This is a genomic window from Micromonospora sp. BL4 (assembly GCF_003667505.1).
Lineage (GTDB): Bacteria > Actinomycetota > Actinomycetes > Mycobacteriales > Micromonosporaceae > Micromonospora.
The window spans coordinates 56,706-109,573 of record NZ_RCVJ01000136.1; the positions used below are offsets into that span (position 1 = coordinate 56,706).

The 52,868-nt window shown below is 70.3% G+C and carries 38 protein-coding genes and 1 pseudogene (1 of these 39 only partly in view); 17 read left to right on the forward strand and 22 right to left on the reverse strand.

Features of this window, described 5'->3' with window-relative positions; translation table 11 throughout:
• On the forward strand, positions 1 to 901 hold the 3' portion of the coding sequence (locus EAD89_RS16490; protein WP_121676356.1) for an ATP-binding protein. It extends 404 nt beyond the left edge of the window; only the last 901 of its 1,305 coding nucleotides appear in the window; the start codon falls outside the window, past its left edge; its stop codon occupies positions 899 to 901.
• A gap of 19 nt (positions 902 to 920) precedes the next feature.
• Here EAD89_RS16490 and dcm read toward each other — a convergent pair whose 3' ends face one another.
• Complete coding sequence (gene dcm, locus EAD89_RS16495; protein ID WP_233578746.1) at positions 921 to 2,873, reverse strand: DNA cytosine methyltransferase; 1,953 nt, start codon at positions 2,871 to 2,873, stop codon at positions 921 to 923.
• 333 nt (positions 2,874 to 3,206) lie between these two features.
• Between dcm and EAD89_RS16500 the strand changes: the two genes are divergently transcribed.
• Genes EAD89_RS16500 through EAD89_RS16520 form a run of 5 tightly spaced genes read left to right on the forward strand, consistent with a single transcriptional unit; the run spans position 3,207 to position 13,343 of the window.
• Positions 3,207 to 4,685 carry an ATP-binding protein gene (locus EAD89_RS16500; RefSeq protein WP_121676358.1) on the forward strand — a complete coding sequence of 493 codons (1,479 nt, stop codon included), beginning with the start codon at positions 3,207 to 3,209 and terminating at the stop codon, positions 4,683 to 4,685.
• 47 nt (positions 4,686 to 4,732) lie between these two features.
• On the forward strand, positions 4,733 to 7,531 hold the full coding sequence (locus tag EAD89_RS16505) for a Z1 domain-containing protein (protein ID WP_121676359.1): 2,799 nt from the start codon (positions 4,733 to 4,735) through the stop codon (positions 7,529 to 7,531).
• Positions 7,528 to 8,535 (forward strand): PD-(D/E)XK motif protein, encoded by a 1,008-nt coding sequence (locus EAD89_RS16510; RefSeq protein ID WP_121676360.1) that lies wholly within the window; start codon positions 7,528 to 7,530, stop codon positions 8,533 to 8,535. The genes EAD89_RS16505 and EAD89_RS16510 overlap by 4 nt, the downstream gene beginning before the upstream one ends.
• Positions 8,532 to 10,541 carry an AIPR family protein gene (locus tag EAD89_RS16515; RefSeq protein WP_121676361.1) on the forward strand — a complete coding sequence of 670 codons (2,010 nt, stop codon included), beginning with the start codon at positions 8,532 to 8,534 and terminating at the stop codon, positions 10,539 to 10,541. The genes EAD89_RS16510 and EAD89_RS16515 overlap by 4 nt, the downstream gene beginning before the upstream one ends.
• 36 nt (positions 10,542 to 10,577) lie before the next feature.
• Positions 10,578 to 13,343, forward strand: a complete 2,766-nt coding sequence (locus EAD89_RS16520) for a sigma factor-like helix-turn-helix DNA-binding protein (RefSeq protein ID WP_121676362.1) — start codon at positions 10,578 to 10,580, stop codon at positions 13,341 to 13,343.
• Between the two features lie 130 nt (positions 13,344 to 13,473).
• On the opposite strand, the gene EAD89_RS16525 is transcribed toward EAD89_RS16520, so the two are convergent.
• Entirely contained in the window at positions 13,474 to 19,017 is a 5,544-nt protein-coding gene (locus EAD89_RS16525; RefSeq protein WP_199733531.1) for an AAA domain-containing protein, read from the reverse strand.
• 350 nt (positions 19,018 to 19,367) lie between these two features.
• Between EAD89_RS16525 and EAD89_RS16530 the strand changes: the two genes are divergently transcribed.
• Both EAD89_RS16530 and EAD89_RS16535 read left to right on the forward strand, forming a co-directional pair.
• Positions 19,368 to 20,402 (forward strand): HNH endonuclease signature motif containing protein, encoded by a 1,035-nt coding sequence (locus tag EAD89_RS16530; protein ID WP_121676363.1) that lies wholly within the window; start codon positions 19,368 to 19,370, stop codon positions 20,400 to 20,402.
• 352 nt (positions 20,403 to 20,754) lie between these two features.
• Positions 20,755 to 20,847, forward strand: a complete 93-nt coding sequence (locus EAD89_RS16535) for a hypothetical protein (RefSeq protein WP_233578748.1) — start codon at positions 20,755 to 20,757, stop codon at positions 20,845 to 20,847.
• A gap of 113 nt (positions 20,848 to 20,960) precedes the next feature.
• On the opposite strand, the gene EAD89_RS30765 is transcribed toward EAD89_RS16535, so the two are convergent.
• From EAD89_RS30765 to EAD89_RS16555, 4 genes are all read right to left on the reverse strand, one after another.
• Positions 20,961 to 21,302 (reverse strand): hypothetical protein, encoded by a 342-nt coding sequence (locus EAD89_RS30765; protein ID WP_199733532.1) that lies wholly within the window; start codon positions 21,300 to 21,302, stop codon positions 20,961 to 20,963.
• A gap of 275 nt (positions 21,303 to 21,577) precedes the next feature.
• Complete coding sequence (locus tag EAD89_RS16545) at positions 21,578 to 23,677, reverse strand: MMPL family transporter (protein WP_233578750.1); 2,100 nt, start codon at positions 23,675 to 23,677, stop codon at positions 21,578 to 21,580.
• 202 nt (positions 23,678 to 23,879) lie between these two features.
• The gene (locus EAD89_RS16550; RefSeq protein ID WP_121676366.1) at positions 23,880 to 24,524 is read right to left on the reverse strand and encodes a response regulator transcription factor; all 645 of its coding nucleotides are present in this window, start codon (positions 24,522 to 24,524) and stop codon (positions 23,880 to 23,882) included.
• The gene (locus EAD89_RS16555; protein ID WP_233578751.1) at positions 24,476 to 25,786 is read right to left on the reverse strand and encodes a sensor histidine kinase; all 1,311 of its coding nucleotides are present in this window, start codon (positions 25,784 to 25,786) and stop codon (positions 24,476 to 24,478) included. Before EAD89_RS16555 ends, EAD89_RS16550 begins: the two co-directional genes overlap by 49 nt.
• A gap of 109 nt (positions 25,787 to 25,895) precedes the next feature.
• Here EAD89_RS16555 and EAD89_RS16560 point away from each other — a divergent pair, with 109 nt between their 5' ends.
• Positions 25,896 to 28,031, forward strand: coding sequence for an MMPL family transporter (locus EAD89_RS16560; RefSeq protein WP_121676368.1), 2,136 nt, complete (start codon positions 25,896 to 25,898; stop codon positions 28,029 to 28,031).
• A gap of 96 nt (positions 28,032 to 28,127) precedes the next feature.
• Here EAD89_RS16560 and EAD89_RS16565 read toward each other — a convergent pair whose 3' ends face one another.
• Positions 28,128 to 29,423, reverse strand: coding sequence for a phosphodiester glycosidase family protein (locus EAD89_RS16565; RefSeq protein ID WP_121676369.1), 1,296 nt, complete (start codon positions 29,421 to 29,423; stop codon positions 28,128 to 28,130).
• 99 nt (positions 29,424 to 29,522) lie between these two features.
• Positions 29,523 to 30,308, reverse strand: a complete 786-nt coding sequence (locus EAD89_RS16570) for a DUF427 domain-containing protein (protein WP_233578753.1) — start codon at positions 30,306 to 30,308, stop codon at positions 29,523 to 29,525.
• 351 nt (positions 30,309 to 30,659) lie between these two features.
• Between EAD89_RS16570 and EAD89_RS16575 the strand changes: the two are divergent.
• Together EAD89_RS16575 and EAD89_RS16580 are read left to right on the forward strand one after the other, a co-directional pair.
• A pseudogene (locus EAD89_RS16575) lies at positions 30,660 to 30,806 on the forward strand (VOC family protein); the annotation flags it as partial.
• 14 nt (positions 30,807 to 30,820) lie between these two features.
• Positions 30,821 to 31,258 carry a VOC family protein gene (locus tag EAD89_RS16580; protein WP_121676370.1) on the forward strand — a complete coding sequence of 146 codons (438 nt, stop codon included), beginning with the start codon at positions 30,821 to 30,823 and terminating at the stop codon, positions 31,256 to 31,258.
• Between the two features lie 15 nt (positions 31,259 to 31,273).
• Here the strand turns inward: EAD89_RS16580 and EAD89_RS16585 are convergent, their stop codons facing one another.
• The 4 genes from EAD89_RS16585 to EAD89_RS16600 form a co-directional block, all read right to left on the reverse strand.
• On the reverse strand, positions 31,274 to 32,527 hold the full coding sequence (locus EAD89_RS16585; RefSeq protein ID WP_147458815.1) for a hypothetical protein: 1,254 nt from the start codon (positions 32,525 to 32,527) through the stop codon (positions 31,274 to 31,276).
• 91 nt (positions 32,528 to 32,618) lie between these two features.
• Positions 32,619 to 33,407 (reverse strand): PPOX class F420-dependent oxidoreductase, encoded by a 789-nt coding sequence (locus EAD89_RS16590; protein ID WP_121676372.1) that lies wholly within the window; start codon positions 33,405 to 33,407, stop codon positions 32,619 to 32,621.
• A gap of 88 nt (positions 33,408 to 33,495) precedes the next feature.
• Positions 33,496 to 34,026 carry a hypothetical protein gene (locus tag EAD89_RS16595; RefSeq protein ID WP_121654624.1) on the reverse strand — a complete coding sequence of 177 codons (531 nt, stop codon included), beginning with the start codon at positions 34,024 to 34,026 and terminating at the stop codon, positions 33,496 to 33,498.
• A 56-nt stretch (positions 34,027 to 34,082) separates the two neighbouring features.
• A complete protein-coding gene (locus tag EAD89_RS16600) occupies positions 34,083 to 35,231 on the reverse strand; it encodes a hypothetical protein (protein ID WP_121676373.1) in 1,149 nt (382 codons plus the stop codon).
• Between the two features lie 244 nt (positions 35,232 to 35,475).
• On the opposite strand from EAD89_RS16600, the gene EAD89_RS16605 reads away from it, so the two are divergent.
• Positions 35,476 to 37,026, forward strand: a complete 1,551-nt coding sequence (locus EAD89_RS16605; protein ID WP_199733533.1) for a gluconokinase — start codon at positions 35,476 to 35,478, stop codon at positions 37,024 to 37,026.
• A 165-nt stretch (positions 37,027 to 37,191) separates the two neighbouring features.
• On the forward strand, positions 37,192 to 38,547 hold the full coding sequence (locus tag EAD89_RS16610) for a serine hydrolase (RefSeq protein ID WP_147458816.1): 1,356 nt from the start codon (positions 37,192 to 37,194) through the stop codon (positions 38,545 to 38,547).
• A gap of 6 nt (positions 38,548 to 38,553) precedes the next feature.
• On the opposite strand, the gene EAD89_RS16615 is transcribed toward EAD89_RS16610, so the two are convergent.
• The 3 genes from EAD89_RS16615 to EAD89_RS16625 form a co-directional block, all read right to left on the reverse strand.
• On the reverse strand, positions 38,554 to 39,339 hold the full coding sequence (locus EAD89_RS16615) for a hypothetical protein (protein ID WP_147458817.1): 786 nt from the start codon (positions 39,337 to 39,339) through the stop codon (positions 38,554 to 38,556).
• A 119-nt stretch (positions 39,340 to 39,458) separates the two neighbouring features.
• On the reverse strand, positions 39,459 to 40,217 hold the full coding sequence (locus EAD89_RS16620; RefSeq protein WP_121676376.1) for a MerR family transcriptional regulator: 759 nt from the start codon (positions 40,215 to 40,217) through the stop codon (positions 39,459 to 39,461).
• Between the two features lie 50 nt (positions 40,218 to 40,267).
• Positions 40,268 to 42,628, reverse strand: a complete 2,361-nt coding sequence (locus EAD89_RS16625) for a bifunctional diguanylate cyclase/phosphodiesterase (RefSeq protein WP_233578755.1) — start codon at positions 42,626 to 42,628, stop codon at positions 40,268 to 40,270.
• A gap of 188 nt (positions 42,629 to 42,816) precedes the next feature.
• On the opposite strand from EAD89_RS16625, the gene EAD89_RS16630 reads away from it, so the two are divergent.
• The gene (locus EAD89_RS16630; RefSeq protein ID WP_233578756.1) at positions 42,817 to 44,001 is read left to right on the forward strand and encodes a hypothetical protein; all 1,185 of its coding nucleotides are present in this window, start codon (positions 42,817 to 42,819) and stop codon (positions 43,999 to 44,001) included.
• Between the two features lie 207 nt (positions 44,002 to 44,208).
• On the opposite strand, the gene EAD89_RS16635 is transcribed toward EAD89_RS16630, so the two are convergent.
• The 5 genes from EAD89_RS16635 to EAD89_RS16655 all read right to left on the reverse strand — a co-directional run bounded on the left by EAD89_RS16635 (position 44,209) and on the right by EAD89_RS16655 (position 48,822).
• Positions 44,209 to 44,442 (reverse strand): zinc-ribbon domain-containing protein, encoded by a 234-nt coding sequence (locus EAD89_RS16635; RefSeq protein WP_121676377.1) that lies wholly within the window; start codon positions 44,440 to 44,442, stop codon positions 44,209 to 44,211.
• A gap of 111 nt (positions 44,443 to 44,553) precedes the next feature.
• Positions 44,554 to 45,432, reverse strand: coding sequence for an SRPBCC family protein (locus EAD89_RS16640; protein ID WP_121676378.1), 879 nt, complete (start codon positions 45,430 to 45,432; stop codon positions 44,554 to 44,556).
• A complete protein-coding gene (locus tag EAD89_RS16645) occupies positions 45,425 to 45,982 on the reverse strand; it encodes a helix-turn-helix domain-containing protein (RefSeq protein WP_121654616.1) in 558 nt (185 codons plus the stop codon). The genes EAD89_RS16640 and EAD89_RS16645 overlap by 8 nt, the downstream gene beginning before the upstream one ends.
• A 102-nt stretch (positions 45,983 to 46,084) precedes the next feature.
• A complete protein-coding gene (locus tag EAD89_RS16650) occupies positions 46,085 to 47,428 on the reverse strand; it encodes a class I SAM-dependent methyltransferase (RefSeq protein WP_121654615.1) in 1,344 nt (447 codons plus the stop codon).
• Positions 47,425 to 48,822 carry an FAD-binding oxidoreductase gene (locus tag EAD89_RS16655; RefSeq protein ID WP_121676379.1) on the reverse strand — a complete coding sequence of 466 codons (1,398 nt, stop codon included), beginning with the start codon at positions 48,820 to 48,822 and terminating at the stop codon, positions 47,425 to 47,427. Before EAD89_RS16655 ends, EAD89_RS16650 begins: the two co-directional genes overlap by 4 nt.
• Positions 48,823 to 48,915: 93 nt before the next feature.
• On the opposite strand from EAD89_RS16655, the gene EAD89_RS16660 reads away from it, so the two are divergent.
• On the forward strand, positions 48,916 to 49,386 hold the full coding sequence (locus EAD89_RS16660) for an aminoacyl-tRNA deacylase (protein ID WP_199733534.1): 471 nt from the start codon (positions 48,916 to 48,918) through the stop codon (positions 49,384 to 49,386).
• Positions 49,387 to 49,435: 49 nt separating this feature from the next.
• Positions 49,436 to 49,720, forward strand: coding sequence for a DUF427 domain-containing protein (locus EAD89_RS16665; protein ID WP_121654612.1), 285 nt, complete (start codon positions 49,436 to 49,438; stop codon positions 49,718 to 49,720).
• Between the two features lie 56 nt (positions 49,721 to 49,776).
• On the opposite strand, the gene EAD89_RS16670 is transcribed toward EAD89_RS16665, so the two are convergent.
• Positions 49,777 to 51,081 carry an MFS transporter gene (locus tag EAD89_RS16670; RefSeq protein ID WP_121676381.1) on the reverse strand — a complete coding sequence of 435 codons (1,305 nt, stop codon included), beginning with the start codon at positions 51,079 to 51,081 and terminating at the stop codon, positions 49,777 to 49,779.
• Positions 51,082 to 51,134: 53 nt separating this feature from the next.
• Here EAD89_RS16670 and EAD89_RS16675 point away from each other — a divergent pair, with 53 nt between their 5' ends.
• Positions 51,135 to 52,142 carry a GlxA family transcriptional regulator gene (locus tag EAD89_RS16675; protein ID WP_121654610.1) on the forward strand — a complete coding sequence of 336 codons (1,008 nt, stop codon included), beginning with the start codon at positions 51,135 to 51,137 and terminating at the stop codon, positions 52,140 to 52,142.
• A 253-nt stretch (positions 52,143 to 52,395) separates the two neighbouring features.
• Here the strand turns inward: EAD89_RS16675 and EAD89_RS16680 are convergent, their stop codons facing one another.
• Positions 52,396 to 52,857, reverse strand: coding sequence for a hypothetical protein (locus EAD89_RS16680; protein WP_121676382.1), 462 nt, complete (start codon positions 52,855 to 52,857; stop codon positions 52,396 to 52,398).
• Positions 52,858 to 52,868 lie beyond the last annotated feature (11 nt).

Consider the following 52,868-nt stretch of genomic DNA (forward strand, 5'->3'; position numbering starts at 1 on the left):
CCAGTGGGTGGTGGTCGACCCTGGCGCGGATCCGGATGTTGCCAGAGCCCGCCAGTGGCTGGCCGAAGGGACGGGAACCGTCGTCCTCTGGCGCAACCTCGACCGCGTGCTCCCTGAGAACCGCCCCGAGGGAGGTTGGGCGCGCCGGCGACTGGAAGCGCTGGCGACGAAGACAGCGGAACACCTAGGGATCGTTTTCCATCGGTTCCTGGAAGGGGTGGGCGGACTCGCCCCGATCGTCATCACTGTCAACGGCCAGAAGGTACGACCGTGGAACCCGTTCGCTCCTGACGAGGACGGTCGTTCTGAGCTGCCCGCACAGCGCTTCGAGGTCGCCGTCGGCAACGTGTCCGGACACGTTGACCTACGCCGTTTCATCCTGCCGTCCCGTGACAGGTTCTCCAGTCCTAGCGAATTTGAGCGACTTTCCGGGCCACTGAACTGGAACCGACAGCAGGGGCTCTACGTCTACCGCGCCGACCGGTTGGTGCAGTGGGGCGGCTGGAATGCCATCCGCGGCATCGACGAGCACACCAAGATGGCCCGGGCTTCGCTCGACTTCAGCACGGACCTCGACTCCGCCTTCAACATCAACGTCGCGAAGATGCGGGTCTCACTGCCAGCCCAGCTGCGCCAGATGCTGGAGGCGCCGGTCAACGAGCTGTGCCTCTACGCCAATGACGCCTACCGCAAGAGCGCCCGGGTAAAGGCACGGCCCTTGCCACAGGACCTGAACGCGTCCGCCGACGTCCGGTCGGCCACCCAGGCGGCGACGACCACCGGGATCGCCCTGAGAGCGGCAGCGATGCAGTCCGGCGAGTGGGCCGCCTGGCAACGAATCGCGGCGACCCTGCGCAAGGACGCCCCTGAGATCGCCCAGTCGTTGGGATTGGAGCCGTGAGCCGCTGACGGACCCTGGCTCAGAAGAGCCGTAGCGGGTCCGCGCGCGACTCCGAGCAGAGCTTCTGGAGCGGGCAGGCGTTGCACTCCGGTTCCACCGGTCGGCACAGACTGTTGGCCAGCTCGACCAGCCCCAGATGGGCTCGCCGGGCGTCCGAATCAGCGCCGATCATCCGGGCGATCTCCAAGCGGCCGTCGGTGAGCCGGTTCCGACGATCGACAGGATCACCGCTGAAGCGGGCGGCGACCCGGAGTACGCCCTTCGTCACAAGAACAGGCTCCTCGGACTCCTCTTCGCTGTGTGCGGGCACCACGAGAATCGCGAGATCGGCCACCGCTTCGGTGAGCCCCGGGACTTGGCGGAGCTGGTCGTCGTCATGGAGCAGCTCCGGGTTGTCGGCGAGCCGGCCGGCCAGTTCCAAAATCGCCCCGGCTCGGCCCGGCCGCCCAGCCCACTTGCTGATCTCCAGCAGCTCAGCCTCCGCGAGGACGGTCTCCTGCGGCTCACGCCAGCGGGCCAGGAGTGGCCAGATGAAGCGCACCACCTCAGCCGGCGCGCGGTCCAGAAGCATTTCGGCCTGAATCACCTGCCAGCGGGTTTCCGCCCTCAGCCACGGAAGGCCGCGGACCACAGCGCTGTCGAACCACGCGGCGAGAAGCGCAGCGATGTCCTGCGTCGTCGCGGGCACCGGTCGCGGATCTTCCAGAGCCGCGCGGACAGCGCCGGCGAGGTGCTCTCCCAACAGAGGAGGAACGGCATTACCGATCTGGCGGAACGCCGCAGACGGTGGCCCGGCGAAGCGGAACCAGTCCGGGAACGTCTGAAGCCGCGCCGCCTCGCGAACCGTGATGGTGCGGTTCTGCCGCGGATGGATGTACCAGTAGCCGTCCTTGGCGATGTGGGCCGTGATCGTGCGCGACAGATTATTTTCGTCGAGCCGCTTGTACTTGTCGTCGAAGATGTCCTCGCGGTATCGCTTGACCTCGTCCGGGAGATCCCGGTACCGCGTGGTGGCGTCCATCGCTTCGAAGGCGCGAGCGTCATCTTCGCGGACGGGTCGCGTGATGTGATCGAAGATCTTGTTTGCGTCGTCCGCAGGCACCGACTTCCGCATGCGCCGTTGAAACTCGCTCTGCGGTCGGTCGTAGTCGGTCCAGCCCTCCGCGCCGCCCGCCGGCCGCCATCCGCCTTCCACTTCCGGGAGGTCGCCAATGGCATTCCAGACCGTCACCCGCTCGCGCTGTTCCTTTGGCCAGGTGAAGGCCGCGCCGTCGCGGAGCGCCACCAGGATGAGTCGTTGGCGGAACTGCGGAACGCCGTAGCGGAAGGTCTCCACCGAGCGTTCCTCGACCGAGTAACCGATCGACTCCAGCTCATGGACCATAGTCCGGAGGATGAACATCTCCTTGTCCAGTGCCATGTCCGGCACGTTCTCCATGAGAACAGCCTGAGGGCGGGCGATGCGAGCGATCTCAAGGTAGGAGCGCCACAGGTCCCGGCGCTCGTCGTACGGGTCACGCAGCCCGTGACGGACCCGGTGCCTGATCTTCGAGCGCCCAGCCTTCGAGAACGGCTGGCAGGGAGGGCCGCCAGCGAGGAGTTCCACTCCCGCCGCCTTGATCAGTTCAGCGACCTGCCGAACCCGCTCTGGATCCCCTAGGTCCCAGTCGACGCTCATCCCGCCGTGATGATGTCGGTGGGTCTCGATCGCTTCCTCGTCATGGTCGACCGCGATCACGACCTGGTATCCAGCGGCTTCGAGTCCCAAGCTGAGACCGCCAGCACCGCTGAACAAGTCGGCGGCCAAACGGCCGCCACTGGCCCTGAGCCTTGACACCAAGGAGACGAGCTCCTCGGGCTCCGAGCAGGCGTCAGGGTGAGGTGCGAGGCGAAGGAAAGGACCGCGAACCAGCTTGACCCCGTACCCACGGCGACGAACAGGGGTGGCGGTGGGCTGGTCTTCAGTGGTCACGATCAGGCAGGTTACCGCTAGGTCGCCTGTGTCGACGATCGCCCATCCCGACACACCGCGACTCATTGCGTCCTGCTGTCAACCCGCCCGTTGACCTGAGCAACCAACCATCCGTACGGGTGGAAGCATCGCGGGCAAAAGGCATGTAACACTCGGAAGCACAATAAACGATCTTGACGTCCCGCGTGAGAGGAGCATCACCTCCCTATACTCGCGCTGTCCGCACCGAGTCCAACGCTGCACCCCCACATCGGTGCGCTGATTCGGTCGGACAGCAACGAACGCAAACTGTGCGGCGCCCCCGAGCCCCGTGCCCGACTGGAGCGACCTGCTTTGAGTTACGACATCGCCAACCCGGATCCCGCCGGAACCGTCACCTCTCTGCGGTCCTTCGGGTACAGCGTCGAGGCCGCCGTGGCGGACCTCGTTGACAACAGCGTCTCGGCCGGCGCCCGGCGTATCGACGTCTACTTCACCTGGGCGGGCCCTGCCTCGTGGGTGGCGGTCGTGGATGACGGCAGAGGCATGACGACCGAGGACCTTGTCAGCGCGATGACGGTCGCCGCCCGCGGCTCCTTCAAGGCTCGCACATCTGAGGATCTGGGCCGGTTCGGTATGGGCCTGAAGAGCGCATCGTTCTCGCAGGCCGCCCGACTCACGGTTGCGACAAGCCCCGAGGCCGGCGCAGCTGAAGCTGTCCGCACCTGGGACCTGGCGGTCGTGTCCGCCACCAGCGAGTGGCGCCTGCTGCACGGCACCGATGACGAAACCGCTGAAACTCTGGCCCGGCTGCGACCGGACGGGGGTGTCGGCACAACCGTGATCTGGCGAAGTTTGCACCGGTTCGACGTCGACGGCCTGGCGGTGGAGGACACCCGCGCGCAGAAGCAGTTCTACACCGAGGTGACCCGCGTCGAGGAGCACCTCGGTATGGTCTTCGCCCGTTTCCTGACTGGCCGGAACCGGATCACGATGACGGTCAACGGCACTCCGGTAAAGGCGTGGGATCCGTTTCTGAGCGGCCATCCTTCGGTTCAGCGACTTCCCACCGAAGAGTTGCCCGTCGGTTCGCACACCGTGCGGATCGAGCCGTTCATCCTGCCCCATCCCAAGAAGCTCGACTCCGAGCAGCAGGAACAGGCCGCCGGCCCAGCCGGCTGGCTCGACCAGCAAGGGTTCTACGTCTACCGAAGGGACCGGCTGATCCTCGCTGGCGACTGGCTCGGCATCCGCGGTTTCCGACGCGACGAGCGGTACAACTTGGCGCGGATAGTGGTGGACGTCCCGGCTGAGGCGGACGCCGAATGGGCTATCGACGTGCGAAAGTCGACGGCAGTGCCTCCGGTAGGTGTTCGACGCCATCTCCAGCGCATCGGCACAGCGACCCGCAGCAGGGCCGCCGAGGTGCTCAGCCATCGTGGTCGGATCGCTGCCCGGGAGCACGGCGCCGAGTTCATCTACGCCTGGCGGGTGGACAAGCGCGACGGCAGCATCCGGTGCCGCATCAACCGCGACCATCCGCTGGTGCGGGAGGTGATGCAGGGCGGCCCCGATGCCGCTGTCGACGCCAAGGCGCTGATCAGGCTGCTTGAAGAGACCGTCCCAGTGGCCGCGCTGCGGATCATGCACGACGGTGACGTGGCGGACGACCCCGAGCCTTTCCTCGGAGCGGCACCCAAGGAAGTGGGCGACGTGGCGAACCGCATCTACGCCGCGTTCGTCGCCCAGGGCCGCACCCCTCGCGAGGCGAAGGAGCGCCTCGCGCTCATGCCGCCCTTCGACCAGTTCGACGGCTTCTGGCAACAACGCTGACGGCCCTACCGCCGCCGACCGCACATCAGATCAACGGGGAGGGCCACATGACGGCGCAGACGCAGGACATCCATGACGCGATGCAGCAGGCGATCCGGCTCGTGCTCGCACTGCTTCCTCAGGACCGTCAGGCAACGCACGACGAGATCGCGGAGAGCGTCGATCCGATCTGGGTGATGCAGCAGTCTCGCGGCCAGTTGCTTGACAAGAACGTCCTGCGCAAGGAGATCGAGTCGCGGGTTGCGGTATGGCAGGACGACTCGGTCGGTCTGCAGGACGACCGGAACCACATCGAGTGGCTCACCGAGGCTCAGCTGGAGCGTAGCTGGGACTTCTGGGACCGCTACCGCCGGTATCTCGAGGATGTCCGCCTGATGCCGCCGCGGGTCGTCCGGCGACTGGACCAGAGCACGGACCGCATCCTGCGCCAGATCGAGGACCCCCGACGTCCGGGCGCCTGGCGTCGTACCGGACTCGTGGTCGGCCAGGTGCAGTCGGGCAAGACCGGCAACTACATCGGCTTCGCCAGCAAGGCGGCCGACGCCGGCTACAAGCTCATCGTGATCCTGGCCGGCATCCACAACAGCCTCCGGAGTCAGACCCAGCTCCGGGTCGATGAGGGCCTGCTCGGCTTCGACACGCAGTACCAGCAGCGCTATGACGAAACCACGAACACCGCACGCATCGGCGTCGGCGTGATGCCAGGCGTGAAGCGGCTGAAGATCGCCTCACTGACGAACAGCGCGGAGGGTGGGGATTTCAAGCAGCAGATAGCCAGGAACCTCAATCTGCCGATCGGTGACTACCCCGTCGTTCTCGTGATCAAGAAGCACAAGAGCATCCTTGAGAACGTCCGCAAGTGGATCGTCGAGGTTGAGGGCGTGCCCGTCGGGGACGGTAAGTCCAAGGTCGTGCGGGACATTCCTCTCCTCGTCATCGACGATGAGGCGGATCACGCGTCCGTCGACACGACCAAGGACGATGACACCGACCCCTCGACGATCAACCGGTCGATCAGGCATCTGCTCAACAGCTTCGACAAGGCTGCATACGTCGGATACACCGCGACGCCCTTCGCCAACATCTACATCAAGCCGAAGGCGGACCACGACACGTTCGGGCTCGACCTGTTCCCCGAGAGCTTCATCGAGAGCCTGCCTGCGCCTTCGAACTACCTCGGCCCGGAGCGCGTGTTCGGGCTGAACGCGACGGACCCGGATGACGACGGGATCAGAGCTCTTCCGATCTTCCGCCCCGTCCATGACCACGAGGCCTGGATGCGTCCGCGGCACAAGAAGGAATGGGTGCCGCCGGAGGAACTTCCCCTGTCACTCCGCGAGGCGATCGACTCCTTCATTCTGACGTGCGCCGCCCGTCGGGTACGCGGACAGGGCTCGCAGCACAACTCCATGCTCGTCCACGTCACGCGGTTCGTCAGCGTGCAGAACCGGATCCGCGACCAGATCGACGAGCACGTCAGCCTGACGCGTGACCAACTCCGCGACGGCATGGGCGGCGAAGCCACCCACGTGCTCGCCCGACTCCGGCTCCTGTGGGAGAGAGACTTCACCACGACCAGTGCGACGTTCTCGGCGGAGGAAGCGTCGCCGGTCCAGTGGACCGACGTAGAGAAGGAGCTGCGACCGGCTCTCCGGAAGATCGATGTCCGGGCTGTCAACGGCACCTCCCGCGACGCGCTCGAGTACTACGAGAACCGCAAGGCCGGTCTGTCCGTCATCGCCGTGGGTGCGGACAAGCTCTCACGCGGCCTGACGCTGGAAGGCCTCAGCGTCAGCTACTACCTGCGCACGTCGAGTATGTACGACACGCTGCTGCAGATGGGCCGCTGGTTCGGTTACCGCCCAGGCTACGAGGACCTGTGCCGGCTGTACACGACGCCCGAGCTCTTCAACTCGTACGGTGAGATCACTGCAGCGGACAACGAGCTCCGTCAGGACTTTGCGGAAATGGCGCGCCTCGGCCAGACGCCGGAGAGCTTTGGACTGCGCGTGCGCGCTTCTCCGGCCGGGCTGGCGGTCACCGCCGCCAACAAGATGCGACGCGGCGTCAAGGTGCGGCTCAGCTACTCCGGCGAGCTTCCCGAGACAACGGTCTTCAGTCTGCATGCCGAGGCTGTCCGGCGGAACTTCGACATCCTCGAACGCTTCATCACCGGCTTGGACGAGCAGAACGCTCCTGTACTCGACGGGACCAGCCTGGTCTGGCACGGCGTGCCGCCCACCGAGATCATTGACGGTTTCCTCGACGGATACATCTCCGACCGCGGCTCCTACCGGGTGCGCCCGGCGCTCATCGCGCAATACATCCGTGGCTGCATTTCGGTGGGTGAGCTGTCGCGTTGGACGGTGAGACTGGTGGGCACGCCCACCGGAACGCCGCGCAAGATTGGCACCCAGCGACTTCGCCTCGTGACCCGTTCCCGTCCGGATGGCTTGGAACCGGAAGAAGGACGGCACACCATTAAGCGCGTGCTCAGCCCAGCGGACGAGAGCAAGGATCTCTCCGGTGAGCTCCGAACACGCGCGCTGGAAGCGACGAGCGCAGCGCGTCGGCTCGAAGCCGACCGCAAGGGGAAGGAGTTCAAGGAGCCGACCATCCCCACCGGGCAACCGCTCCGGAGGTTCCGGCCCGTGCAGGAGCCGCTACTCCTTATCTACCCGATCGAACACCCCGAGGCTGAGAACGACGCCAACCTTCCTCCGTTGGTCGGCTTCGCGATCAGCTTCCCGTTCTCGGAGCACCCGACCGAGACCGAGTACGTTGTCAATGACGTCTGGAGGCAACTCGAGATCGATTTCTTCGATGACGAGGATCCGGACGAGTGACGATCCGAGAAGAAGACTGGGGCCCCCTCGAGGCTGAACACCACCCGTACGGCATCGTCGCCCGACGGCTTTTTCCACAATCGCCGCACGACATCTTCCTGGCGGTTCAGCAGCCAACCGGGAGGCGGGTGCTCCTTCTGCGGGTGCCGGCGTCTGCCGGTCAGACGGTGCTCGATCAGTTTCCGTCGTTGCCCAGCACCCGCGGTCTTGTGATCGAGTTCGCGACGGCGCCCGACGGCAGCACCGAGCTTCGGGTCGTCCTCACCGTGGACGAGCGGCGCGAGGTCTTCAATCCGCTGATCGCCGACATGGCCGCGACCGCACAGGCAGCGGGTGGCCCCGTTGAGGCTCTGACTGCGGCCATCGAGCGCTTCGAACATTGGCGTCATCTCCTCCAGTCCATCCGCGACACAGGGCTCAGTGAAGAGGCACGACGCGGTCTGTTCGGGGAGCTGATCGTCCTACGCGACCACCTCTGTCCGGTCCTGCCGACTCAGGAGGCGGTGTCGGCCTGGCGTGGGCCGATCGGGACGAATCAGGACTTCGAGCTGGCCAGCTGTGCCATCGAGGTCAAAACGGGGACGGGGAGAAACCCTCGGAGCATCGTCATCGCGAGCGAGCGCCAGCTCGATGACACCGGGACAGACCATCTGCTGCTGACCCACCTGTCGCTGGACGAACGTCGGGGCGGCTCCGGCGAGTCGCTCAACGCCGTCGTCGACTCCCTGCGTGAGGCGTCACCGTCCGCGGCGGTACGAGCAGAACTTGATGATCGGCTCATCCGTGCCGGCTACCTTTCCGAACACCGACATCTGTACGACGAGCTCCGCTACACCGTCCGGGGAACGGACTTCTGGCACGTCACCGACGACTTTCCGCGCATCACGGAAGCTGACCTACGGCCAGGGGTCGGGGGCTGCCGCTACCGAATCAGCACTGTCGGACTGGACCAGTACGGTGTATCCGCCGAGCGGGTCGCCAGGATTGTCAAGGGGGAGGCATGAGCCAGACCAGCCTGTCGGCTTACGCGCAGGAACTCGTCGCCGACGTGCTCGCCACAGCCGAGGCGGAGAACGCCACCGCTCCGGACACCTTCACCCGACGTGTGTTGGATGAGTTGGAGCAGGCCGGCGAGGTGGAGAACACGTTCACCGCATACCACAAGGCCCTCGGTCTTGAGGTCAACGGCTACGGAATGAACGAGTCCCTCGGGACCCTGGATCTGTTCATCACCCAGTTCAGCCTTCAGCCGGAGGAAGCTCGCCTGACTCGGAGCCAAGCTGAGGGGCACTTCAAGCGGCTGCTGACCTTCGTACGCAAGTGCCGTGACGGTCTCGCCAGGGACATTGATGAGTCGTCGGACGTGCATGACATGTGTGTCGCGGTTGAGAAGGCTCTGCCTGACGCTCCGCGGATCCGACTGTTCCTCCTGACGGACACCGTCAGCGCGGTTTCGACGCTGCCGCCCGGCGAGCTGGACGGTCTCACCGTCACCCACGAGGTCTGGGACCTCAACCGGCTCCACCGGCTGGCTTCCTCGGGGACGCTCAGCGAGCCGATCGCGGTCGAGTTCGATCCACCGCTCCCCTGCCTCGCGACGCCCGAGACCGACCGCAACTACTCCGTCTTCCTAGCGATCATCCCGGGACAGGAGCTGGCCGACCTCTACGGCCGGCACGGCACACGGTTGCTGGAGCTGAATGTCCGGTCGTTCCTGCAGACCAAGGGTGGGGTCAACAAGGGGATCCGGGACACGCTTCTGCACAACCCGGACCGTTTTCTGGCCTACAACAACGGCATCACCGCCACCGCTTCGACCGTCGAGTTCACTGAGCTACCCGAGGGCGGTCAGGCGATCAGCAAGATCCACGATCTGCAAATTGTCAACGGCGGTCAGACCACGGCCTCGATCCACTACGCACACACGCGTGACAAGGCGGATCTCAGCCGCGTCCATGTACAGATGAAGCTGACCCGGGTCTCCCCCGACCGCCTGCAGGAAATCGTTCCGGAGATCTCCAAGTACTCGAATACCCAGAACAAGGTCACGGTCGTTGACTTCAGCTCCAACCACCCGTTCCACGTTGCCATCGAGCAGGTCACGCGATCACTCTGGGCACCGGCAGCGGACGGAAGCGGGCAAGAGACGAAGTGGTTCTACGAACGCGCCCGAGGGCAGTACACCGACGCCTTGGCCCGCGAACGCACCCCAGCCAACCAGCGCAAGTTCAAGGGCCTGCATCCGACCGCGCAGAAGTTCACCAAGGCTGACGCTGCCAAGTTCATTCACTCATGGGCCGGACTCCCCTACCTGGTGAGTCGAGGGGCTGAGAAGAACTTCCGCGAGCTCATGATGCGGATGGGTGACAATGCCCCGGAGGTTGACAAGAGCTACGCGCAACGTCTGCTCGCCAAGGCAATCCTGTTCAAGGCCACCGACAAGATCGTTGCAGCGCGAGACTTCGGCGGCTACAAAATCAACATCACCTCATATTCGATAGCTCGGCTCGTGGAGGCCACCAACCGGCGGGTGGACCTGGACCGCATCTGGCGGGAGCAGGGCCTGTCGCCCGCGCTCGCCGCCGCTCTCGACGACCTTTGCGCGCCCATCCGCGAGGTGATCGTCAACCCGCTCCGAGGAGGCGCCAACATCGGCGAATGGGCAAAGCGCCCGGACTGCTGGGAGTCGGTGCTCGCCATCCCATGGACGGTCCCCGACGATCTCGCGGCCGAACTGGCGGACCAGCCGCTGGAGGACAGCGCTCCGACAGCTTCGGATGAAACCACCGCGGGCGATGTCGCTCTGGTGATGGCTGTCTCCGCCCCCGGATGGTTCGCTCTGGCGAAATGGGCCAAGGAGACGAGGAACCTTCAGCCCTGGCAGCGACAACTGGCGGAAACTGTCGGCCGCTATATCAACAACAGCTGGCCGGTTGCCGAAAAGCAGGCATCGCAGGTACTGCGGGTCATGGCCGAGGCACAGCGGCTCGGGTTCAAGAGCGCGCCCTGACGTCGTGGCGCACCGTACGAGCATGAAAGGAACACTGTGACCAGCGCGGGATTCGCGGATCTACCTCCCGAGGCGTACCACGATGCGTCCTGGATCCAGGTGCTGCCCTGGCTCACTCATCACACTCCCGCAACGGCACGGGAACTCACCGACCTCACGCCCTCGCCGGACTGGTGGCTCACGGAGTCGCCTGCGGTCACGACGATGACGGCCCAGCATGACGCTCTCTGTCGTTACCTCGCCCGACTCTTCTTGGTACGGCACTCGGAAGAGGTTTTCGGACCCAGCTTCCCGACGGTCCCCCGTAGCCTGCCCCTGTCCACCCTGTCGACCGGAGCCCGGGCCAGAACCGCGTTCCAGAGACTTCAGGCGCAGAGCTTCGCTGATCTTGAGTCGTTGTCGGTCAGGGATCTGTATGACGTCCGCGGCACGGGACAGGGCACGGTCGAGGAGGTCATCTCAGCGCTCGTGTCCGCCGCCATCATCCGCTCGGGTGATCCGAACGGCAGCGACCGCTTCGAGAGCGAGGAGCGAGCGGAGACTGCGTCGTCAGCGGCGCTGCCCCCGGCGCAGGCACAGTTGCTCGAGGACCTCGGGCAACTGGCAGCGTGGCGCCACATCCGACAACGCGGCGAGCAGTCGCTGCTGAAGGTCGTCATCGACGACGGTGCGCCCGAGCAAATCCAGGAGGTGGCGCTTCGGCTGAACTCCCTGACCGCCGGAGACATCGCCGCAGACAGCGGCAGCTCCGATCCCGTTCTCGAGTTCACCGCGCTCCTGTCCGAGTTCGATGATCGACAATTGCGGATCCTGCGGGACAGGTTCCTCGGCAGACCACCGAAAAAGCTCGCCCAACTCGCGAGCGAGTTCGATGTATCGCGCGAGCGTGTGCGTCAGATCGAGAACAAGATCAGGGACCTGCTCGCCGGCACCTTCCACTTCGGCACCAGCATCGGCAATCTCCTCGCCAGTCTCCGGGCTGAGATCCAACCAATCGCCGCGCTGGACCGCCTGATCACGCTGCACCCTGATCTCGCCCGTGAGGTTCCCGGCGTCGACGTGCCGCTGTGGCTGGTGCTCGACCGCCTCGATGACTACTTCGAGGTCACCGACGGGTGGGCCGCCGCGCCCGACGTGAATACAGCCCGCGAGCAGACGCGAACGCTACTCGAGGACTTCGCAACTGAGCACGGTCTGGTTGACCTCGCCGCGGTCACCGCAGCCACCACCATGCCCAGGACCGAGCTGCTCGCCTGGTTGACCTGGTGCGGCTACACGCTGCACAACAACCAGATCCTGACCCGCATCCGATCGCTCAGCGACCATGCGGCAGGGCTGCTGGCAGCGACGGGCGAGCCTCTCCACATCGACGAGCTGCAGCTGCACATGGGCCGGGACAACAGCATCCGTAGCCTCGCCAACCAGCTGGGCGAGGACGAGCGCTTCGTCAGGACCGACCGGGCGACGTGGGGGCTTGCCAGCTGGGAAATGGAGGAGTACACGTCCATCCGGCAGCAGATCGGCCTGGAGCTCGCAGCAGCGGGAGGCGAAATCGAGATCGGCCGCCTGATCGAGTCGATCACCAGCCGCTTCGACGTATCTCCCAGCAGTGTGCAAGCCTATGCCGGCAACGGCGACTACGAGATCACACAGGGCGTCGTGCGACGTCGTGAATCGCCGGTGGCACCGCGGAAGGCCCCAACCGCCACCCGCCGACTCTTCCGACACGACGACTGGTGGAAGTTCCGCATCACCATCACCCGGGACCACCTTCGCGGATCCGGCTTCCCTGTCCCCGCTGGCGTGGCAAACCTCGTCGGATGCGCTCAAGGGGAGGTGGTGGAGCTGGAGTCGGATCTCGGCACTCAGAGCATCCGATGGACAGGGCTCCAGCCTGCGAGCGGCACCATCAAGAGGTTCCTGGATCGGCTCGAAGCGCGCGAGGGACAGATGGCATTCCTCGAGTTCGGTCCATACGAGCGCTTCAACCTCTCCATTGAGGATCCGGTCGACCCGGAGGCGGACCAGCTCGACCAGGCCGTGTCCTTGATTGGCGCCGAGGGAGTCGGGACCCCGGAAGAGGCGACGATGGCGCTCGCCGACGCGGCTGGTCTTCCGCTCGATGCGAAGCCTCGGCGTATTCTTGCGGCCTACCGGCAGCGCGGCGACGACGACATCGCGGGGCTCTTGGAGCAGGTTTGGACACGCCCCCGGCATCAGTGGGCGAACCAGGCTGAGGTCGTTGATCGCGCCGCTGCGGAGACAGCGCAGAGCGGTCCCGGCGAGGCAGATGGCGGGAACGAGACAACGGCCAATGACGACTTGGACAGCCACAGCACAGGCACGGACGAGCTGACCGAGAGCGGATCCGTGGATCAGGACGACGATCAACTCTTGGCCGGCAAAGGCTGGGTGCCGGTGCCGACGGGCTATCGCAGTGTCGGCTGGGTTCGGCCGCACGAGGCGGAGGCGGCCGTGCTGGCCTACCAGCTGCACGCCGATGTTCCTGTACATGACGGCGAAAAGATCACGGGCTGGGCCAGGTACGTCGATGACAGCTCTGTGGACGCCTCAAGGTTCCGCGCGAACGTCACAGTCTGCAGGTCCCGGACGCATGGGGAGCGGATCGTCTGCTGGATCCGCGAGCATGAAGCGTTCAGCATCACCCAGGCTGCGGCTGAGATGCGTTCGGTGTCGATTCTCGGCCCTGATGACACGACGGCGGGCCTCGTCGAGTACTTCGAGCCGGGCAGCGCGGCGGCTGAACGCTACAGGAGCACGACCCGGCTCCTGCGTGCGTAAGGCGAACGGCACCAGGGCTGACGGAGACGACGCAAGGGGCCGCTGGCGGCCCGATCGCTGGACGCTCGCGACGACCGAGGCGGCCGTGACCCCATCCGGAGGTGGAGGTGACGGCCGCCTCGGCGTCCGGTCACGAGTGGTTGGAAGATGCGTCAGCCACCCGGCTGCTGGCAACAGCCAGTTCCTCGGCCGTGAACAGCGATCGGAACTGCGGATGCAGTACGACCGCCTCGGCTGTCAGATCCATGCGACCCCGCTCCCAGAGAGCCGTGAACCCGTCAGAGACGGCAGGGTTGGCTAGCAACTGTCGGGCCGTCGCCAATCCGCCCTTCGCAGTAACCATCCTGAGCAGCAGACCTGCGTTGTAATTCGCCTCGTCCCGCGCCCGCTCGTAGGTCTTCACCATCGCCGCGTGAAAGACCGCTTCCAGCTCCTGTCCCTCCAGCTCAGCCCCGGACTGTGCCTGTCTGGCCGGTGGACGTCCTGTCACGGCTTCGACTGAGAGCCTCTGCGTACTTCTGCCCTGAGCGATCAGCCTCAGCAGCCGGGTGACACTCCGGTACCGGTTCGCCGCAGCACTACCCGGGGCAAAGTACTGGACCATTCCTTCCGGCGAGCCGTCGCGGTCCTCGACCGGGCTGTCCTGTCGGTTTCTCGCGGCTTCCACGACGGCCTTGGCCTCGTTCTGGCGTACCCAGCAGACCACTCGGGGCCCGCCGGGCTCCGCCCGGTCGATACGGACGTTGGCCCGGTGTTTCCGCGCCTCCGCCGACGTGATGGGGTGGAATCTGGCCCAGCCGAGCATCTTGCCGTCGTGCCGGACCGGCACGTCCTGGCGATGCCGGTAGCTGCTGATCACCGCTCCCGCCTCATAGGGACGCAGCCAGGCGACACTTCGATAGCCGGCCGGCACCGGCGCGTCCGGATCATCCTCCGTCTCCCGCTGTTCGCTCCCGGCCCGGTCCCGGGCTAGCGGCCGTGAGTCGAACAGGGCGGTGGCAGGTCCGACACCCGTCGGCGAGGAAGTCGTTTGCGGCTCGTCGCTGCCCTGCCGAGCTCCTGTCGGCGACCCGGGCGCAGGTGCTTCCGCTTGCTTGGGGGCAGCAGGCGTCTTCGCCGTCCCAAGCTCAGATGGGTCGTCTCGTACGGGAACGCCAAGAACCGGCTGCGATGCAGGTGTTTCGTACCCGTCCACCGTCGGATCCTCGACCGATGCCTCCTGCTCAGTGCGCTCCTTCACCGGCTCGGCGTCAACGACCGATCCGACCTCGTCGCGCCAGTGCCGATCCACGGCCACCCGCCGATCCTGCTGAGGCAGGGACGGTACATCGATGACCGGCATGGCCTCAATGAACGTTGCCCCGTCCACGGCAGGTGCGGGGGCGGCGACGGGCGGGGCGACGCCGATGCCCAGCTCCTCGATGCGCTGCCAGAGCGGCTCCATCGCCGCCTCCGGGTCCCGGCTAAACACGCTCCCCCGGATCCGCACGAACACGCAGTTGCCAACCCGCTCCAGCACCGCCTGGCGGCGCATGTCGCTCTCCCACTGCTCCGGCCCGTGGTAGGCGTCGCCGTCGCATTCGATGGCAAGGCGGCGGCCGTCCGGGGCGGGCAGCACGAAGTCGATCCGGTAGCTGCCGATGCGGAACTGTGGCAGCGGCCGGTAGCCGCGCAGCAGAATGCGGCGCAGCACCGCGCGTTCGAAGTCGCTGTCGCAGCGCTTCTCCAGGTCGTCGTACGCCTCGTCGGCGACGGTGACGTTCTGGCAGTAGGTGAGCAGCAGGCCGCGGGCGTCGTCCTCGCGCATGTCGGCGGGTTGCACGGAGTGGAAGACCCAGAGCTGGTCGCGGGCCCGGGACGCGGCCACGTTGACTCGGCGGTGGTGGTCGCGCTTGGTGAACGCCGACACGGGTCCCTGGTGCGGGGAGACGACCAGGGAGACCAGCACGATGTCGCGTTCGTCGCCCTGGAAGGTGTACGAGTCACCGACGCGCAGCCGCCGGCGTTCCATCTCCTCCTCGCCGACGGTCTCGCGGATCCGGGTCAGCAGGTAGAGGGCCTGTCCACTGGTGCTGAGCAGGCTGACCACACCGATGGTCCGGCCGGCGTACGCGGGGTCGGCGACGATCGCTGCGACCCGTGCGACCAGAGCCTCGGCCTCGGCGACGTTGACGTTGCCGTAGGTGGTGAGGTCCTGCCGGATTCCCTCGGGCACGTGCACCGCGATCACCGGGTCGCCGATGCCGGCGGGGCGGTCGGCGCGCAGCGGCTCGATCTCGCCGCCGTAGTAGGTCTGGCTGGAGAAGCCGATAATGGCCGGCACGGAGCGGAAGTGCTCGGTGAGCAGGATTCGCTCCGGCGAGCGGCGGACCGCGTGGTCGTAGAGGCTGCTCTCCGGGTCGAAGTGCTCGGCCGACGGCACGTCGACCAGATGCGAGTTGATCAGGCCGGTGACGGCGCCGACGAACGACAGCTGCGGACCGATCTGCTGGTCGTCGCCGACGACCACGGCCCGCTCGGCGAGGCTGAGGATGGGCAGCGAGAACACGTCCGCCTGGGACGCCTCGTCGACGATCACCACGTCGAAGTGGGCGCCACTGGCGAACTGTTCGATGGCCCGGTCCACGGACATGACCCAGACCGGTACGGCGTCCACCGCCGCGCTCATCGCCCGCTGGGCGTGGGCCTGCCACAGGGCGGCGTTCTTCCCCGTACCCTTTCCAATCTTGCGTAGCGCGGTGGTCCAGTCGGCGAGCGCGGCCCGGCGGCGGTCGTCGAGCGCCTTGGAGACCTCCAGCCAGGAGGAGGCGACGACGAGTTCCTGGGTGAGGCGACGAATCCGCTCCCGGGTCTGCTCGATGCGTCGGCCGAGGGCGACCGGGTCGACGCTGCCGACCACGGTGTCGAACCAGGTCTGCGCCTGCCGCCACTCCCAGCGGTGCAGGCAGTCGGCGCCGTTACCGTCCAGCGCAGGCGCGGTGCCCTCCTCGATGGTCGCCGTCCAGCCGGGCGCCGCTTCGCGGAGCCGGGCCGACAGGTCCCGGAAACGCTGCGCCTCGGGGCGCAGGGCGGCGAGCCGGCGTACCTCTTGTAGGTAGGAATCCCAGCGGTCGAGGTCGGCGCTCTGCCGGCTCAGGTCGAGCAGCCGCCACAGCTCGCTGGCGTCCTTACCCGACATGCCGGCCTGGAGTGCGGCGGCCATCTCGCGTTCGGCGGCGACCAGCCGGTCGTGGGTGAAGACGGTCGCGCAGCGGGCGACGAGGTCGGTGACGGCCGTCAGCCGCCGGGTATCGACGGTGGGCGCGATGGTGGGGAGCAGTCCCCGGAGGGTGGCATGCAGCGCCGGCCAGCGGCGGCGATCCCAGTCGAGGGCGGATTCGCCCTCGGCGAGCAGCCGGCCGGCCCACGTTTCGGGGTGGGCGCCGGCCGGGACGGTGAGCTCGAGCGGCTGGGTCCACTCCTGCCAGCGGGCGGTCAGCTCCTGGCGCAGCCGGTGCCGGCCGACGTAGGCGACGACGATGTCGACGTCGTCGCAGGCGCGCAGGATCTCGCCGTCGATGCGGCACTCGGTAGCCAGCTTGGCCAGGGTGCCCTGGAAGAGCCGGCTGACGCCCTTGCCGGCGGCGAAGCGTTGCCGCAGCTCAGCGAGCTGCGCCAGCAGCCGACGCGGCTCGGCCAGGTATGCGTCCGGCACGGTGACCTGGTGGCCGGCGATGACCCGGGTGGCGGCGGTCAGCTCGCCGAGGCCCCGCTGGCAGGCCTCGACGTGGTCGTGCCACATCTGGTGCCAGTTGGGGTCGGCCTGGAGCAGGGTGCCGAGCCGGTCCGTCCAGGATCCCTCGCGTGCGGCGAGCATGGTCAGCGCCTCCCGCAGCTGCGCGGCGAGGCCGTCGAGAGGCTGCGGGCCGAAGGCGCGGACCTGCGGCAGGGCGACGCCGGCGGCGGCAAGCTGGGTCAGTTCCCCGGCCGCCTCGTTTAGCCGGCGCCGGTCAGCCAGGACGGCCGCCGCCGGTGGCAGGTCGGCCACCGTCGGCAGGTCGCGCAGCGCCTGCGCCCGATCCTGCCTGACGGTACGTCGGACGATGCCGAGCAGTTCGGTGAACTCGTCGGCGTTCAGCGGCGCGTCGAGGTGCGGTGGCAGGTCGTCGGGGATGTCGCCGTAGCGGTCAGCCCGTTCGCGCAGCCAGACACCGATGTCGCTCGGGGAAAGCCGAATGCCCTCAATCTCGTGGTGGGCGGCCTCGTTCTCGGCCATCGTGCGTAGACCGCCGAGGGCCTGGCCGAGGTCGCGTTCGGCCTCCTCGAGCTGGCGGCCCAGCCGGTCCACCCGCTGCTGTTCGCCCCGCTTGTCCAGGGTCGCCCCGCGGTCGGAGAGTTCGCGGGCAGCCAGCTGGAGCTGCACGAGCTGGTCGGTGGAGCGGCCCAGCACGGCCAGGCAGAGCGACTGGATCTCCTGCGGGAGGCCGTCGCGCAGGACCCGCAGCGGGTCCTCCTTCTGGGCGACCACCAGCACCCGCTTGCCGTGCGCCATCAGGTGGCAGATGAGGTTGCGGATGGTGTGCGTCTTGCCGGTGCCGGGCGGGCCCTGGACGGCGACGTTGCGGTGCTGGGCGAGTCGGCGGGCGATCGATTCTTGCGCCTCGTTGGTGGGCAGCGGCATGAGCAGCCGCTCGCCCAGCGGCGTCCAGCGTTCCGGTTGGTCCTGCGGCATCCGCAGTTTGCTGGGTTCGTGCGCGAGGACCGCGGCGAGCGCGCCGATGCTGGCGTCGTCGCCGGCGAGCAGTCGGGCGCGCAGCTGTTCCAGGAAGCGGCGCAGCATCCGCTGCCGGGGCCGGGTGAACAGCACACCGGTGTCGTGCACGTGCACCCCGGCGGGGGCGGGCTGGTCGGCGTCCCGGACGACCGGGTCCTGGCCGAGTCGACGCAGCGCACGTTCGAGGAACTCCCGGCGGGTGAACTCGTCCCACACGTCGAGGTCGAGCTGGCCGCCGGAGCCGGCCAGGGCGAGCAGCTGGGCGAGGTAGCGCTCGTCGAGCCCGCTCAGCGGGTCGGTCTGCAACCGGGCCGCGCCCTGCGGCACCACCGTGACCAGGGACCGGTCGGCGTCGAACTCGATCGCCACCGGGGTAACGACCAACGGGTAGTGCACGCGGTGGCCGGCGACCTCGGTCCGGATGACGCCGTGACCCCAGACCAGCTCGTCCGTGGCGGCGTTCATGTCGACCCGGTGCTTGAGGTCGAACAGGCTGCGGTGCAGCTGGCGTACCTCCTCGGTGCGCCGGGCCTGCTCGGCCCACGGCCGCCACTCCTGCTCTCGCCACGTCTCGAACTGGGCCCGCAGCGGCTCAATCTCCTCCTCCGTGCCGATCAGGCGAGGCTCCGTGCCGTACGAGAGCGGACCGTTCAGGTGCGGCGCCAGTTGCCCGGGCGCCCGCAGGGAACGGGCCGGCGCGGGCAGTCCCACCCGGAGCCAGCTGGCGCCATCGACGGAGACGCCGACCTCGCAGGCTGGATGGGCGGGGAACGCGTGCTGCCAGAAAGCGACCCCAGCGGGGACTGTCCGGGCCGGTTTCTCCATCTGTGCCCGTACGGCCATCAGGTAGTCGACCAGCGAGGCAGCCCGGTCAAGGATCAGCGCCGGCGACTCGGCCGAGGACGTGGAGCGGGAGAGCATGGATCACCTTCGGTGGTTGGAACATGTGGAATCTGACAACCGACAGACCTCATCTGTCGGCTATCCCGTCGTGCCGGGAGAAGATCGACATCTAAGCCAAGGCTTGTGCCAGCCCGGCGCCAACGCCCGTTCGGAGCACCCTCGTGCGTGGTTTGCCGGAATCGCGGCGCTGTTACTCGAAATCGTCAGCCTTCACTCACACGCCGGCCCGACGCACATCACTCCCGACCTCCCCACTGGCGGTCTTCGCACACTACCTGCACCAGTTCTGCTTACGGGATCCCCCAACCGTCAGAACTTCAAGCGGGACGACGGCTTCAGCAGGAACGATCGACTGCCCGAAGCGCCCCATGAGTTCGCTGCCGAGGGGCAGCGAAGCTGGTGCGGCTGCTGTAGAAACCTCTGCCATGAACCGTGCATGGAGCCTGCTGACCATCGACGAGTCGGAGCGGCAGTTCGGCGGAAACCTTGGGTACACCGACGTTCTCGGCAGCAGGTATGCCTGGGACAGCACTGTCCCGAACCACCGCGCTGTTCAACCGGGTGCTCTGGCCGTCCTGCGCAATGGTAGCCATGTGCTCGGCGTCGGCTGGATCGACGACGTGCAGACCGAGACCGCAACGAAGGTGAGGCGTCGCTGCCCACGCTGCGGCAATACCGCCTTCAAGACACGGAAGCAGTTGACCCCTCGCTACAAGTGCTCGCCCTGCCAGAACCTGTTCGACGAGCCCGCGCAGGAACAGATAGATGTCACCGTTTATATCTGCGACTACGCTCGCACCTGGAGGCCGACAGCAGATCTCCGGGTGACGGAGATAGCGCCTGCATATCTCAATCGATCGGCTCAGCAATCGATACGGCCACTGGACCCTGAACTGATCACCCAGCTGTTCGGACAGGCCTACGACTCCAGCCTCCGATGGTGGGTTGAAGCCACTGACCCGCAGCTACCGGCCGGCCATCGCTCCAGGCTTGGGCATGTTCGCATCGGCCAGGCTCAGTTCCGGCAGGTACTGCGCCAACGATTCGGGGACCGTTGTCTCATAACCGGACCCCAACCCGCGCGAGCCATCGAGGCGGCCCACCTATACCGCTACTGCGACACGCCAAAGCATGACATCGCCGGCGGCGTCCTCCTTCGCCGAGATCTGCACTCGCTCTTCGACGGCTTCCTCCTCGCCATCGATCCCTCGGACTGGGTGGTACGCCTGAGCCCCTCTCTCGACCCGTTTCCAGATCTGGTTCAACTCGGCGGAAGGCAGCTGGTCATCCCGTCTCAGGTCCGCCCGCGTGAGGAATACTTGGTGGCTCATCTGAGATGGGCCACAGATCTCTGGAATCTGCAGAGGACGCGTTCTAAAGAGACGGGCCCAGCCGCCGAGTAACTGTCATGACCTTCAAGGTGGGACAAGGGCGCCATCGAAGATTGAGACGGAGCCACATTCAAATCCCGCCTGCTTCAACGCGCAAGCGGACGGGCAGGCAGCCGGCGGGCCGTCGAAGCGGCCGTCCGGAATGACTTCCCGTCGCTGCCGTGTGGCTGCCATGTGCAACTGAACCAGGTGTCGAAGGAGACCGTCCTCGGCAACCCGAAGTCCGCCCGGCCGACCTCAAAGACCCGCCCGGTGGCAGAGCTGCAGCAGTTCGTTGACGTGAGCTCGGCCGAGTTCCCGCGGGAGACCGGCCGGGCCGCAGCGGCACGCGCAGCTGCGCCGCCGCCTGCCGGGGATCAGCCAGATGGTGCTGACCGAGACGTTGCGCGGAATGGAGGCCGACGGGCTCGTACGGAGCCAGGTGGCCAAGGCGAGCGCGCCGCAACACGTCGAGTAAGAACTCACGGACCTCGGGCACACGCTGAACCCCCCAGGGCGATCTGCGGGTGGGCTGCAACGAGCCATTCAGCTCCCTGAACAACCTCGCTGAGCCCGTCGGCGGCTCGGTCGTCAACGCGAGCGCTGGACGGTCGCCGGCTGAGCCGTCAGCCGGGGTTCCACATCCTCCGGCAGCTCAGCGCCGCAGAGCGCGCAGATGTAGTCGTCGTCGCGGACGACGTTGCGCTCGCCGCAGGCGAGGCAGCGCCGGAAGACGACCGCCGCGGTGAAGCCTTCCGGGCGGCCGATACCAGCCCGATCGAGGGCATCCGCCACCGCCGCCCAGGAGGCCGGATCGGGGCAGTAGCCGGTGGACTGGTTGCTCACCTCGCTCACGACCCAGTCGTCCCGCTCGCCAGCGAAGGCGATCTCCCCCCGCGCCGAGGACCTCCCCACCGCCGGCGCAGGCGACATGCTCGCTGCGTCTCGGCGCGAGCAGCAGCGTGCCGCCAGGGTCGATGACGTAGGTGAACGGCTCGTCACGGTCGCGCGGATCTGCGGCCGCCAGGTAGGCGTCGAGATCGATCGATGATCGGATCGGCGCGCCCTCGGGGAAGTCGTCGACCGACGCTCGCACGTCCGCCGGGCCGACGTACCGGTATCGACGCCCCGTCGCCACCACGGCACCGAGCGTACGCCCGCGCGGCCACCGCCGCGGACAACCACGCTGGTCCGGCAGCCTCGTCGGGTTAAACCGGCTGGTCCACAGCACGGGCGTGCCGCCCGCTGGTCGGCCGCTCGTCGCCGTGCCCCGGCCACCACGCCTTGTGCCCGATGAGCGCGGTCAGCGCCGGAACGAAGAACATCGACATGACGAACGCCGACAGCACGATGCCGATCGCCACCGCGAAGCCCATCTGCTGCAGGAACGAGATCGGCGCGAGCAGCAGCACCGCGAACGTCCCGGCCAGGATCAGTCCGGCCGCCGCGACGGTCGGGCCGGCGTGTTCCACGCCGATGGCGGCGGCCTTGCGTGGCTCGTTGCCTTCGCGCGCTTCCTCGCGTAGTCGGGCGATCATCAGGATGTTGTAGTCGGTCCCGATCGCCACCACGAAGAGGTAGAGGATGATCGGAAGCTGGAAGGTGACGCCGGGCTCGCCCTGCAGCCCTTGGAAGAGGTAGACCGTGGCGCCCAGCGTGGCGGCGAAGTTGAGCAGCACCGCGATCACCAGGTAGATCGGCGCGACCAGGCTGCGCAGCAGCAGCGCGAGGATGAGCGCGATCAGGCCGGCCGCGACCGGCAGGATCACCGACAGGTCGCGGTTGTTCGCCGAGTTGATGTCCGCGAAGATCGCGGTGGTCCCGCCGACCAGCGCCCGGGTGCCGGGCGGGGCCGACGCGTGCACGGCACCGCGCAGGTCCTCGCGGACGAGGTTGATCGCCTCGTTGGAGACCGGATTCTCATTGAGCAGCAGGTTGACCCGGGCCACACTCGGGTCGGTGCTGCGCTCCGGGGGCTGCGCCTGGCCCACACCCGGGGCTTTCGCCACGGCCGCCGCGAATTCGCTGACCTGTTGCTCGGTCAGCGGCGACCCGTTGCTGGTGGTCAGGTAGACCTCGGTGGGGGCGAGCGCACCGGCGGCGAACCCGCGCTGCAGGTCCTGGGCGGCCTTCGCCGACTCGGTGTCCTGCGGGAAGCCGGCGCTGAAGTCGTAGTCGGCCTTGTAGCCCAGTACGCCTGCGGCGAGCGCGACCAGGAGGACGCCGGAGGCCGCCGCGACGAGTGCCGGCCGGCGTCCGACGGCGGTGCCGAGCCGGTGCGAGATGGTGGCTTTGGGCGTACGCTGCCACGCCTTCGACGGCCAGAAGACGTACCGGCCGAGCAGCGAGACGACCGCCGGGACGAGAGTGAGCGAGGTGACCAGCATGACGCCGACCGCGATCGCGAGCGCCGGGCCGAGCGAGCCGAAGAAGCCCAGGCTGGCGAGGAGCAGCACGAGGAACGCGACGATGACCGCTCCGGCGGCCGAGGTGATGACCTCGCCGACCCGCTGGACGGTGACGATCATCGCGGTGCGCTTGTCGTCACCGGCGCGCAGCCGCTCCCGGTAGCGGAAGAGCAGGAACAGGATGTAGTCGGTGCCGATGCCGAACAGCACGATCAGCAGGATCGTCTGCAGATCCTGACTGACACTGAGATCGAAGGCCTTGCCCGCGGCGGCGACGAGACCCGTCGTGATGCTCAGGACGACGCCGACGACCACCACGGGCAGCAGCGCGGCGATGGGGCTGCGGAAGATGAGCAGGATCAGTCCGATGATCAGGATGATCGTGGCGATGCCGACCACGGCGAAGGCACTGTTGAAGGTGTCCTCGTTGTCGACGAAGCTCGCCACGTCGCCGGCCACACCCGCGGTCAGCCCACTGTTCGCCAGCTCCGGGCCGATGTCCGCGCGCAGATCGCGTACGGCGTCGAGCAGCGCCGGGTCGTCGGGGGTGGGGGCGTCGAGCCCGACGTTGATGATCTGCACCGACTTGTCCGGCGCGACCGCGGGCGGACCGGTCAGGTAGCCGGACGTGTGCGGGATGTTCTTGGCCTTGAGCGCCTGGGCGAGCTGGCCCACCTTCGCCTCGTCCGCCGGCGTGAGCTTCTGTCCGTCGGCGCGCTTGACCACGATGATCGCCGTCGCGGTGGCCTGCTGCGGAAACGCCTTCTGCCCGAGCTCGGTGGCCTGCACCGATTCGTACGAGCGGGGCAGGAAGCTTTCCTGATCGGCGGAGGTGATGTCGCTCAGGGACGGTGTGGTGGCGATGATGGCGGCTGCCGCGACCACCCACCCGGCAATCACCCACCACGCTCTGCCCACAACGAATCTGCCCAGCCGCTCGAACATGGTTATCCCCCGTTTGTTCGGCACCACCGACGTCTGGGCTCGGAGCGCCCAGGGCACCCGCCCGTCACTCTGCCGGCAGTCTTCGCTACCCGCTGTGCAGAGTACCGTCGCTCGGCACTCCTTTTCGGATGCTTGGGCTCCGAGGGCGGCGTGAGTTTCAGCTGTTCAGGTACGCGAGCACCGCGAGCACCCGCCGGTTGTCGTCATCGGACGGCGGCATCCCGAGCTTGCTGAAGATGTTGTTGATGTGCTTGCTCACCGCCTTCTCCGTGACGAACAGCCGTCCCGCGATTGCCGCGTTCGACCGTCCCTCGGCCATCAGACCCAGCACCTCCCGCTCCCGGGCGGTGAGGTCCCGCAGTGGCTGCATGCCGGAGGTACGGGCCAGCAGTTGGGTCACCACCTCCGGGTCCATCACCATCCCGCCGCCGGCCACTCGGCGTAGCGCGTCGATGAACTGGCCGACGTTGGACACCCGGTCCTTGAGCAGGTAGCCGACTCCCCCGTTGCGGTCGGCGAGGAGTTCCCGGGCGTACAGCTGCTCGACGTGTTGGGACAGCACGAGGATCGGTAGCCCGGGCAGCTGCATCCGGGCCGCGAGGGCAGCTTGCAGGCCTTCGTCGGTGAAGGTGGGTGGGAGGCGTACGTCGACGACGGCGATGTCGGGGTGGTGCCGGGTGAGCGCCGGCAGCACGGACGGTCCGTCGGCGACGGCCTCGACGACCTGGTGTCCGTTCGCGTGGAGGATGTGCGTCAGCCCGTCCCGGAGGAGGGCAAGGTCCTCCGCGATGACAACTCGCACGGCAGCTCCATGGTCACGACGGTGGGTCCGCCGGGCGGACTGGTCACGGTCATCGTGCCATCGAAGGCTGCCAGACGGCGTCGTACGCCCGCCAGGCCGGTCCCTGCGTCCGGCATGGCGCCGCCGCGCCCGTCGTCGCCGACCTCCGTGCGCAGCACACCGTCCCGGTGCACCAGAGAGACCCAGGCGCGCCGGGCGCCACTGTGCTTGGCCACGTTGGTGAGCAGCTCGGCCACCGCGAAGTACGCCGCGGACTCGACCGCCGCGGGCGGGCTGCCGGGCAGGTCCAGGTCGACGTCCACGTCCACGGGCGGCGCGACGGTGAGGGCTAGTGCCTGCACCGCCCCGTTGAGGCCGCGTTCGGCGAGTACGGGCGGGTAGATGCCGCGGACGAGGTGGCGGAGTTCGGCGAGGGCGTGGCCGCTGGTCTCCTGCGCCTCGCTGAGCAGTCGCGCCGCCCGTGCCGGGTCGTTGGCCATGAGCTGCTCGGCCAGGCCGATGCTCATCCGCAGTGCGACCAACCGGGCCTGCGCACCGTCGTGCAGGTCGCGTTCGATGCGGCGCAGCTCGGCGGCCTGCGTGTCGACGGTGTCAGCGCGGGTGGCGGCGAGGTGCCGGACCCGCAGGGCCAGTTCCTGCGCCCGGGTGGGGGCGAGGAAGAAGCCGGCGAAGCGGAAGTGCAGCCACACCAGCCAGTGCGCGACGGCCAGCCCGCCGGCGAGGATCAGCCATCCTTGCGGCGCGGCCAGCCACGCCTTCACGAGGTTGTCCATCGGCCAGAACACCCCGTAGCCGTACCAGCCGATGGTCAGGTAGAGCACCAGCGGCACGAACAGGGCGCCCTCCAGCCCGTACGCGGGGAGTACGAACGCGAGCAGGCAGACGCCGCCGGTGACCGCGCCGGGGATCAGCCAGGCAAAGTCCCGCCAGGTCGCCGGGTCGGAGACCACCCACCGGAACCGCTGCCAGGTGCCGAGCCGGGCACCGGCGGGCACCGGCGCGTACGGCGACGCGATCGGCGCGCCGGTCCACCGGCTCAGCCGGCGTTGCGCCGTCAGCGACAGCCGTACGAGCACGGTCACCGCGGGAAAGAGGGCGAACCCGATGCCGAGGGCGGGGATGAGCGCGAGGGAGACCACCGACAGCGCGAACAGCGCCACGTTGGTGCTCAGGCTGAGCAGGGCCACGGCCAGACCCTGCACGGCGGCGAGCGCGCCGGGCCGGATCTGCTGCCAGACGGTCGAGCGTACGGAGCGGTCCACGGCGTCATTCTCCGCCCGATGCGCCACCGGAATCGGTGGTGCTACCACCACCTGTCTTCGGGACCTGCCACCCCTGCCTTCCACCTGTGGCGGCCGAAGGATCGAAGGCATGACCAGGCAACAGGAAACCGCGCGGCACCGACTGGCCGCAATGCCGTCCGGCCGACGCGGCAAGTACGTGATGCTCGTCTTCTGGCTCGTCCTCGTCGCGGCGGCCGGGCCGCTGGCGATCAAGCTGACCGAGGTGCAGGACAACGACTCCCTCGGCGCGCTGCCCGCCACCGCCGAAGCCAGCCGGGCGGTGCAGCGGGCCGAGGAGGCGTTCCCGGACTCGCAGAAGCCCCTGGCCGTCGCCGTCTACGTCCGCGAGAGCGGGCTCACCGACGCGGACCGCGCGAAGGTCGACGGCGACCGCACGGCGTTCACCCGGTACGCCGACGGCGGCCAGGTGTCCCCGCCGGTGGCCAGCGAGGACGGGCAGGCGCTGCTGCTCTCCTTCCCGATCGCGGGGGACGCCGACCAGCGGGCCGACGCCGTGGCCGACGTCAAGGAGCAGCTGAGCAGGGACGCACCGGCCAGCCTGCGGACCGCGCTCACCGGTCCGGCCGGGGGCGAGGACGACGTCTTCGACGCGTTCGCCGGCATGGACAGCACGCTGCTGCTGGCGACCGCGGCCGCCGTCGCGTTGCTGCTCCTCGTCACGTACCGCAGCCCGGTCCTGTGGTTGATCCCGCTCATCACGGTCGCGGTGGCCAGCCAGCTCGCCAGCGCCGTGGTGTACCTGCTGGCCCGGCACGCCGGGCTGGCCGTGGACTTCCAGAGCCAGAGCATCCTGACCGTGCTGGTCTTCGGTGTCGGCGTGGACTACGCCCTGCTGCTCATCGCCCGCTACCGGGAGGAACTGCGCCGGCACGCCGACCGGCACGCGGCGATGGCCGTCGCGCTGCGACGGTCGATCGGCGCGATCGCCGCCTCGGCGGCGACCGTCGCGATCGGCCTGCTGTGCCTGCTCGCCGCGCAACTGCCGTCCACCCGGGGGCTCGGGCCGGTCGGCGCGGTCGGGATCGCGGCGGCGTTCCTCGCCATGACCACGCTGCTGCCGGCCGTGCTGGTCATCTTCGGGCGGTGGCTGTTCTGGCCGTTCGTGCCGCGATACACACCGGACGCGGTCGGGCTCGACGTGGCGGCCGAGCACGGGGTGTGGCGCCGGATCGCCGGTTTCGTCGGCCGGCGGCCCCGCGCGGTGTGGCTGAGCACGGCGGCGGCGCTGGTGGTTCTCAGCTTCGGCATTGGCAACCTCAGCATCGGCATGCCGCATGACGAGTCCTTTACGAAGGAGGTCGGCTCGGTCACCGGCCAACGGATGATCGAGGCGCACTACCCGAGGGGAGCGGTCGCACCCGCCGAGATCCTGGCCGCCGCCGGCCAGGCCGACCAGGTGGTGGCCGCCGTCCGTACCGTGCCGGGGGTTGCCGAGGTGGGCGAGCCGGAGTCCTCGCCGGACGGCCGTTGGGTGCGCATCGCGGCGGTCCTGGTCCACACGCCGGACAGCGACGCGGCGCTGGACACCGTCAACCGGCTCCGCGCCGCGGTGCACGCGGTGCCGAGCGCGCAGGCGCTGGTCGGCGGGGACTCCGCGTACCTGCTCGACGAGGAACGGACGGTCGGCCGGGACAACCGGGTCGTGGTGCCACTCGTGCTGGCGGTCGTCTTCATCATCCTGGTGCTGCTGCTGCGGTCGCTGGTCGCACCGCTGCTGTTGCTCGCGAGCGTGGTCCTGTCCTACGTCGCCGCGATGGGCGCGGCCGGGCTGATCCTCGACGCGATGGGCTACCCGAAGCTCTTCGTCGGGATCCCGCTGCAGACGTTCCTGTTCCTCGTCGCCCTCGGCGTGGACTACACCATCTTCCTCGCCACCCGGGCTCGGGAGGAGACGGCGCGGCTCGGGCACCGGCAGGGCGTGCTGCATGCGCTGACCGTGACCGGCGGGGTGATCACCAGCGCGGGTGTGGTGCTGGCCGCCACGTTCGGCGCGCTCAGCGTGCTGCCGCTGGTGCCGTCCGTGCAGACGGCGGTCATCATCGGCGTCGGGGTGCTGCTCGACACGTTCCTCGTCCGCAGCCTGCTCGTCCCGGCGCTGGCGCTGCACATCGGCCCCCGCACCTGGTGGCCGAGCGCCCTGGCGCGGCCAACGTTCCGGCCGGTCGCGGCGCCGCCGACCGAGAGGGCGCCGGCAGCGTCGTAGGTGCGGGTGCGGCCGGCGCCCGTCGTAGGGGGGCCGGCCGCACCCGAGGTGGAGTACGGACGTGGCCGCTGCTGCGGCCTTCGTCAGTTGCCGTGGTCAGTTGCCGCTGCGGTACCGGCCGGCCACGTAGACGAGCGCGTCGCCGACGGCCCGCTCGGCCCCGCTCGGGTGGCTGACAAGTGCGCCGGCGGCGGCCATGGCCGTGGACCCGCCGCCGTCGAGGTTGATCGCGTCGGACATGCCGAGCGCCTGGGCGACCGCGGCGGTCTCGGCCAGGGTGGTGCCGACGCTGGTGCTCTGCCGCCCGTCGATGGTGGCGAGCACGATCTTCCCGTCCCGCGTGGTGCCGGCGACGGTGCGCGGGTTGCGGGCGAAGAAGCTGTCACCGGGCGCGCCGTCCGGCACCACGATCTGACCGTCCGCCGTCAACGGGTACCGGCCGTTCACGCCGAAGAGCCCGGGCCGCAGCGCAAGCTTTCGGCCCTGCTGGTCGGTGAGCGTCGAGTCCCGGTCCACGCAGCCCTTGCCGGCGACGCCGAGCAGGGCAACGGTGTCCTTGCCGGTCGCCTGCAACGAGGTCTGGCCGGCGGCGAGGGTGGTGCCCCGGGTGGTCGCGGTGCGGACCACGCAGTTCAGTCGGTTGAGGACGACCTCCACGCCGGCGCCGGCCGGGGTGGCCGCGCCGAACTCGGGGGTGAACTGCGCGACGTCGCCGGGCACACCGCACCGGGTCTGGTCGGTGAGGGCGGCGCAGTCGGCGGGGATCACCGGCGGGTGGTTGATGAACTCCAGCGGCAGGGTGGCGTCGGTCCGCCGGTTCCGTACGCTGCCCGACCACGCCACCTTCCCGGTGAGCGCCTGGTTGCTGTTGGCGTCGACGACGAAGTTGACCTCGGCCGGATCGGTGGTCGGCTCACTGAGCAGCTTCCCGCCGTAGAGCCCCAGCCCCACCGGGTCACCCGGGTACTGCTGGCTGGCCGTGAAGGTGAAGAACGAGGCGTTGACGCCGGCCAGCGCCCCGGAGGCGCGTACCAGATCGGTGGTCTTCTCGACCTGGCTGAGGTCCGGGCCGTACGTCGCCTTCAGGTGCCCCCGCGCGCGGCGCGGGTCGATGGTGAGCACGTTGACCACCCACGGGCCGCGCGTGGTCGTGTTGATCTGGTCGGCGGGGGCCGGCTCGGTGCCCCGCACGATGCGGGTCAGCGTGACACCGGCAGCCAGGGTGCTGCTGGTACGGACCTCGGCCAGGTCGGCGTCGCCGATCGGCAGGGTGCTGGCGGCGGCCTCGGCTTGGCCCCCCGGAACGACACCGAGGGTGACCGCGGCCAGCGCGGCGGCGGCGAGCGCCCCGGCGCGGCGGAAGCCGGACAGGCCAGGAGTGGAAACAGTCATGCCCGTGAGCCTGGCGGCGCAACGGAACCAGGTACCCGACTTCGCCTGACTCCGAGTCGAATTGGAGCGTAAGAAAGGGCGTTCTGCGATACAGCTCGGTCAGGAGAAGTGCGTCTTCGGTCGGCTGAGCCGCTCGCCGTCGACGACCAGATCGACCTTCTCGTTGTAGAAGGCGATCAGGCCGGCGATCGGCAGGAGCGCCGCGGTGGGGAAGGCGTACGACCAGGCCAGGTCCGGGTGGACTGTGCCGTCGACACGGACGGACCAGTAGTCGCTGGTCCGTCCCTTGTACGGGCAGGCGGTCGTCGTCGCGGACGGCACGAGGTGGCTGACGTTCACGTCGGTGCGGTTGAGGTAGTAGCGCGTCGGAAGACCGGTCTCGAAGACCAGCACAGGCGACGTCGACTCGGCCAGGACGACCCCGTCCAGTTCCACCCGAACGCTGCGGGTGGATCGCAGCGCGTCCACCCGGGCATACGGGTTGCGGGGGTGCACGAAGACCTCCTCATCCTCCTCGAACCAACTGTCCATGTCGGCCCAGTCGAACCGGATCGTGTCCGCCAGCCCCGGCAGCGCGTCGTCGCCGTACCACGACCCGCACGCACGACGGACCGTCTCGCCGACTCGCAGCCCGTGCAGCCGCGCAGTGCCGCGCCGCGACTCCTCCGTGCGCTGCTCATCGATCAGCAGGCTGCGATTCACGTCGGCGATCGGGATGTAGTACTGGGGGTAGAACGGCCATTCCCACACGTACTGCGCCCGCGTCGTGTCCAGCACCCGCTCCCCGGCGAGGAAGGCACGGATCCGGCGGGGCACCGGCTCAATGCGGTCGACCAGGGCGATCGCCTTCGGGTAATCCGGCACCTTGTCCTCCTGCGCTGCCACACCCAGATCGGGTACCGGTTCAACGATCAGTGCGGTGCAGCGGGACGCGAGGCGCCAAATCGGCCTCGCCAGAGCGCACGGCGGATCGGTCGGCCCAGTGGGGAGGCATCCGTCACCGCCTCGGCGACCAGCCCCGAGGCTGAGGCCGACCTACGCCATCGACGGCGTCAAGGGGGTTGGCCAACGAGGTCGGCGGAACGGCGGGGCGCTCTTCCGTGGCGAGCCGCTACGAACGCGGGCGCGTCACACCCCGCCGCTAGCGTGGCGTTCAGTCCCACCCGTTGACGCGTGGATAAGCCTGCAATGATCGACCACATGTCCGTCCAGGTCCGCGACGTGCCGACCAGCGCCGCTTTCTACGACGCCGCCATCAAGGCCGGCGCGGAGGTGCTGCACGCGCCCCGGGTCTGGCCGGAGTACCACCCGAGCTACTTCGCCGCGTTCGTCCGCGACCCGGACGGCAACAACGTCGAAGCCGTCTGCCACGCCCCAGCTTGATTGGACCTGCCGCCATGGAACAACGGATCAGCCTGGTCACCCTCGGCGTCACCGACGTGGCACGCGCAAGAGCCTTCTACGAACAGCTCGGCTGGCGCGGCCAGGAGGTCGAGGAGACGGTCTTCTTCCAGGCCGGCGGCCTGGCGGTGGTGCTGTGGGGCCGGGACAAGCTGACCGACGACGCGGGCGTCGACGATCGGGGCACCGACGGCTTCGGCGGCGTGGCCTTGGCGCAGAACGTCCGCTCGCAGGCGGAGGTCGACGAGGTGATCGGCACGGCGGTGGCCGCCGGCGCCAAGGTGACCAAGCCGGCCCGCGAGACGTTCTACGGCGGCTACGCCGGCTACTTCACCGACCCGGACGGTCACGTGTGGGAGATCGCCTGGAACCCGGGCTTCCCCCTCGCCGAGGACGGCACGATCACCGTCCCCGACTTCGGCAGCACGGACTGAGCCGGGCTGAACTCGTCAGGGTTCGGTCGGTGGGCAGAGCAGCCGGTCCAGCAGCGGCAGTTGCAGGGGATCCAGGCAGAGCGTGAGCAGGGCGGCTCCTTCCGGCGACGGTGTTGGACTGGGCGAGGCCGGCGCGGTCGGTGTGGGCGACGCGGTGGGCAGGACCGGGCGGCCCACCGGGGGTGGGTCCGTGGTCGGAGCCGGACCGGGCGTCGGCGCCGTGCTGGCGGGCGGGACCGGAGCGCTCGGCAGGCCCTCGGCGGTCGGCGGGTTCACAGCGGTGGACGGTGCCGGCGCGATCGGGACCGCCGGCCGGCCGGGCGCTTCGGCGTTCGGTGGGGCGTACGGGGCGTCGGCGGTGGTTCGGGCCTGCAGCGTACGGCCGACCGACCCGGTTCTCCCCCGCTCCGGCGCCACCGGGCCGACGGGAATGGCCGGGACGAGGGCGTCGATGGCCGTCGGAGCGTCCACGGTGGTGACCGTGGTGGCCTCTGCCCGCTGCACGGTGCCTGCCTGCTCGGTCCCGAGTGCGCCGGGGCCCAGTGTCCCGAACACCACCGTCGCGACGGCGGCGACGGCGACCACCCGGCGGTCGGGGCGTAGGGCCGTCAGCGGAGCCGCTTCCGGATCGACGGGTGACGGCGGCAGAGGCCGTGTGCCCTGGTGGGCGTCCAGCAGGGCGTCGACCTGCGCGGTGACGCTGGCGCGCTCCCCGGCAAAAGCAGCGACCGCGAGGCTGAGGTAGAAGCGAAAGTTCACCGCAGCGCCGGCGGGGACACGTAGCCCGCTCAGTCGACTGTGGTCGTGCAGCAGGGTGAGGGGAACGTCGGGGTGGTGGGCGGGGGCGGCCAGGTCCGCGTACCGCCATTCGCGTCGGCGCTCGCGCCCGGCGAAGGCCAGTCGGTGGTTGGTCACGACGGCCACGCCGGTGTCGACGACCCGCAGGCCGGTCGGCAGGGCGCCGGCGGGTGTCTCGGCGAAGGTGACGGGCCCCGGCGTGGGCAGGCCGGCGACGTGCCGCGCCTCGGCCTCGACCAGCTCGGCGACGGGGAGTACGCGGAAGACCAGCTCGTCGTCGGCGAGGTCCACCGGCAGGCCGGTGCGGGGCTGCGTACACCCGAGGAAGCCGGCGGCTTCGATGCGGAGCCGGGCAAGGTGGTCGTTGCGGCGCAGCCAGGCGGCGGTGGCGTCGCGGTACGCGCGCTGCCGCCGGTCGTTCTCGCGCTCGGCCCAGGCGATCCGCCAGGGGGCACATGCCAGTGAGGTCACGGTCACACGCGGTACAACCGCTCATGTACGGGACAGGCAACGCCGACGGGATCGATGCTTCCCTTTGTTCCCGAAAGGAGAGAATTGACAGTTACCGGTCCGTCGTCCCCGCCGGCAGCAGAGCGAAGTGCACGGTCCGGCCGGTCCTGCGCCGTCCGAGGCGGTGCATCAGGGGTACGAGCACCCCGTGCAGCAGCGGGTACTTGCGGCGCAGCGTGCGGGCGGCGGCGTCGTACTCCGGGCCGGTCAGCCGGCGGGCCGTGGCCTGGACCGTCGGGCCGGTCGGCACGCCGCGGGCGGTCGAGGCCGCCACGGCGACCGTCGGGTTGTTGCCGATCCGCCGGGTCTTCCAGGCCCGTTCGAAGCTGCGCACGTACGCCCGGTCGCCGGCCACGGCGATGCTCACCGGCGTCGCGACCGGGCGGCCGTCGCGGCGGTACGTGGTCAGCAGGACCGTCTTCTGGCGCCCGAACGGGGTCAGCTCCGGCACGTTGGACGGCGAAACCGTGCCGAGCACCCAGCCCCGCTCCTGCCACCGGTACGCGAACACCACCCCGGCCACCACCACGGCGCCGGCGATCGCGAGGGTCTGCCCGGTGGTGCCGCCGAGGTTGCGGTCGGCGACGTGCACCACCGTGTGGGCCGTCCCGCCGACGGCGTAGCCGGCCAGCGCCACGGTGAGCGCGTCGGCCCAGATGGTGGCGAGCAGCAGGGTCACGCCGATGCCGAGTTGGAAGGCACCGACGTCGTGCACGAAGTGCCGGTGTGGCGGGAAGTCGGCCCAGGCGCTGAACGAGGCCGGCGCGAGCAGCGCCCACACGCCGACGACCGCGCTGGCCAGGCCGAGCAGGGCGGCGGCGGATCGCACGATTGTTCTCATGCAGTCCTGACGAGACGGCCGACCCCGGCGTGACATGCGGTGGAGCCGGGCCGACGAACGGCCCGGCCCGGTTCGCGCCAGTGCCAGGTCAGTTACCAAGTGGGCCGGGCATCGGACCTCGGGCCGGAAACCGCGACGGCGCGCGCGGCGGGTACGCCTCGCAATGCTCGGCCCACTGCTCGGCGGCGACGGCGAGGGCGTCCGCGGAGACGGTGAGGATGAGCGGATAGATCGCGGTGGGCGGCCGGCGCATCCACGGCGGCAGCGACTCGGCGGAGAACTCCACGGTCAGTTCCAGCCGGCGACGGCGGATCACCCGGGTTCGCAGGGCGAGGTTGGGTTCGGTGAAGCGGACGAGCGCCGGTGGCGGGCTCGGCCCGACGGCCGCCGTCGCCTGCCCGCGCAGCCAGCCGCCCAGGGCGCGGGCTTCCTCGACCATCAGGCTCGGGTAGTGGTGCGACCAGGTCTGGCCGTCCGCGGTGCGGGCGTCCACCTCGATGAGCAGCCAGTCGCGCCAACCGGGCACGGCCCGGTCGGGGTCGTCGGGCGGATCGATGCCGGGCTGGTAGCCGACCGGGCGGATTCGCACCCGGGCGCCGTCGTCGGACCGGATCTCCACCCCGTTGATTCTGGCCGACCGGGAACGACGGAAGGCCTCAAACAGGTATTAAACGGTCACCTTGTCACAGTTCGCCGCACGCCTCGATGCTCGGCGCAGGCGTTCGACCGACCGCCGGTCAGGCTGACCGAACCGTCCCGGCACTGCACCAGGTAGCCCCGGCCGGCCCAGAACTGCGGCACGCAGTCGAACCAGTCACACACCTCCGCGGCCGGCCGGCGGATGCGGGCGCCGCCGCAGAAGTCGTACCCGAGCGAATTGGCCGGCGCTCCGCAGCGCGGCTCGCGCGTCGGAGTGGGTGACGGGCGCGGCGACTTCGCCGGCTTCGACGATGCGCGGGGCGCTGGCGGTGAGGCCGCCGGGCGGACCAGCGCGGGCACCACGCTGGGGGTGGGCGCGGGGGTGGCCGCGACCGCGACCTCGGCGCCACCGGTCGGGTCGGACGGGTCCGACTCGATCAGCGCCGCCGGCACCAGCAGCGCGACGGCCGCGGCCACGGCGACGGTCCGCCGCCCGCCGGGCACCAGCGCGGAGAGCCGGGCCTGCGCGGGCGTCGCCACGGCCGGCCGGAACGGCTTGAGCTGGGCGTGCTCGGCGATCAGCTCGTCGAGCTGGGCGAGAACCGCGGGTCGCTGCTCGATCGCGTCGGCGAAGGCCAGGGTGAGCTTGAACCGGAAGTCCGCCGCCGCGTCGGTGGGCAGCATCAGCCCGGAGGTACGCCGCCGGTCCAGCACCTGGATCAGGGTGACCGGCGCCGCCGGGTCGTGGGCCAGGCCGGTCATCCTGCCGTACGCCCAGTCGCGCCGACCGCGACCGCCGAGCAGCACCAGCCGGCGGCTGGTGATCACCGCCATGCCGGCGTCGGTGACCCGGACTCCGTCCGGGCGGCGCGGGCGCAGCGAACCGGGCGGTGGGGCGACCGTGAGATCCGGCGCGGGCAGCACCGTGGTGTGCCGCACCTCGACCAGTTGCGCCGCCGGCAGCGCCCAGAGCACCACCTCGTCGCCGGCCAACTCCAGCGGTAGGCCGGCGACGGCCGCCGCGGAGCCCTGAAAGTCGGCGGCCAGGGCGCGCAGCCGCTGCAACTCGTCGTCGCGTCGCCGCCACGCCGCCTCGGCGCCTCGGAACGTGCTGACCCGCCGAACGTTCTGCCGGTGCGCCCACCGGTACCGCCATGTGGAACCCGTCGAATCAGTCTTTGCCACGCCGACTCCTTCGCCGCGCAGGCCACCAACCGGGGTGTCACTCGTGTTAACAGCGGTGGCGCGCCACCCAGAAACGCCAGAACGGGGCGAAGTAACCGATCGGTGGATCAAACCGAACGATAGGGCGATACTGCTGTCGAGTTTCACCTTTCCGCGTGCCCTGCGGGGGCGGTCGCTGTCTCGGTAACGTCAGCCGCAGGGGTGGCGACGCCGCGGCACCGCCGTATCGGAGGGGGTGACGATCGTGCCGCAGGGCACCCGGTTCGGGGTGGTGGTCGGCGTCGACATCGGCACCACCAGCACCAAGACCGTCGCGTACGACACCGGCGGCCGGCAGCTCGCCACCCAGTCGGTCGGCTACCCGCTCGACGGTCCGCAGCCCGGGTACGCCGAGCAGGACCCGCAGCTCATCCTCGACGCGGTGCTGGAGTCGATCCGCGCGGTGGTGGCCGAGTTGACCGAGCCGGTGGACGCGCTGTCGTTCGGCTCCGCCATGCACAGCCTGATCGGGCTCGACGCCGCCGGCAGCCCGCTGACCCCATCGGTGACCTGGGCCGACGCGCGAGCCACCCGGCAGGCCGAACGCCTGCGGGCGGTGCCGTCGGGTCTGGCCCTGCATCGGCGGACCGGGACGCCGATGCACCCGATGTCGCCGCTGCCCAAGCTGCTCTGGTTCGCCGAGCAGGAGCCGAAACTCTTCGAACGGGTCGCCCACTGGGTCGGCATCAAGGACTGGGTGCTGCTGCGGCTCTGCGACGCGCTGGTCACCGACCACTCCGTCGCCTCGGCCACCGGCCTGATGGACATCCACCGGCTGGAGTGGGACAGCGAGGCGCTGACCATCGCCGGCATCACCGAGGAGCAGCTGCCCCAACTGGTCTCCACCACCACCGTGCTGCCCGGGATCACCCCGCAGGCCGCGGCGGCGACCGGCCTGCCGCAGCGCACCCCGGTGGTGGTCGGCGCCGGCGACGGGCCGCTGGCCAACCTGGGCCTCGGCGCGGTGCAGCCCGGCATGGTGGCCTGCACGATCGGCACCAGCGGCGCCATGCGGGTGATGGTCGAACGGCCCGGGGTGGACCCGCTCGGCGGGGTGTTCTGCTACGCGCTGACCGAGGACCGCTGGGTGGTCGGTGGCGCGATCAACAACGGCGGCATCGTGCTCCGCTGGGCCGGTGAGGCGCTCGCCCCGGACCTGGGCGAGCGCTCCGAGGAGGAGCTGGTGGCGCTGGCCGCCCGGGCGCCGGTCGGCTCGGGCGGGCTCATCATGCTGCCGTACCTGCACAGCGAGCGAGCGCCGCACTGGAGCGCGCTGCCGCGCGGCGCGTACGTGGGGCTGACCCACTCGCACCGCCGCGAACACCTGATTCGGGCCGCGCTGGAGGGGGTCTGTCAGCAGCTCGCGCTGGTGCTCAACTCCGTGCGTGCGGCCGGCAACGAGGTCCGCGAGATCCGGGCCGGCGGTGGCTTCGCACGCAGCGGCCTGTGGCGGCAGATGCTCGCCGACGTGCTGGGCCTGCCGGTGAGCTTCCCGGCCGGGCCGGAGGGGTCGGGCTTCGGCGCGGCCCTGCTCGGCATGCAGGCGTTGGGGATGATCCCCAGCATCGACGTGGCCACCGACCTGGCGCGCATCGAGGAGACCGTCCGCCCCGACGCGGCCGCCGCCGCCACGTACGCGTCGCTGCTGCCGCTCTTCGCCGAGCTGTACGACGCCCTGGCGCCCACGTTCTTCTCCATGCGTCGGCTGGCACCGAGCCTGCCCACGGAGCACTTCCCCGCGTCACCGCCGACCTGACGCCCTGCGGCCGGCCCGTCCCGGGGCTGGTGTGTCTGATGACCTGATACCTCAGAGTCATATTTATACCTCTGAGGTATCGCGCTCATCAGGACACGGCCGCCCGGACGGGTGACGGCAATCTCGACGGGCCCCGCCGCCTCTCCCGCTCCATATCGTGCAAACGTGAGAAAAAGCGACAAGAAACGCTCATCTTCCCAGTCGGGCGCATTCAGCCGCGTACCCCTGAAGTGGCTGACGGCGGCGGTCGCGCTGGCCGTGGTCGCGACGACCGGGCCGGCCACCGCGGACGGACCCGGCCCGGCGCCCGCGCCGGAGCCCACACACCAGGCCGAACCGGGGTACGGGGCCGAGCAGAGCGACGAGCCCGGTGTGGAGCCGACGCCGGAGCGGGCGCCGACCAGCGAGGTGTCCTGGCTGTCGTTCCCCGGCGGGGTGTTCGCGGTGGACTCGCTCGGGCACACCGTGCGGTACCGGGCCTGCGACGGCGACACCGGCCGGGTCGCCGACCCGGACATGCGCGTCGCCGCCGGGGTGGCCAGCGGCGAGGTCACCGTCGAGGGGCGCAGCTACCGGTACCGGGTGCCGCTCGTCGGGCGGAGCCAGGGCGCGCTGGCGGTGACCCGGCGCCACCACCCGCCGACCGAGCTGACCGGCGTGGTGGTCACCAGCCCGCAGCCGCCCACCGATCCGGTCGCGGGAGCCGCACTGTTCCCGCTCAGCGGGCAGCTCGCCCGTGTGGTCGCCGACGCGAGCCTCAACCCGTCCGGCGTCACCGTCCGGGACCTGTCCGGCCGGTACGGCGATCAGCAGATCGCGGTCAACGGCGCGCTCCGCCCCAAGGCGGCCAGCGTGATCAAGCTGTGGATCCTGGTCGAGTTGCTCCGTCGGGTCGACTGTGGACAGGTCTCCCTCGACGACCGTGTGCTGGTCACCCCGGCCGACGTGGTCGGCGGCACCGGTCAGTTGCAGTTCGAGACGTTCCCGCAGGTGGTCACGCTGCACCGGCTCGCCCAGTACCTGATCAAGTACAGCGACAACATCGCCGCGAACGTGCTCATCACCTACCTGGGCGGGTTCGCCCCGGTCAACGCGCTGATCGACTCCATGAACCAGCGGTCCACCATCCTGGCCCGTCGGATGCTCGACAGCGCGGCCGCCCAGCGCGGCGAGGAGAACTACACCAGCCCCGACGACGTGGTGTCGTTGCTCGGCGCGGTCTGGGACGGCGAGATCCTCAGCCCCGCCTCCCGCGACCTGATGATCGGATTCATGCGGGAACAGACGCTCAACACCAAGATCCCGGCCGCGCTGCCGCCCGGAGTGCCGGTCGCGCACAAGACGGGCGACCTTCCGGACGCCTCGCACGACGTCGGCTACTACCTGATCCCCGGCTCGGAGACCGCCGTCGCGTTCCTCACCGCCGGGCCGATGGAGACGGGCGACGAGACGGTCCGCCGGATGGCCCGCACCGTCTACGACTTCCTGGTCACCCCCACCGAGGGGGCGTACGAGGAGTGAGCCGGCTCAGGCGCCGGGGATGTTCGCCGGCGGATCCTCGCCGACCAGGTCGGCCGCCGGCGGCTCGGCCGTCACCGGCAGCCCGAAGTCCGAGTACGTCAGGTCCAGTCGCGCGGTCTGCGACTGCTCGCTGGCCAGCTCGATCCGGTAGCGGACCAGCCGCCCCTGCTCGTCGACGGTGGCGGTGAACGGCACCGCCGCGGCCCGGTCGCCCAGCACCCCCGCGACCCCGCTGCCCAGCACCGCGCCGCTCTCGCGCAGGTCCAACGTGCCGGCGTACTCCCGGACGCCGGTCTGCCGGACCTCGGCCGGCGCGGTCAACGTGGCGGCCAGCCGGGTGTTGTCCAGGCCCTGCTTGGCAGGGGGCGCGCCCGGTGCGCCGACGTGCCACCACGTGCGGCCGTCCCAGACCGGGATCCGGCGGTCCGGCGCGGTGATCCGCACGTACACGTCCGGCCCGGTGGTCAGCCGCTCGATCTTCACCTCGCCGGTGGGCACCTTGAGCGAGGTGGTCTCCAGGCCGCGGCGTGCCTTCGGGTCCCAGAGCACCACCGTGCCGTCCCCGCCCGCCTCCCCGCCGGCGCCCAGGGTCAGCTTGTAGGTCTGCTGGTCGATCTTCGCCGCGGCGGCGACCAGCACGCTGACCGGGTCGGTCGCCGCCGGGGCGGGCGACGCGCCGGCCCCCGGGCGACCCGCTTCGGGCTCGTCGCCCCCGGCGACCAGGGCCCAGACCCCGGCGGCGATCGCCACGGCCAGGACGGCGCCCGCGGCGACCAACTTCGGCTTGTTCACGGTCATCTCCCCCGAGCGGCGCGCCCGCCGGCCGGTGGCCGATCGACGCTGACCGCGGTGCGGTCCGGCCAGACTAGCCGGACCGCACCGAGCCCTGTCCCCGTCGCCCTCCCGCTCGATCAGGCGCGGCTGATCGCGTTGGCGTGGATCGCCTCGTTCAGGTACGCCGCCAGGCCCGGGGCGATGTTCTCGTAGTGCCCGATGAACCGCTCGTCGGCCATGTACATGTCGGCCAACCCGGTCTGCACCTCGTACGAGCACTCGTAGAACCAGCGGCTGATGATCTGCCGGTGCTCCTCGGCCAGCTCCATCGCCTCCGGGCTGTCCGCCGGGGCGCCCGAGGCCAGCACCGCGACGATCCGCCGGCCCCAGTCCTCGTTCTCCGCCTTGATCCGCAGCCAGTCGTCCTTGGTGTAGCGCGACGCCCGCCGGTTCGACTCCCGGTACGCGTCACTGTCGCCCCACCGCTGCTCGGCCTCGGCCTCGTGCTCCTCCGGGTTGAAGTCGCCGAAGACCTCGAACCGCTCCTCCGGGGTGAGTTGGATGTTCAACTTGCTCGCCTCCATCGCGAACTCGATCGCCGTGACCATCTCCTGCAACCGCTTGATCCGTACCGTCAGCAGTTCGTGCTGGCGGCGCAGGTGCGCGGCCGGGTTGGCCGCCGGGTCGTCGATGATGGCGGCGATCTCCTCCAGTGGGAAACCCAGCTCCCGGTAGTACAGGACGAGCTGCAACCGTTCCAGGTCCGCGTCGTCGTAGCGGCGGTAACCGGCCGGGGTCCGCCCGCTCGGCGAGAGCAGCCCGATCTCGTCGTAGTGGTGCAGCGTCCGTACCGTCACGCCGGCCACCTTCGCCACCTGACCCACCGTGTACGCCATGGTTCCCCTCCCTTCCGGAAACCAGGCTCCCGCCTGCCGTTACGTCAGGGTCAAGGCCGATTCTGGCCCACCGTGCCGGGGCCGTCCGGCCGCCCGTACAGATAGCCCTGGCCGCGCGGGCAGCCGATCGCGGTGACCGCCGCGTGCTGCCGCTCGGTCTCCACGCCCTCGGCGACCACCGCCAGGTCGAACGCGCCGGCCAGCCGGGTGACCATCTCCACCGTGGCGTACGCCCGCTCGTCGTCGGTGCCGAGCCGCGCCACGAACGAGCGGTCGATCTTCAGCTCGGTCGCCGGGATGCGGTGCAGGTAGCTCAACGACGAGTAGCCGGTGCCGAAGTCGTCAATGGCGATGCCGATGCCCAGTTCCCGAAGCTGGCGCAGCCGCTCCAGCACCGCCTCGGTCCCCTCGATCAGCGCCGACTCGGTCAGCTCCAGGGTCAACGCGCGCGGCGCCAACCCGACGCCGGCGGTGGCCGCGGTGACCGTGGCGATCAGGTCCGGCCGGCGCAGGTGCGCCGCCGAGATGTTCACCGCGACGGTCGCCTCGGGTGCCCGCTCCCGCCAGGTCGCCGCCGCCCGGCACGCCTCGTGGATGACCCAACGGTCGATCGGCAGGATCAGCCCGGTCTCCTCCGCCAGCGGCAGGAACCGGGCCGGCGGCAGCACCCCGAGCCGGGGGTGCCGCCAGCGCACCAACGCCTCGGCGCTGCGGACCGCACCGGTGGCCAGCTCGACGATGGGCTGGAACTCCAGGTGCAGTTGCTCCTCGTCGACGGCGCGGCGCAGGTCGGCGATCAGTTCGGCCCGGGAGACGGCCGACTCGCGCAGGGCCGGGGTGCACGTCCGGTACGCGGACTTCCCGGCCGCCTTGGCCGCGTACATGGCGATGTCGGCGTCGCGCAGCAGGTCGGTGTGGGAGGCGTGCTGCGGCCCGTACTCGGCGATGCCGATGCTCGCCGACGGGTGCACCCCGACGTCCTCGTCCCCGTCGGAGGGTCGCAGGGCGGCTAGCAGCCGCTCGGCGAGTTGCTCCGGGGGCACCGGCCGGTCGCCGTCGACCAGCACCGCGAACTCGTCGCCGCCGAGCCGGGCGATCGTGCCGTCACCGTCGACTGCGGCTCGCATCCGGGCCGCCAGCCCGGTGAGCAGGGTGTCGCCGGTGGCGTGCCCGAACCGGTCGTTGACCTGCTTGAACCCGTCCAGGTCGAGCAGCAGCACGGCCACCGGCCGGCCGTCGCGCAGGGCCAGGCGCAGCCGCCGGTTGAACAACAGCCGGTTGGGCAGCCCGGTGAGCTGATCGCCATACGCGAGCCGGCGCAACCGGACCACCAGACGCAGGTTCTCGTTGGCGGCCAGCCCCTGGCGTACGGCGAGGGCGGCGAGCAGCGCCATCATCGTCACGAAGACCAGCTGCGGGGTCTGCCCGGTGGGCCGGCGGGCCAGCACCACCGCGATGATCGCCCCGCCCACCGGCAGGTACGGCAGCGCCACCCGCCACCATGGCGGTGGCGACGCCTCGGCGGTGTCGTCGGTGCCGTCGCAGTCCGGCGGCGGTGGGTACCGGGCGGCCAGGCCGATCAGCAGGTAGCTCAGCGGCCAGCACAGGTCGATCACGTGACCGGCGGCGTAGTCGCCGCGCGCGACCAGCGAGACGTACCCGACATCGGCGAGCACCCGGATGGTGAGACTGGCCGCGAGTACGCTCATCGGCCGCCACGCCGTTCGGACCGGACCGGCGACCGTGACCAGGATGGTGAGCTGCATCAGGTCGAACATCGGGTAGAGCAACCCCAGCGTGCGGGCCGGGTCGGCCAGCTCGGCGGCGGCGACGCCACGGAACACCAGCACCCAGCCGATCGGCACCAGGGCCAGCGCGACGATCACCCCGTCCAGCAGTGTCCGAGCCCGTCCGACGGCGGTCCGGGGCGCGGAGGGCGAGCAGAGCAGCGCGGCGGTGCCGGTGAGGATGCCGACGGTGAAGACCGCCCCGACCAGCGGGGTGTGCGGCAGGTCGCCGCCGCCGAGCCGTTGCGCCGTCCAGGTCGCCCGGCCGAGCGCGGCGAGCGCCATGGTGACCGCGAGCAGCGTCCAGAACCGGCGCAGTGGGCTTGGTTGACGGCGGGCGGCCCCGACGCAGGCGACGGTGGCCCAACCCGCGACCAGCAGCGCGCCCAGGTCGCTGACCAGCGCGGCGCCGGGTAACGCGGCAACCAGCCAGAACGCCTCCGCGACCAGGACCGCGCCCGCGACGAGCACACCGGTACGTCCCGTTCGCGCGAGCGCGGCACCCGTCGCCTGTCCGCCCGCTGTCGCCCGGGCGCCCGGCACTCCTGCGGGCGGCGCTCCTGCGGACGGCGCTTCTGCGGGGGTGCGCACCCCCGTGGCCTGCTTCACGTCCTGTGGCGACACGGTCGCTCCGGCTCTTCGTCGTGCGTGCACCCTCGGGCGGACCGGTCCACGGCAAACCCCGAAAGCCTAGCCAGCGCCGGAGGCGCCCACCAGGGACCGGACGGCCGCGCAAATCGAGCCGGTCCGGCCACACAGGACGGCCGCGCCAGGGCCTGGGCCGCTGCCCGTTGCGGCCGTACCATCACCCGGTGCCCCTCCCCCGCCGACGACTGGTCGCCGCGTCCATCCTCCTGGTGCTGGAGGGGATGACGTTCGGGCTGCTCGTCACCGAGTCCGTGACGGGTGCGATCGCGGCCGTCGGCTTCACCGCCGTGTCGTTCTGGGCGCACGTCATCCTGCACGAGTGCGGGCACCTCGTCGCGGCGAAGCTGCTGCGTCTGCCGGTCGTCGCCGTCCGTATCGCACCCTTCACCGGGTGGCGGAGCGAGGTGTCGGTCCGGCCGGCGCCGTCGGCGACCGCGTTGCCGCTAAGGATGGTGCTGTTCTACCTCGGCGGCCCGCTGACGAACCTGTGCACCGCGGCGGCGCTCGGCGCCGCGACGACCCTGACGAGCACGCCGCTGACACGCCTCGCGCTGCTCGGCGCGGCGCTCTTCGCGGCGCTGCTCGGGCTGGCCAATCTCATTCCCGCCACGTCCCCGCACAGCGACGGCCGCAACCTGCTCCGCTGGCTCCGGGCGCCCACAGCCACCGGCGCCGCGCTACGGGCTGCGTACTACCAGGAGGACGTGAGCAGGATGTTACGGGCGGTCGCCCATCGGGAGGTTGATGATCGTCCCGGGAATCCGGCTCGCGACGGCGACAATCCGCGACTCGCGCTCGCCGCCTTCCAACGGCGCTGGAGCACGGGACACACGCACTCGACGGCGGCCTACATCGCCGACGCCGAGCGACTCGCGGCGCTGGCTCGCGCCCACAGCACCGATCCCAGGGCCGCCGCCGCAATCGGGCAGGTGCTCACCGTCCAGTTCGGGATGTGGTACCTGTACGCCGCCGTGGTGAACGGAGCGCCGGTCGAACGCCGGGAGGTGCTGGAGATCTCGGAACTGGCCCAGCTCGCCCTCCACGTGCGGCCGCACACGATGTCCGCCCGTGTCGCCATGAGCCTGGCTCACCTGCTCAACCAGCGGCCGGAGCATGCGCGATCGCTGCTTGTCGACGTTCGGCCGAGTGCCGACCTGCCGGCCCTGTGCAGCGTCGCGCTTCTCCTGCGGGCCATCGCCGAGTGTCACCTCGGCAACCACGCCGTTGCGGACACCCTGATCAGTGCGGCCGGCAGCGACTACCGCCAACTGAAACAGGTCGTTGCCGCGATCCGGGCGGCCGATCCGATGCCGCCCCTGTTCGCCCCGGCGCCGATGGCGGACACCTGACCGACAGGCCCGCGCTCCGGTGGTCAGCGGCCGGCGGAGCGGTTCCAGGGTGAGCGGGGCAGCGCGGTGCCGGCCAGCGGGCGGCGCGCACGGCGGCGTCTCCGCCGGCCGGGCGTGCAGGGCGCACGCGGGACGGTGTGGACCGGAACGCCGACGGGCGCAGGTTGGCGGCCGATCAGCCAACACAGGAAGCGGGCCATCTGCGGTTCAGCTGACCGCGAGGCGCTCGGCGTCGGACCGGGAAATCTCGTACTGCGCTCCGCAGAACGTGCACTGCTGCGCGTACCGGGTGCGGATCGGGATGATCGGGATGAAGAAGAGCGTGAACCTGGTCGACCGGCGGGTGATCACCTGGGCGGCGTGGTTACCGCAGTTGCGGCAGACCTGCTGCGCGACACCCGAACGGTCGACCTTGGTACGAAGACCAAAGATGAAGAACATCGCACGCCAGTACCCACTCCAGCCCAGTCAATCACCCGCACGGCCACCGAAATGCGCGGCGAGCGCCGGCCCGCGGTGCGGTGGGCCGGCGCTCGCCAGGGCGGTGACGCGTCAGCTCGCCGCCGGGGTCGGCTCGGCCTCCAGGCCGGGCACCTCGGCCGGGAGCCAGATCGGCTGCCATGCCGGCACCTCGTGGAAGCGGCGCAGCTCCGCCAGCCCGGCCACCGACCCGCTCCAGGCCGCGTACGGCGGGTTGCTCTCGTCGAAGCCGCTCTGCACGAAGGTCAGCGTGGTCCGGCCGCCGGATTCGGCCAGCTCCCAGGTGCTGACGCCGGTGGGGCCCCAGTCGACGGACATCTTCCGGCCCGGCTCCAGGTCGACCACCTTGGCGGCGTACCCGGCGTCGAAGCCGCCCATGGCGTACCGGCCGCCGACCCAGGGCTCGATCCCGATCGGGTAGCCGAACCAGGCGCTGGCCTGCTCGGAGTCGGTCAGCGACTCCCACACCTTGTCGGCGGGCGCGGCGATGACCAGCTCGCCACGCAGGTCGGTGGAGGTGAAGTCGGTCCGCGGCAACAGCGGCCGGCCCTCCAGGTGGGAGGCGAGGTTGGCGATGGACAGCGCCCAGTAGGTCTGCAGGACGCCGCGGATGCTGCTGCCGCTCATCGCCTCGGCGAAGTCGAAGTGGCTCTGCGTCAGGGTCAGCACGGTGCTGTCCGGACCGTCGGCGGTCAACTGGAACTCGGTGGTGGTCTCCACCCCGTCCAGCAGCCAGCCGATGCGCAGCGTGTCGTCGTCGGCGTGCAGCAGCCGCTGGTGCGGGGCGTCGCCCTCCGGCGTGTACCGGCCCCAGAACTCGTACCGCTGGGGCAGCTCGACCTCGGCGTGCTCGGCCAGCCACGTACGCAGCTCGGCCGGGTCGGTCAGAGCCTGGCGGACGCGCTCGACGGGCGCGGAGAGGCGTGCCTGCACCTTCATTGGCTCACTCATTGTCGTTCCCTTTCGGATAGCAGGCGACGGCAAGCTTGAAGGCATCCCCTTCGCTGCCGCCGTAGCGGGTGAACAGGTCCTGAAGTGCGGTTTGCAGGTCGTGCAGGAACTGCTGGCGCTGCTCGGCCGGCACCCGGATCTCGCCGGAGACCCCGATCGAGGGCAGCTCGGGCGCCGCCCGGTCCAGGGCGGCGATGTCGGCCTGGACCTCCTCCATCAGGTCGAGCAGGTAGCCCAGGCTCAGCTCGTCCCGTGCCCGGCGGAGCCCGATCCGGCCGACCAGGCGGGGCGAGAGCCAGTAGGAGCGGGCGGCGGCCTGGTAGATGCCCTCGGTGATGCCGCGGACCTTGCGCTCGTTAACCAGCTCGACCAGGCCGGCCGCGACGAGCTGCTTGACGTGGTAGTAGACGCGCTGCGGCGTCTGGTCGAGTCGGGCCGCGACCTCGGTGCAGGTGCGCGGTTCGGCCAGTTGCCGCAACACCTCGACGCGTTGCGGCTTGAGCAGGACTTCGGCCTGCTCGATCTGCTCCAGGTACAGGACGTCTCTCATGGCAAAATCAGTTTGTACGTACAAAACTTATTTGTCAATCGGTTCGCGAGAAGCCGCGCCGACTTTTTCTCGACGCGGCTTCAGGCGGCGCTCAGCAGATGGTCAGGGCAACCAGTCCGGCCGCAACGGGTAGCCGCTCACGCCGTCCGGGCCGTTGTGGGTGGCCAGCACCTGGTGCAGCTGGATGCCGTTGCGCTCGAACGCCATCCGCGACCCGGCCATGTACAGACCCCACACCCGGGCGGTGCCCGCACCGACCTCCGAGACGCAGAAGTCCCAGTGCTCCACCAGGTTGCGGCACCAGGCGGCCAGCGTCAGCGCGTAGTGCTGCCGCAGGTTCTCCTCGTGGTGCACCTCCAGCCCGGCGTCGTGCACCTCGCTGATCAGCCGACCCGGACCGGCCAGCTCCCCGTCCGGGAAGACGTACCGGTCGATGAACGCGCCGGAGCGGTGCGGCGCCCGGTTGTCCGCGCGGGTGATGCAGTGGTTGAGCAGCCGCCCACCCTGCCGCAGTCGACTGCGCAGCGCCCCGAAGTAGGCCGGGTAGTTGCGCACCCCGATGTGCTCGGTCAACCCGATCGAGGAGATAGCGTCGAACTGCTCGGCCGGCGCGTCCCGGTAGTCCAGGTGCCGCACCTCCGCCAGCTCGGTCAACCCCTCCCGCTCGATCGCCGCCTGCGCCCACTGCGCCTGCGCCTTCGACAGGGTCACCCCGAGCGCCTTGACGCCGTACTCGCGCGCGGCGTGCCGGACCATGCCGCCCCAGCCGCAGCCCACGTCCAGCAGCCGCATCCCCTTCTTCAGCGCCAGCTTGCCGGCGACCAGGTCGTACTTCGCCGCCTGGGCCTGCTCCAGCGTGTCCTCCGGGGACCGGAACACCGCACAGGTGTACGTCATCGACGGGCCGAGCACCTTCTCGTAGAAGGCGTTCGAGACGTCGTAGTGGTGGGAGATGGCCGTGCTGTCCCGCACACGCGAGTGGCGCAGCCCGTTCATCACCCGCTTCCAGCGCGGCTGCGCCTCCTGCGGCGGCGCCGGCGGCGGCAACAGGCGCTCCCAGCCCAGCCCGCGAACCAGCGCCAGCCCCTCCGCCACCGACGGTGGCCGCAGCCGCAGCTCGTCCTTGAGGACCCGCAGCGCCTCGTACGGGTCGCCCGGGTGCACACCCTGCAACGCCAGGTCACCACTGACGTAGGCCCGGGCCATGCCCAGGTCGCCGGGAGCGGTGAGGAGGTACGACAGGCCCCGCTCGGAACGGATCGACAGGGTGATGCCGGCGTCGGACGGGCCGACGGCGCTGCCGTCGTACCCGGTGATCCGGACCGGCAGCGGCCCGGTCGTGACCGCGCGGACGACGTCGGCCACGGTCGGACCCGTACGCCGGCCCCCCGCCGGCGGGGTGGCGGGGACGCTCGCCGCCCCCTGATCTCGGTCGGTCAGGCTCATGCTCGTGCTACCGCCTTTTCGTACAGTCCCGTCAGCCGGTGGTCCGGGTCGTAGCGGTCCTTCACCGCGCGCCACGTGTCGCCGCCGTAGAGGCGATCGAACGCGTCCCGGTCGTAGTACGCGTCGGAGTAGAGCGACTTGTGCCCGCCCGACTCCGACACCCTGCGTTCGATCGTGCGGTTGACGTCGCCGTCGGCGGCGCCGGGCGCGATCGGCACGCTCCCCCAGAACCCAATGTTGACGTAGTCCTGCCCCGGCCGGAGGGGATACAGCGGCCACGACCGCGCGGAACCGGGACCCGCCGGCTCGCGCAACCGCAACGGACAGAGCCACACGGGGTTCATCCCCACCGCGCCGGCGAACCAGCGCAGGAAGTCGGCTGTGCGTTCGAGCGGGATCTCCACGTCCTGCACCACCCGCTCCCGGGCCGGCTGGCCGCGCAGCCGATCGATCCGGGCCGCCACCTGGTGCCGGTGCTCGAGCCGGACCAGTCGGTGGTAGACGTCGCTGCGCCGGTAGCGCGCCGGCCAGAGCCGCCGCACCACCGGGTGCTGGGCGCCGAACGCCGCCGAGCACCAGAACCAGTCGGTGTCCCAGCGCCACAGATAGTCGTACGCGGTGAGCACGTCCCGGGTGCGTCGGCGCAGCGACCGGTAGTAGATCGCCTGGCCGGTGTAGTCGCTGGGCGGCTCCGCCGCGTCGGTGAACGTGGCCAGCACCAGGTACGCCTCGCCGGGGCTGAACATCACCCCGTCCATCGCGTCGACCGGTTCGCCGGCCCAGGACCGGGTCGCGGTCACCTCGGCGATCGCGTCGGTGAGCGCCTCCAACCGGGTGAACCGGATGTTGCGCAACGCCACGTACCGGCCGACCGGTTGCAGCTCGATGCGCAGCCGGGTGGCGTACCCGAGGCTGCCCAGCGAGTTGGGGAACGCGGTGAACAGGTCCGCGTGCTCGCCCTCCGGCCGGGCGGTGATGATCTCGCCGGAGCCGGTGAGGATGTCCAGCTCCCGCACCGACTCGTGGGGCAGGCCGTTGCGGAAGGAGGTCGACTCGATCCCGAGGCCGGTGACCGCCCCACCCAGGGTGATCGTGCGCAGCTGCGGCACCACCAGAGGCATCAGCCCGTGCGGCAGCGTCGCGTCGACCAGGTCCTCGTACGTGCACATGCCCTGCACGTCGGCGGTGCGCCCGGTCGGATCGACCGACAGCACCCGCCCGAGGCCGCTCACGTCGAGCCCCGGGGTCCGTGGAGCGGATCGGGGGCGGAACAGGTTCGAGGTGCGTTTGGCGAGCCGGACAGGCTCGCCCGTGGGCACCGCGGCGTACGACCGCCGCAGCATGTCCACCGCTTGATCATGGTCAATCGAGTGATCCACACGCTCAGCGCGCATGTGATCACCTTACGCCCGTACCGCGGAAACCGTGGGATGTCGACGGTGGCCATTTCCCGTCCGGTGGCAGGCCCGGCGGTTACCGTGGCGGTCATGCCGTCGCCCGCGATCGCCGCCCTGGACTCCGCCGGACTGCCCTACCGGCTGATTTCACACGGGGCGGTCGGCAGCCTGGCGGAGGCCGCCGCCGTCCGGGGAGTGGCCGTCCCGGACGTGGTCAAGACGATCGTGGTCCGCCGCGGGGCGGACGACCACCTGTTCGTGCTCACCCCCGGCGACCGGGTCATCTCCTGGCCCAAGCTGCGCACGCTGCTCGGGGTGCACCGACTCTCCATGCCGGACGCGGCGGGCGCTCTCGCCGCCACCGGCTACGAACGCGGCACCATCACCCCGTTCGGCGCGAGCATCGCCTGGCCGGTGATCGCGGACGAGCGGATGCGCGGCCGGGAGATCACCCTCGGCGCCGGCGAGCGGGGCCTCGCCGTCGCGGTCGACGCCGACGCCGCGATCGCCGCGCTCGCGGCCACCGTGGCCGACGTCACCGATCCGCAGCCCACCCGCTGAGCCGTCGGCGCGACCGGTGTCGTCGGTGCCACGGCCTAGTCTGGGTCGTATGCCGAAAGCTGTGTGGAACGACCTGGTCGTCGCCGAGAGCGACGACACCGTGCTGGTGGAGGGAAACCACTACTTCCCCCGCTCCGCCCTGCGCGACGACCTGATCCGCGAGTCCGCGACGCACACCGTCTGCCCGTGGAAGGGCACCGCCTCCTACTACACCCTCGTGCACGAGGGCAGCACCAGCGAGGACGCTGTCTGGTACTACCCGGAGCCGAAGCCGGACGCCGAGATGGTGCGTGACCGGGTGGCGTTCTGGAAGGACGTCCGGGTCGTCGACTGACGCCGGGCTGGCCGGGTCGCCGCCGGCGCCGCGTCGCCTCAGCCCCGGACGTCACCTCAGCCTCGGAAGCTCCAGGCCCGGGGCGCGGTCGCGACGGCCAGGACGGCCTCCGGCACCGGGCGGCCCGGCCGCCGTCGCAGCAGCAACGACAGCCCGGCCGCGCCGATCGACAGCCCGCCGGCCACGTACCAGGCCATCGCGTAGTCGCCGAGCTGGTCCCGGACCAGCCCCGCGCCGGTCGCGGCGATCGCCGCGCCGAACTGGTGGGCGGCGAACACCCAACCGAACACGACCGCCCCGGCGGTGCCGAAGTACTCCCGGCACAGCGCCACGGTCGGTGGCACGGTGGCCACCCAGTCCAGGCCGTAGAAGATGATGAACACCAGCATGCTGGGCCTGGCGGTGCCGGCGAACAGGGTCGGCAGCAGCAGCAGGGACAGCCCTCGCAGCGCGTAGTAGGCGCCGAGCAGCAGCCGGCTGTCGACCCGGTCGGTCAGCCAGCCGGAGGCGATCGTGCCGACGATGTCGAAGAGCCCGACCAGGGCGAGCAGGCTGGCGGCGGTGGTCTCGGGCATGCCGTGGTCGTGCGCGGCCGGCACGAAGTGCGTACCGACGAGGCCGTTGGTCGTCGCGCCGCAGATCGCGAACCCGCCGGCCAGCAGCCAGAACGGCCGGGTCCGGGCCGCGGTGGCGAGCGCGCCCAGCGCGCGGGTCGCCGCGCCGCCGGTCGCCGGTGGCGCCGCGACGACCTCGGTCGCGCCGTAGGCGGGCAGGTCGAGATCCGCCGGGTGCTCGCGCAGCAGCCACACCACCAGGGGTACGACCGCCAGCGCGGCTCCGGCCACGACGAGTGCCGCCGTACGCCAGCCGTGGTCGCGCACCAGAACCGCGATCAGCGGCAGGAAGACCAGCTGCCCGGCCGCCCCGCCGGCGGTCAGCACGCCGGTGACCAGGCCCCGCCTCCGGACGAACCAGCGCCCGGTGACGGTCGCCACGAAGGCCAGCGCCATCGAGCCGGTGCCCAGCCCGACCAGCACGCCCCAGCAGAGCAGCAGCTGCCAGGAGGCGGTCATGAAGACCGTCAGCCCGCTGCCCGCGGCGACCAGCAGCAGCGCCACGGAGACCACCTGGCGGATGCCGAACCGGTCCATGAGGGCGGCGGCGAACGGCGCGGTGAGCCCGTAGAGCAGCAGGTTGACCGAGACGGCCGCGGAGATGGTGGCCAGCGGCCAGCCGAACTCCTCGTGCAGCGGGTGCAGGAGCACCGAGGGGGTGGCGCGGAAGCCGGCCGCGCCGACCAGCGCCACGAAGGCGACGGCGGCGACCAGCCAGGCGGGGTGCAGACGGCGGTTCTTTCTCACGCCGACCAGTCTGGGCGGCGTCGCCCGCACCGACGAGTGGCCGGAAAGCCATCATGCGCAATAATCGGGCCATGACCGTACGCCCGCACCGGATCGCCGTACTCGCCCTCGACCAGGTGGTCGGCCTGGACCTCGGCACCCCGTCCCAGGTGTTCAGCACCGCCCGGAGCGCCGACGGGACGTCCTTCTACGACGTGCGGGTGTGCACCCCGGGCGGCCAACCCGTCCGCAGCACCGCCGGCTTCCAGGTGGTCCCGGACCACGGGCTGGAGCTGCTCGACACCGCCGACACCGTGATCGTCCCGGGCATCCACGACGGCAGCGCGCTGACCTCGGGCACCGTCGCGCCGGAGGTGGCCGAGGCGCTGCGCTCGGCGTACGAGCGGGGCGTCCGAGTGATGTCGATCTGCACCGGGGCGTTCGTGCTGGCCGCCGCCGGGCTGCTCGACGGACGTCGGGCCACCACCCACTGGGCGTACGCGGAGCGGTTCCGCCGGCTGCACGACCGGGTGGACCTCGACCCGGGCGTGCTGTTCATCGCCGACGACCAGGTGCTCACCTCGGCCGGAGTGGCCGCCGGCATCGATCTCTGCCTGCACGTCATCCGCCTCGACCACGGCAGCGAGGTGGCCAACCGGGCGGCCCGCCGCTGCGTGATGCCGCCCTGGCGGGACGGCGGCCAGGCCCAGTACATCGAGCGGCCGGTGCCCAAGGCCACCGACACCAGCACCGCCGGCGCCCGGGAGTGGGCGCGGCAGCGGCTGCACGAGCCGATCGCGCTGCGCGACCTGGCCGAGCAGGCCCGGATGAGCGTGCGCACCTTCACCCGGCGCTTCCGCTCGGAGACCGGGCTGAGCCCGGCACAGTGGCTGCTCCAGCAGCGCACCGACCACGCTCGACTGCTGCTGGAGACGACGGACCTCACCGTCGACCAGATCGCCCACCGCTGCGGCTTCGGCACCACCGCCGCCCTGCGCCAGCAACTCCACCAGCGCATCGGCGTCGCCCCCTCCGCCTACCGCCGCACCTTCCACCCCCGCGCCGAGCTGATCGGCAGCTGACCTCCCGCCGCTCAGCGCAACCCGGGGCACCGGCCGGTCCGGCTCCGCTGCTCGCTCGATCTGAGCGGCCGTTACCGGACGCCGCCCAGGCCGAACACGGGCCCTCCCCGGACGCGGCTCGGCCGGTCCGGAGCCGACCGGACGTATCACTCCCGCGAGCGGTATACCTGTGAGTCATATTTATGACTCACAGGTATACCGCCCAACAGAACGGCATGCCCGACGCCGTACGGCCGCCTCTGGTCGACCCGGCTCAGGTGCGGAGCATGTGGAGTTGCGCCTGGTGTTTGGGGAGGTGGACCCGGGCGTGCAGGTCCAGCGTGCGCGACCAGGGCAGCGGCTCGTCGACGATGAGGTCGAAGCCCTCCCGCAGGTGCGTCTCGACCGGGGTGTCCGCCGCGAGGCCGAGCTGGTCGACCAGCGCGCAGAGCCGGTCGCTGGTGCCGTGCAGCAGCGCGGCCAGACCACGCAGGCCACCCTGCTCGGCGACCAGCGCGTCGAGCTGCGGTCGGTGGATGTCGTCCAGGTCGTAGTACGCGAACGTCGACCCGGCCAGCAACGCCTCGGTGGCCTGGATCATCAGCTCGTCGTTGGCAACCAGGTGCGCCACGATCTGCTCGGCACTGAGCTGACCCTCCGGCGGCGGCCCGAACCCCGCCGAGTCAATCTCCCCAAAAACCCCGCCATAGGCCTGCCGCAGCCCCCCGCTCTCCACGTCCCCAGTCA

Coding starts and splice junctions, on each gene's coding strand:
- EAD89_RS16505 (WP_121676359.1), top strand. CDS start 4,733: ATGACGGCGCAGACGCAGGACATCCATGACGCGATGCAGCAGGCGATC.
- EAD89_RS16515 (WP_121676361.1), top strand. CDS start 8,532: ATGAGCCAGACCAGCCTGTCGGCTTACGCGCAGGAACTCGTCGCCGAC.
- EAD89_RS16525 (WP_199733531.1), bottom strand. CDS start 19,017: ATGCTCTCCCGCTCCACGTCCTCGGCCGAGTCGCCGGCGCTGATCCTT.
- EAD89_RS16530 (WP_121676363.1), top strand. CDS start 19,368: ATGAGTTCGCTGCCGAGGGGCAGCGAAGCTGGTGCGGCTGCTGTAGAA.
- EAD89_RS16535 (WP_233578748.1), top strand. CDS start 20,755: ATGGTGCTGACCGAGACGTTGCGCGGAATGGAGGCCGACGGGCTCGTA.
- EAD89_RS30765 (WP_199733532.1), bottom strand. CDS start 21,302: ATGTCGCCTGCGCCGGCGGTGGGGAGGTCCTCGGCGCGGGGGGAGATC.
- EAD89_RS16560 (WP_121676368.1), top strand. CDS start 25,896: ATGACCAGGCAACAGGAAACCGCGCGGCACCGACTGGCCGCAATGCCG.
- EAD89_RS16565 (WP_121676369.1), bottom strand. CDS start 29,423: ATGACTGTTTCCACTCCTGGCCTGTCCGGCTTCCGCCGCGCCGGGGCG.
- EAD89_RS16580 (WP_121676370.1), top strand. CDS start 30,821: ATGGAACAACGGATCAGCCTGGTCACCCTCGGCGTCACCGACGTGGCA.
- EAD89_RS16590 (WP_121676372.1), bottom strand. CDS start 33,407: ATGAGAACAATCGTGCGATCCGCCGCCGCCCTGCTCGGCCTGGCCAGC.
- EAD89_RS16620 (WP_121676376.1), bottom strand. CDS start 40,217: ATGGCGTACACGGTGGGTCAGGTGGCGAAGGTGGCCGGCGTGACGGTA.
- EAD89_RS16635 (WP_121676377.1), bottom strand. CDS start 44,442: ATGTTCTTCATCTTTGGTCTTCGTACCAAGGTCGACCGTTCGGGTGTC.
- EAD89_RS16640 (WP_121676378.1), bottom strand. CDS start 45,432: ATGAGTGAGCCAATGAAGGTGCAGGCACGCCTCTCCGCGCCCGTCGAG.
- EAD89_RS16645 (WP_121654616.1), bottom strand. CDS start 45,982: ATGAGAGACGTCCTGTACCTGGAGCAGATCGAGCAGGCCGAAGTCCTG.
- EAD89_RS16650 (WP_121654615.1), bottom strand. CDS start 47,428: ATGAGCCTGACCGACCGAGATCAGGGGGCGGCGAGCGTCCCCGCCACC.
- EAD89_RS16655 (WP_121676379.1), bottom strand. CDS start 48,822: ATGCGCGCTGAGCGTGTGGATCACTCGATTGACCATGATCAAGCGGTG.
- EAD89_RS16660 (WP_199733534.1), top strand. CDS start 48,916: ATGCCGTCGCCCGCGATCGCCGCCCTGGACTCCGCCGGACTGCCCTAC.
- EAD89_RS16665 (WP_121654612.1), top strand. CDS start 49,436: ATGCCGAAAGCTGTGTGGAACGACCTGGTCGTCGCCGAGAGCGACGAC.
- EAD89_RS16675 (WP_121654610.1), top strand. CDS start 51,135: ATGCGCAATAATCGGGCCATGACCGTACGCCCGCACCGGATCGCCGTA.